At 50.9% G+C, this 57,671-nt stretch carries 52 protein-coding genes and 1 riboswitch (2 of these 53 cut by a window edge); of the genes, 19 read left to right on the plus strand and 33 right to left on the minus strand.

Going from position 1 to position 57,671, the window contains the following annotated elements; all coding sequences use genetic code 11:
* The 4 genes from O1V65_RS13580 to O1V65_RS13595 form a co-directional block, all read right to left on the minus strand.
* Positions 1-233 carry the start of an amino acid ABC transporter permease gene (locus O1V65_RS13580; protein WP_017491381.1) on the minus strand. Its footprint begins 712 nt before the window's first position, so 233 of the gene's 945 nt are visible here — the first part of the coding sequence; the start codon lies at positions 231-233; its stop codon lies off the left edge, out of view.
* A complete protein-coding gene (locus O1V65_RS13585) occupies positions 230-1,126 on the minus strand; it encodes an ABC transporter substrate-binding protein (RefSeq protein WP_017491382.1) in 897 nt (298 codons plus the stop codon). Before O1V65_RS13585 ends, O1V65_RS13580 begins: the two co-directional genes overlap by 4 nt.
* 226 nt (positions 1,127-1,352) lie before the next feature.
* Positions 1,353-2,141: a deaminated glutathione amidase gene (locus tag O1V65_RS13590; protein ID WP_017491384.1), complete on the minus strand. Its 789-nt coding sequence runs from the start codon at positions 2,139-2,141 to the stop codon at positions 1,353-1,355.
* Positions 2,142-2,200: 59 nt separating this feature from the next.
* Positions 2,201-3,157, minus strand: a complete 957-nt coding sequence (locus tag O1V65_RS13595; protein WP_017491385.1) for a substrate-binding domain-containing protein — start codon at positions 3,155-3,157, stop codon at positions 2,201-2,203.
* Positions 3,158-3,334: 177 nt separating this feature from the next.
* Between O1V65_RS13595 and O1V65_RS13600 the strand changes: the two genes are divergently transcribed.
* Positions 3,335-4,678: an aminotransferase class I/II-fold pyridoxal phosphate-dependent enzyme gene (locus tag O1V65_RS13600; RefSeq protein WP_017491386.1), complete on the plus strand. Its 1,344-nt coding sequence runs from the start codon at positions 3,335-3,337 to the stop codon at positions 4,676-4,678.
* Between the two features lie 50 nt (positions 4,679-4,728).
* On the opposite strand, the gene O1V65_RS13605 is transcribed toward O1V65_RS13600, so the two are convergent.
* Positions 4,729-5,154: a GNAT family N-acetyltransferase gene (locus O1V65_RS13605; protein ID WP_017491387.1), complete on the minus strand. Its 426-nt coding sequence runs from the start codon at positions 5,152-5,154 to the stop codon at positions 4,729-4,731.
* 106 nt (positions 5,155-5,260) lie between these two features.
* Positions 5,261-5,323, plus strand: a riboswitch (Fluoride riboswitch).
* Positions 5,324-5,390: 67 nt separating this feature from the next.
* Here O1V65_RS13605 and crcB point away from each other — a divergent pair.
* The 3 genes from crcB to O1V65_RS13620 all read left to right on the plus strand — a co-directional run bounded on the left by crcB (position 5,391) and on the right by O1V65_RS13620 (position 8,055).
* Positions 5,391-5,774, plus strand: coding sequence for a fluoride efflux transporter CrcB (gene crcB, locus O1V65_RS13610; RefSeq protein WP_017491388.1), 384 nt, complete (start codon positions 5,391-5,393; stop codon positions 5,772-5,774).
* A gap of 422 nt (positions 5,775-6,196) precedes the next feature.
* Positions 6,197-6,856, plus strand: a complete 660-nt coding sequence (locus O1V65_RS13615; protein ID WP_026110462.1) for a TetR/AcrR family transcriptional regulator — start codon at positions 6,197-6,199, stop codon at positions 6,854-6,856.
* Entirely contained in the window at positions 6,856-8,055 is a 1,200-nt protein-coding gene (locus O1V65_RS13620; RefSeq protein ID WP_017491390.1) for a multidrug effflux MFS transporter, read from the plus strand. The genes O1V65_RS13615 and O1V65_RS13620 overlap by 1 nt, the downstream gene beginning before the upstream one ends.
* A 74-nt stretch (positions 8,056-8,129) precedes the next feature.
* Here the strand turns inward: O1V65_RS13620 and cspE are convergent, their stop codons facing one another.
* From cspE to O1V65_RS13670, 10 genes are all read right to left on the minus strand, one after another.
* On the minus strand, positions 8,130-8,339 hold the full coding sequence (gene cspE / locus O1V65_RS13625) for a transcription antiterminator/RNA stability regulator CspE (RefSeq protein WP_009636912.1): 210 nt from the start codon (positions 8,337-8,339) through the stop codon (positions 8,130-8,132).
* 175 nt (positions 8,340-8,514) lie between these two features.
* Entirely contained in the window at positions 8,515-9,276 is a 762-nt protein-coding gene (locus tag O1V65_RS13630) for a DUF2076 domain-containing protein (protein ID WP_165429718.1), read from the minus strand.
* Positions 9,277-9,408: 132 nt separating this feature from the next.
* Entirely contained in the window at positions 9,409-10,536 is a 1,128-nt protein-coding gene (locus O1V65_RS13635; RefSeq protein WP_084911654.1) for an ABC transporter substrate-binding protein, read from the minus strand.
* 229 nt (positions 10,537-10,765) lie between these two features.
* Entirely contained in the window at positions 10,766-12,835 is a 2,070-nt protein-coding gene (locus O1V65_RS13640; RefSeq protein WP_084911656.1) for a prolyl oligopeptidase family serine peptidase, read from the minus strand.
* A 68-nt stretch (positions 12,836-12,903) separates the two neighbouring features.
* On the minus strand, positions 12,904-13,917 hold the full coding sequence (locus O1V65_RS13645) for a Ppx/GppA phosphatase family protein (RefSeq protein WP_017491394.1): 1,014 nt from the start codon (positions 13,915-13,917) through the stop codon (positions 12,904-12,906).
* Positions 13,918-14,011: 94 nt separating this feature from the next.
* Positions 14,012-14,677: a DUF1345 domain-containing protein gene (locus O1V65_RS13650; RefSeq protein ID WP_017491395.1), complete on the minus strand. Its 666-nt coding sequence runs from the start codon at positions 14,675-14,677 to the stop codon at positions 14,012-14,014.
* 117 nt (positions 14,678-14,794) lie between these two features.
* Positions 14,795-17,335, minus strand: coding sequence for an OTU domain-containing protein (locus O1V65_RS13655; RefSeq protein ID WP_269129788.1), 2,541 nt, complete (start codon positions 17,333-17,335; stop codon positions 14,795-14,797).
* A 242-nt stretch (positions 17,336-17,577) separates the two neighbouring features.
* Complete coding sequence (locus O1V65_RS13660) at positions 17,578-19,977, minus strand: glucose/quinate/shikimate family membrane-bound PQQ-dependent dehydrogenase (RefSeq protein WP_017491397.1); 2,400 nt, start codon at positions 19,975-19,977, stop codon at positions 17,578-17,580.
* A 211-nt stretch (positions 19,978-20,188) separates the two neighbouring features.
* Positions 20,189-22,372 (minus strand): TonB-dependent receptor PqqU, encoded by a 2,184-nt coding sequence (gene pqqU, locus O1V65_RS13665; protein ID WP_017491398.1) that lies wholly within the window; start codon positions 22,370-22,372, stop codon positions 20,189-20,191.
* A 756-nt stretch (positions 22,373-23,128) separates the two neighbouring features.
* Positions 23,129-24,040 carry a LysR family transcriptional regulator gene (locus O1V65_RS13670; RefSeq protein WP_084911891.1) on the minus strand — a complete coding sequence of 304 codons (912 nt, stop codon included), beginning with the start codon at positions 24,038-24,040 and terminating at the stop codon, positions 23,129-23,131.
* Between the two features lie 117 nt (positions 24,041-24,157).
* Between O1V65_RS13670 and O1V65_RS13675 the strand changes: the two genes are divergently transcribed.
* Together O1V65_RS13675 and O1V65_RS13680 are read left to right on the plus strand one after the other, a co-directional pair.
* Positions 24,158-25,531, plus strand: a complete 1,374-nt coding sequence (locus tag O1V65_RS13675) for an MFS transporter (RefSeq protein WP_084912002.1) — start codon at positions 24,158-24,160, stop codon at positions 25,529-25,531.
* 12 nt (positions 25,532-25,543) lie between these two features.
* The gene (locus O1V65_RS13680; RefSeq protein WP_269129789.1) at positions 25,544-25,939 is read left to right on the plus strand and encodes a DUF4440 domain-containing protein; all 396 of its coding nucleotides are present in this window, start codon (positions 25,544-25,546) and stop codon (positions 25,937-25,939) included.
* Here O1V65_RS13680 and O1V65_RS13685 read toward each other — a convergent pair.
* From O1V65_RS13685 to O1V65_RS13705, 5 genes are all read right to left on the minus strand, one after another.
* Complete coding sequence (locus tag O1V65_RS13685; RefSeq protein WP_017494254.1) at positions 25,936-26,889, minus strand: sugar-binding transcriptional regulator; 954 nt, start codon at positions 26,887-26,889, stop codon at positions 25,936-25,938. The genes O1V65_RS13680 and O1V65_RS13685 overlap by 4 nt on opposite strands.
* A 23-nt stretch (positions 26,890-26,912) precedes the next feature.
* The gene (locus O1V65_RS13690; RefSeq protein ID WP_017494255.1) at positions 26,913-27,347 is read right to left on the minus strand and encodes a 6,7-dimethyl-8-ribityllumazine synthase; all 435 of its coding nucleotides are present in this window, start codon (positions 27,345-27,347) and stop codon (positions 26,913-26,915) included.
* 78 nt (positions 27,348-27,425) lie between these two features.
* Positions 27,426-28,358, minus strand: a complete 933-nt coding sequence (locus O1V65_RS13695; RefSeq protein ID WP_017494256.1) for a TIM barrel protein — start codon at positions 28,356-28,358, stop codon at positions 27,426-27,428.
* A gap of 14 nt (positions 28,359-28,372) precedes the next feature.
* On the minus strand, positions 28,373-29,911 hold the full coding sequence (locus O1V65_RS13700; protein WP_269129790.1) for a glycerol-3-phosphate dehydrogenase: 1,539 nt from the start codon (positions 29,909-29,911) through the stop codon (positions 28,373-28,375).
* The gene (locus O1V65_RS13705) at positions 29,904-31,487 is read right to left on the minus strand and encodes an FGGY-family carbohydrate kinase (RefSeq protein ID WP_192503416.1); all 1,584 of its coding nucleotides are present in this window, start codon (positions 31,485-31,487) and stop codon (positions 29,904-29,906) included. The genes O1V65_RS13700 and O1V65_RS13705 overlap by 8 nt, the downstream gene beginning before the upstream one ends.
* A gap of 552 nt (positions 31,488-32,039) precedes the next feature.
* Between O1V65_RS13705 and O1V65_RS13710 the strand changes: the two genes are divergently transcribed.
* The 5 genes from O1V65_RS13710 to O1V65_RS13730 all read left to right on the plus strand — a co-directional run bounded on the left by O1V65_RS13710 (position 32,040) and on the right by O1V65_RS13730 (position 37,388).
* Positions 32,040-32,693: a DUF2291 family protein gene (locus tag O1V65_RS13710; protein WP_165429723.1), complete on the plus strand. Its 654-nt coding sequence runs from the start codon at positions 32,040-32,042 to the stop codon at positions 32,691-32,693.
* The gene (locus O1V65_RS13715; protein ID WP_017492632.1) at positions 32,690-34,240 is read left to right on the plus strand and encodes a sugar ABC transporter ATP-binding protein; all 1,551 of its coding nucleotides are present in this window, start codon (positions 32,690-32,692) and stop codon (positions 34,238-34,240) included. Before O1V65_RS13710 ends, O1V65_RS13715 begins: the two co-directional genes overlap by 4 nt.
* 61 nt (positions 34,241-34,301) lie before the next feature.
* Positions 34,302-35,363: an ABC transporter permease gene (locus O1V65_RS13720; RefSeq protein WP_192503414.1), complete on the plus strand. Its 1,062-nt coding sequence runs from the start codon at positions 34,302-34,304 to the stop codon at positions 35,361-35,363.
* Positions 35,364-35,430: 67 nt separating this feature from the next.
* A complete protein-coding gene (locus tag O1V65_RS13725) occupies positions 35,431-36,384 on the plus strand; it encodes a D-ribose ABC transporter substrate-binding protein (RefSeq protein WP_017492634.1) in 954 nt (317 codons plus the stop codon).
* 158 nt (positions 36,385-36,542) lie between these two features.
* Complete coding sequence (locus tag O1V65_RS13730) at positions 36,543-37,388, plus strand: DeoR/GlpR family DNA-binding transcription regulator (protein ID WP_017492635.1); 846 nt, start codon at positions 36,543-36,545, stop codon at positions 37,386-37,388.
* Here O1V65_RS13730 and O1V65_RS13735 read toward each other — a convergent pair.
* Together O1V65_RS13735 and O1V65_RS13740 are read right to left on the minus strand one after the other, a co-directional pair.
* Positions 37,385-38,185: an SDR family oxidoreductase gene (locus O1V65_RS13735; protein WP_017492636.1), complete on the minus strand. Its 801-nt coding sequence runs from the start codon at positions 38,183-38,185 to the stop codon at positions 37,385-37,387. The two genes, O1V65_RS13730 and O1V65_RS13735, sit on opposite strands and share 4 nt — an antisense overlap.
* A 111-nt stretch (positions 38,186-38,296) precedes the next feature.
* A complete protein-coding gene (locus tag O1V65_RS13740; RefSeq protein ID WP_017492637.1) occupies positions 38,297-38,560 on the minus strand; it encodes a DUF2798 domain-containing protein in 264 nt (87 codons plus the stop codon).
* Between the two features lie 128 nt (positions 38,561-38,688).
* On the opposite strand from O1V65_RS13740, the gene O1V65_RS13745 reads away from it, so the two are divergent.
* On the plus strand, positions 38,689-39,588 hold the full coding sequence (locus tag O1V65_RS13745) for a LysR family transcriptional regulator (protein WP_269129791.1): 900 nt from the start codon (positions 38,689-38,691) through the stop codon (positions 39,586-39,588).
* A gap of 206 nt (positions 39,589-39,794) precedes the next feature.
* Here O1V65_RS13745 and O1V65_RS13750 read toward each other — a convergent pair whose 3' ends face one another.
* From O1V65_RS13750 to O1V65_RS13800, 11 genes are all read right to left on the minus strand, one after another.
* Positions 39,795-40,628, minus strand: coding sequence for a DUF4942 domain-containing protein (locus O1V65_RS13750; protein WP_269129792.1), 834 nt, complete (start codon positions 40,626-40,628; stop codon positions 39,795-39,797).
* 113 nt (positions 40,629-40,741) lie between these two features.
* Entirely contained in the window at positions 40,742-41,062 is a 321-nt protein-coding gene (locus tag O1V65_RS13755; protein WP_269129793.1) for a TA system toxin CbtA family protein, read from the minus strand.
* A 51-nt stretch (positions 41,063-41,113) separates the two neighbouring features.
* Positions 41,114-41,437, minus strand: a complete 324-nt coding sequence (locus O1V65_RS13760) for a type IV toxin-antitoxin system YeeU family antitoxin (protein ID WP_269129794.1) — start codon at positions 41,435-41,437, stop codon at positions 41,114-41,116.
* Between the two features lie 12 nt (positions 41,438-41,449).
* Complete coding sequence (gene radC, locus O1V65_RS13765) at positions 41,450-41,920, minus strand: RadC family protein (protein ID WP_269129795.1); 471 nt, start codon at positions 41,918-41,920, stop codon at positions 41,450-41,452.
* Positions 41,921-41,985: 65 nt separating this feature from the next.
* The gene (locus tag O1V65_RS13770) at positions 41,986-42,807 is read right to left on the minus strand and encodes a DUF932 domain-containing protein (protein WP_269129796.1); all 822 of its coding nucleotides are present in this window, start codon (positions 42,805-42,807) and stop codon (positions 41,986-41,988) included.
* Positions 42,808-43,022: 215 nt separating this feature from the next.
* Complete coding sequence (locus O1V65_RS13775) at positions 43,023-43,334, minus strand: hypothetical protein (protein ID WP_269129797.1); 312 nt, start codon at positions 43,332-43,334, stop codon at positions 43,023-43,025.
* Positions 43,335-43,346: 12 nt separating this feature from the next.
* Complete coding sequence (locus tag O1V65_RS13780; protein ID WP_269129798.1) at positions 43,347-43,631, minus strand: hypothetical protein; 285 nt, start codon at positions 43,629-43,631, stop codon at positions 43,347-43,349.
* Between the two features lie 65 nt (positions 43,632-43,696).
* Positions 43,697-44,203: a hypothetical protein gene (locus O1V65_RS13785; RefSeq protein WP_269129799.1), complete on the minus strand. Its 507-nt coding sequence runs from the start codon at positions 44,201-44,203 to the stop codon at positions 43,697-43,699.
* Positions 44,200-44,928: a helix-turn-helix transcriptional regulator gene (locus O1V65_RS13790; RefSeq protein WP_269129800.1), complete on the minus strand. Its 729-nt coding sequence runs from the start codon at positions 44,926-44,928 to the stop codon at positions 44,200-44,202. Before O1V65_RS13790 ends, O1V65_RS13785 begins: the two co-directional genes overlap by 4 nt.
* Positions 44,929-45,147: 219 nt before the next feature.
* Complete coding sequence (locus tag O1V65_RS13795; protein ID WP_269129801.1) at positions 45,148-46,032, minus strand: GTPase family protein; 885 nt, start codon at positions 46,030-46,032, stop codon at positions 45,148-45,150.
* A 142-nt stretch (positions 46,033-46,174) separates the two neighbouring features.
* Positions 46,175-47,143 carry a hypothetical protein gene (locus O1V65_RS13800; RefSeq protein WP_269129802.1) on the minus strand — a complete coding sequence of 323 codons (969 nt, stop codon included), beginning with the start codon at positions 47,141-47,143 and terminating at the stop codon, positions 46,175-46,177.
* Between the two features lie 1,105 nt (positions 47,144-48,248).
* Here O1V65_RS13800 and O1V65_RS13805 point away from each other — a divergent pair.
* From O1V65_RS13805 to O1V65_RS13835, 7 genes are all read left to right on the plus strand, one after another.
* Positions 48,249-48,818 (plus strand): inovirus Gp2 family protein, encoded by a 570-nt coding sequence (locus O1V65_RS13805; protein ID WP_269129803.1) that lies wholly within the window; start codon positions 48,249-48,251, stop codon positions 48,816-48,818.
* Between the two features lie 146 nt (positions 48,819-48,964).
* On the plus strand, positions 48,965-49,189 hold the full coding sequence (locus tag O1V65_RS13810) for a helix-turn-helix transcriptional regulator (RefSeq protein ID WP_269129804.1): 225 nt from the start codon (positions 48,965-48,967) through the stop codon (positions 49,187-49,189).
* A gap of 984 nt (positions 49,190-50,173) precedes the next feature.
* Positions 50,174-52,111: an ATP-dependent nuclease gene (locus O1V65_RS13815; protein ID WP_269129805.1), complete on the plus strand. Its 1,938-nt coding sequence runs from the start codon at positions 50,174-50,176 to the stop codon at positions 52,109-52,111.
* A complete protein-coding gene (locus O1V65_RS13820) occupies positions 52,108-53,775 on the plus strand; it encodes a UvrD-helicase domain-containing protein (protein WP_269129806.1) in 1,668 nt (555 codons plus the stop codon). Before O1V65_RS13815 ends, O1V65_RS13820 begins: the two co-directional genes overlap by 4 nt.
* A 254-nt stretch (positions 53,776-54,029) precedes the next feature.
* Positions 54,030-54,710: a hypothetical protein gene (locus tag O1V65_RS13825; protein WP_269129807.1), complete on the plus strand. Its 681-nt coding sequence runs from the start codon at positions 54,030-54,032 to the stop codon at positions 54,708-54,710.
* Positions 54,707-55,813, plus strand: coding sequence for a helix-turn-helix domain-containing protein (locus O1V65_RS13830; RefSeq protein ID WP_269129808.1), 1,107 nt, complete (start codon positions 54,707-54,709; stop codon positions 55,811-55,813). Before O1V65_RS13825 ends, O1V65_RS13830 begins: the two co-directional genes overlap by 4 nt.
* A 315-nt stretch (positions 55,814-56,128) precedes the next feature.
* Positions 56,129-57,671, plus strand: partial view of a class I SAM-dependent DNA methyltransferase gene (locus O1V65_RS13835; RefSeq protein WP_269129809.1) — the 5' portion only. The gene runs 164 nt beyond the window's last position; only the first 1,543 of its 1,707 coding nucleotides appear in the window; its start codon is at positions 56,129-56,131; the stop codon falls past the right edge of the window.

Raw genomic sequence — 57,671 nt, forward strand, 5'->3', positions numbered from 1 at the left:
AGCATCGAGACCACGGTGAGACCCAGCGTGACGCCCAGACCGCGAATGACCGAGGCCTCGGTAAACCACTGCGCCACGACGTGCCACTCAAAGTTTGGGTTACGGGCTACGCTAATGACCACATCAGCGGCGAGGATCAGGACAATTATCCAGGCGATCCAACGTCCGTAGTTACGCGGCGCGTGTGCAAACTCGACGTTGCGTCGTGGATCGGGGGACGTTTTCTCGGTCATTTAGTTGGTTTTCCCAGGTTGATGCCAGGTGCTGTTAGCATGTTGCCTTCGAGACCCCATTTTTTCATGATAATCGCGTAGGTGCCGTTATCAAACAGCTCCTGATAGGCGGCCAGAACCACCTTGCCGATTTCAGAATCTTTAGGAACCACGGTGCCCTGATAAATGTCGTTAAAACCGTTGGATTTACCGGCACCTGCCAGCGTGAGCTGACCGTTAGACGCTTTGATGAAGTAAGTGAGCGGCGCCTGCGAAGAGAAGAAGGCGTCAGAGCGCTTAGAGCGCACGGCAAGAATAGAGGTCGGCTGGTCGGTAAACGACTGCACGGTGACGGCCGGTTTGCCCGCTTTTACACAGTCTTCGGACTGCTGCTTAATCACCTTCTCAGCCGACCCCGCCGCCATAACGGCAATACGCAGACCGCAGGTATCGCTCAATGACTGGATATTTTTAGGATTGCCGTTAGGAACGGCGAACGCGACGTACTCTTTGACGAAGTCGACGAAGTCATTTTTGGCCTGACGCTCAGGGTAATCACCGATAGGGCCAATGCCCAGCTGATAGCGGCCGGAAGAGATACCGGTCAAAATACCTGATAATCCACTGACCGAAGCGTGCTCAACCTTTACCCCCAACAGCTGGCCCATCGAGGTCGCCAGGTCGGCACTCGCCCCGTCCAGCGAATCGGTGCCGGTCACGATTTCGTAGGGAGGAAAAGAACCGTTGTTCACGGAGGTCATGATGCCAGATTTCTGAATATCGGCAGGCAATTTGGCGTGCAGCGCCGGGTCCATTTTAACGACCGGAATAGAAACAGTTTCAGCGGCAAAAGCATTTACGGAAAGCAAACTCGCACTCAGAACGGCAGCACGACGAAATTGTTTTACCCTCATTGTATGTCTTCCTCTGTGTAAAGCAGTGTTGTGAATGTTGTGAGTTTTTATTTTTTTAACACCTTCCGTGGTGATGAAATCCTAAACGCCTTGCGTTTTTTACCGCCACTTCCGGCGCTGAAATGGCAGTTTGAGAAAGCGCTCCCTGGTGTTGGTTCGCGCCCTTTACTGCTCAACTGAGTGATAACGTTAGGTTGACGCGTTCAATCAGCCGTTGTGATGATATTTATTTCAACTGCGGTACGTCGAAGCAGCGGTTTTCCAGCACCGGCAAGACTTTGCGGGCATGGGCCAGACGTTCCCTTTCAATGTCGGCAAAGACCAGCGCAGGCGCTTCGGCCGCGCGGGCGATGGCAACGCCGAGCGGATCAACCACCATACTGTTGCCGATATTACGTTCACCACACTCGCCCACGGCCACGATGTAGCTGGTATTTTCCAGCGCACGCGCGGTGACCAGCACTTCCCAATGCATCTCTTTGAGCGGGCCTTTAACCCAGGCGGCAGGAAGCACCAACACTTCGGCACCGTCGAGCACCAGGCGGCGGGCCAGCTCTGGGAAACGCACGTCGTAGCAGGTCATCAAACCGACTTTAAAACCAGCAACGTCGACCAGCGGCGGCACTTCAGTGCCCGGATTGACGTTTCTGGACTCCTGCATATTGAAGGCATCGTACAGGTGAAGTTTGCGATATTCGGAAATGATTTCGCCATTTCTAATAGAAATCAATACGTTGAATGCACGGCCGTCTGGTGTTGGCGTATGAATGCTCATCATGGTGGTCAGTGCGTTGCCTTTGCTGGCGGCCAGCAGCTTACTCACGAAAGGACCATCCAACGGCTGTGCAGCTTTCAATACCAGATCGGGATCGGTGATATCACGCGCCAAAATACCTTCTGGCAGCACCAGTAAATCAGCACCCGCCTCGCGTGATTTTGCCATCAGCGACAAACAGGTTTCGACGTTGGCTTCCCATTCGCGGGAAACGGCAAACTGGCCTAGTGCGACTTTCATTCTTACTCCCCTCGCCTTTTAAGGCGTAAAAGTATATTTGGTGAAGGGTTCACCCAATGTTATTTGGCGTAAGCCGGGAACAGAGACGCAGGCGTCAAACGCTCGGCGGTAATTCCCTGAACATAAAGCTCATTGGCAAAGTCGTCGATCATTTTTTTATTCTGCTCGAAGCCGTTGTCGTTCCAGTTCACCGGCAGGTCGACCACGGTGCGGCGGATATCGTCCAACAACCAAGGCGTGGTGTCGGCATATTTCGCACGCTTGTCCATCCAGACGTTGTAAGACTTGTCGATAATTTTGCTTAATGCGTCGGCCAGCCAAGGGTGCTCGGCCGCCACGTCCGACTTGATAGCCAGAATATGCATGCCAGGCACGTAGCCGACACGGTTAAAGTACTCCAGCTCTGCCTGACGGAAATCCGGCTGCAGCTGACGGAAACCGGAACCCGGTTTGAAGAAACCTTCCGGCATGAACGGCGTGAATACCGCATCAAGCCAACCTTCCTTCAGCAGTTCCATCATCGGGCGCTCGCCAGGACAGGCTTCAATACGCCCCTCGCGACCAAAGCCGTTTAGGCGATCGACGATAGGATGCGATTCAGTCAGACGCCCCGCGTACCAGTAAGCGTCGTCAATACCCACTCCGTCCACGCCCAGCACGGTGCGGGTCCAGGTGTTGCCGGAATCTTGCCAGCCGGTCACGCCAATGCGTTTACCCGCCAGTTCTGAAATTTTGGTCAACGGGCTGTCATCACGTGTGATGATGCAGCGTTGTCGAAAGCCACGCATCAGGAAATGCGGCACGGCCAGTACGTCGTCTTCACCCCGTGCGCGGCCCTGTGCATAACGGCTGAAGGAGATCTCAGCGGCGTCATACTGTTCGCTGGTCGCTAAATCGCCTACCAGCGTCCCTACCCGGTCAATCTCGAGATTGAACCCTTCAGCCTTCACATCGCCCAATGCCAACGGCGTAAAATAATCCCAATCGCGAACTGCCAGCCTGATAGTAATCGCCACGTCTTTCCCCTTAATGTCGGCAAAATTGCTTATTTACACATGGAGCCTGTCCGAGCGGAGAGCTTTCACACCTGACCCAATGTGATTATTTTATCGCCTCCGTTGACTAAGTTTGATACTAATAGCTTAAATTAATATGTACAATAGAATCTTTGTTACTGAACAAAAGGTGATTTAATGGGTGAGAGCCTGAGAGAGAAAGTGCTTGATGCAGAGTGGTTTGCAGGCCATTTGCAGGACAGATCGATGCGCGGCATTGCCATTGAGACCGCCGCGATGATCCGTTCTGGCGTGATTGAAATCGGCACCCACCTCCCCGCCGTGCGCGAGCTGGCTCAGGCGCTCGGCGTCAGTCCTGCCACCGTGTCAGCGGCGTGGGGGCAGCTGAGACGCCAAAAAGTTATCGCCGGCAGAGGCCGCAATGGGGTGTGGGTGTGTGGCGATACGCTCTCCCCGCGCCCTGCACGATTCGAGAAAATCGGCAACTTTGGCGACAATATCATCGCCGATATGACGCTGGCCTCGCCGGATCCCGAGCTCCTGCCTCGTTTGAACCAGGCATTGCTTAGCAGCGTCGAGACTGAAAATCTCAACAGCTATCAGCGCGAAGCCATTTCTCAGGTGCTGCTTGATGCCGTACAGCCAAGCTGGCCCTATGCAGCAGACGCGTTTATGGCCGCCGACGGCGGTTTCGATGCCATGAACCTGACGCTGCAAACGCTGATTATGCAAGGCTCGGTCGTCGCGATTGAGGACCCGACCGCGACCCGGTTGCTGGACATGCTGGACAACATTGGTGCCCAGGTGATTGCGGTGAAATGCGACGAGTTTGGTCCTGTCCCTGATTCTCTGCTGGCGGCATTAAACAAAAATCCGGCGGCATTTATTTATCAGCCGCGCACACACTCGCACTGTGGGCATATCGTCAGCGCGGAACGCATGGCGCAGATGGCCGCTATTTTACAGAACAGTCAGACGCTGATTATTGAAGATGACGGAATCGGTGAGCTGGCCTGCACTGAACCGCGCAGCATGGGGTCTTTCTTGCCGAAGCGAACCGTGCATGTACGCTCATACTCTAAAGCCTACGGACCGGATCTGCGGATGGCGGTTATCTCGGGATCCCATGATTTAATCAAGCAGATCAAATCGTTCCGTAATTTTGGTGCAGGATGGTCGAGCCGAATCCTGCAACACGCGCTGGCGTGGCTGATTAACGATCCGGTCACTCAGGAAGGGATCGCCGAAGCGAAGAAAGTCTATGCGCAACGTCGTCAGGCGCTGGTCGATGCGCTGGCGGTTCGCGGGATCCACCTGCCGAAACGCGAGGGGCTTTCCGTGTTGATTCCGGTACCTTCGGAGCAGTTTGCGCTGGTAACGCTGGCCGCACGTGGCATTGCCGTGCTGCCCGGCGAACGCAGCCGAATCGGGCCTGGGCAGTTTATTCGCGCCAGCACCAGCCTGATGCGTTTGGATCAGGTCGACACTATCGCCGACGCGATTGCGCTGGCCATGGGCTGAGGCCTGTAATCTTCAGGAAAACGTCAGAAAAGCCTCAGATAAAAATCAGATTAGCGCAGGCGCTTGATCAAGTACTTAGGCGACTCTTCATACTCCGCGCGGGCGTAAAACTGGTGTGCCCGCACGCGGCGTGAATGGCTGTGAACCTCCATACGGTCACAGCCACGCTCGCTGGCCAAACGTTCTGCCTCATCGAGAAGACGCTGGCCGATGCCCGCACCGCGGTGCTGGTCGCTGACGCAAAGATAGCTAATTCGGCAAAAATCGCCTGCGAGCGGCAGCTGAGGAATAAAATGCAGCGATATGAACCCGCATACCTGCTCGTCAATGACAGACACCCACAGCACGCTGTCGGGATTGCCCTCCATGCGGATAATTTGCTGAGCGATACACTCGACGCTGGCTGGATAATCCAAATCTGCGAGCAGCCGGACCAATGCGGCCGCGTCGGCCGTTTGCGCATCACGAATGATCATCTTTGTTCCTTAAACTCGGGCTAATGCTTGGGTTAATACTACACAATCAAATTCAACTTCGGTAATATCATGGGCTCATTGTTTAAGCCACGGCTTGTTCAGTGCTCAAGCAGTTGGAGATGACATTCCTCCCAAACCGCCTTTACCGGCTAATGATGTCTACGCAATCTCATAGAGAGGTTCGTAGCATGACGCCGGGACCTTTCTGAACATCCACTTTTATATGAAAGGCATTTATGTTTAACACCTTCCTTGCAGTATTAATTGGCGGCGGTGTGGGCAGTGTTGCCCGCTGGTTCATCAGCTTAAAACTCAACCCGACCACCTCCCTGCTGCCGATTGGAACACTGACGGTCAATCTGGCGGGAGCGTTTATCATCGGCCTGGGCATCGCTATTTTCAACCGCATGACCCACCTTGACCCGGTGTGGAAAATGCTGCTAACCACCGGATTCTGCGGCGGTATGACCACCTTTTCGACCTTTTCGCTAGAAGTGGTGTACATGCTGCAAGACGGACGCTTCGGCGCGGCGCTGCTTAATATTGCCCTCAACCTGTTTGGCTCGCTGGCGCTGACCCTGCTGGGCTTCATGCTGGTGAGTTGGTACACCGGGCATTAATTTTGCGCATCTCCCGCTCTGATTTAATGTTTCCTTAACGTTCGGCAGCGATACTAGCCTCAGTTTATTACAGCATAATGTCTAGATAACCTGAGGCTAACGATGTTTTCATTCCCGACAACGGCCAGCGAAATCACGACTTCCGTTTTTTGCCTGGCTGTGGTGTTGAGCTTCCTGCATAGCTATCTGCTGTAACCGCAGATTTCCTCGCCAAAATTCCCTTAAAAGAGCTTTTGTCTAAGGACAAAAGCTCTTTTTGCTACATTTATAATACAATTATTTACCTTCCCCCCAGTATTCCCTATAATTGAGAACGAGCGTTCACACTTTTTCTCTCAAGTTATCCTCTCGTTTTTAATTTAAAAAATGCATTGCGGGTTAATTTGAGAAAAAAAGTTTACTTTTACTTTTCAGGTGCCTCTATGCATCCCGCTAACCAAACAAAAGACCAACGCGTTTGTGCCCGCAGGGACCAGATCGTCGCCGCTTCACGACTGTGTTTTCGTAAGCACGGATTCCACGGCGCAGGCATGGCGGAAATTGCCAAAATGTCGCAGCTTAGCGTGGGTCAAATCTACCGTTATTTCGTCAATAAAGACGCCATCATTGAAGAAATTGTGCGACGTATCGTCTTCAAAAAAATACAAATAATGACCGGCGGTGCCCACAATCTGAAACAGATGGCCAGTAATCTGGCGTACCGGGTGATTGGCGTACAAAATATTGATCACAGCAAAATTGACTGCCCTGAACTCAGTCCAGAACAGAATGAAATTGACCATGCGCTGATGCTGGAAGTGACTGCCGAAGCGACGCGTAACCCGGTGGTTGAGAAAATCCTTCGCGACGCTGAATCCAAGCTGTTTAACGAAGCTAAAGCGATGATGACCCCCTACTACCCCGACATGCCGGAAAAAGAGCTGACTGCGCGTCTGGAAATGATGGCCGTGATGTGTGAAGGCACCGCATTCCGTCGTTTGACGCAGGCGCATGCCGATCCAGAAACACTTAAAACTATTTATAACCAAGTCTTTTTAAAAGTCTTTAGTGACTCGACTCCCTCCCACACTCCGGAAAATTAATGAACGACCATTTAGTACAAAAACGCCTCGGCTATGCCCTGGTATTGGGTTCGCTTGCCGCTCTTGGCCCCCTCTGCACCGATCTCTATCTTCCCGCCTTGCCTACTCTGGCAGCAGAACTGGAAACCAACACCGCCACTAGCCAGCTCAGTCTGACCGCCGGTCTGTTGGGTCTCGGTGCCGGACAACTGATCTTCGGGCCGCTGAGTGACCGCTTTGGCCGCATGCGCCCTCTGCTACTCTCACTGCTCCTGCTGCTGGCCGCTTCCGTAGGGTGCGCACTGGCGACCAATATCGATCAATTGATCGTTGCCCGACTGCTGCAGGGCATCGCTGGAGCGGGGGGGGCCGTACTGTCTCGAGCCGTAGCGCGTGACTTGTACAGTGGACACGACCTGACTAAATTCTTTGCACTCCTGATGCTGGTCAACGGCCTTGCGCCGATTATTGCGCCCGTTCTCGGCGGCGGACTGCTGACTTTCCTCAGCTGGCGTGGAATTTTCGGAGCCATCGCGACGATCTCCATCCTGCTGTTTGTCTTATCCTCCGTGAAACTGCATGAAACCCTGCCTGCGGAACGTCGCTCGACAGGTGGCGCAGTGGCGATGATAAAGTCAGTGGGCAAACTGCTTCATGAGCGTCAATTCATGGGGCTTTGCCTGACGCAGGGCTTTATCATGGCCGGAATGTTTGCCTACATTGGCGCGTCACCCTTCGTCTTGCAGCAGATTTACCACCTCAGTCCGGTGACCTTCAGCCTGTGCTTTGCCCTTAACGGCATGGGTCTGGTGTTTGCAGCGCAGATCTCATCCCGCCTTGCGGTGATGTGGGGCGAGCTGATGATGGTCAAGATTGGCCTGACAATTGCGGCAATTGCCTCGGTGATACTGGTGGTAGCAGGCGCGATGCATGCACCGCTGGCTGTGCTGCTGGTGCCGCTGTTCTTCTCGATTATCAATATCGGGATTATCGGTCCTAATGCGGGGTCGCTGGCGATGCAGAGTCAGGGAAGAAATGCAGGCAGCGCCTCAGCCTTGCTGGGTGTCTGCATGTTTGCGCTCGGGGCAACGGCCGTGCCATTAACCGGTATTGGCGGCACCTCGGCGCTCTCAATGGGGCTGACTATCTGTGGCTGTTTCTTTATTGCCATCCTGATATTCCTCACCCTTGCCCGCCCTACCTTCGCCAAAAAATCCTGACCGTTGTTTGCTGTATCTCTAACGACAGGCAAAAAAAAACCCGCATCTGCGGGTTTTTCAGAAATCGGCTAGAGTTAGATAGCGATAACGTTAGCAGCCGACGGGCCTTTGGCGCCATTGGTGATTTCGAACTCTACACGTTGGCCTTCAGCAAGGGTCTTGAAACCGTTGCTTGAAATAGCAGAGAAATGAACGAAAACATCTTTGCTGCCATCTTCAGGGGTAATGAAACCAAAACCTTTTGATTCATTGAACCACTTAACGCTACCTTTAATCTTAGACATCAAACTTACCTTTACGTGATTTGTAAGACACAAAAAGTGTGTCAATTACAGTACAGCAATAGATTCAGCTTTTGTCCAGAAATCCGATTGCAATAAGCGATAAAGCTCTCACTCTTCGACTTACTGCAACCGTTCATACTGCTTAATGCCAATTTTTCCGATTCAACGAAGGCGATTAGAAGAAAGAATCGTCGTCGTCATCCTCATTGCCACCACCAAAGAAGCTGTCGTCTGAATCATTCAGGAAGCCCGAATAGGTGTTGTCATTGCTGTTATTGTTGTCGTTGTACACCGGGTTGTCCCAGGCGTTGTCACCGCTCAGCAGCGGATCGGTAGACGGATTGAAATTCTCCGTAACCTGATTATTTTCAACAACATTGACGATTTCTTCAGGACGGCTCTGGTGGAACATACCGGTCAGCATATCGGCCAACACAACGCCACCCGCGACGCCCGCAGCCGTTTTCAGTGCGCCACCGATAAAGCCAGAACCGATTGGCGCAGCGGCCGCTGTCGGCGGAGCCTGCTGGTAAGCCGGCTGTGCCGGTGCCGCATTATTGCCCCAGCCGTTATTTTGCTGGGTACCCGGAATCGGGCCGCTGCCTGAGGACTGCTGATTCTGCGGCTGACCGCCGCCGCCGAACAAGCCAGCCAGGAAGCCGGTGCTTTGCGGTTTGCTGTTTTGAGCCTGGGTCTGCAGCTGGTTTTGCAACTGAGCAACCTGCTGCTGCAGATCCTGAACCTGCGCATTCAATCGCTTCAGTGCGGCCTCTTGAATGATCATGGCCTGCGCCATGTAGTAAGGCACGGAAGGCTGCTTGCTCACGTAGGACTGTATGAGGCGCTCGGCTTCAGCGTCACGTGGTGCAGTATTGGACTCAGCCTGTTGTAAACGGCTAAAAAGACCTTCAATCAAACGCTGTTCTTCGGATTGCATGGGATCACCCTATCACTGTTTATTCTGGCCATGCGAAAGCATGGCCAAGTTGACACTCACACTAATACAATTAGTTTCATCTATGAATTAACTGAGTGTCAACAAATGTGACGGGCGTAAAGTTGTGTACGCTTATTTCTTCGGCTGCCAGCTGAAGATGAAATCTTTGTCCGGTAACTGAGTGTAATTACGGATGATTTCGTGATACGTCTTCGCCGGATCCAAATTTTTAAACTGCTGCGGATAAATAAATTTCGCCAAATATTCCATGCCGACGATGTTGTACGGGTGGTTGTAGAACTGGTGGTAAACCGCATAGACGCGCTGGTCCATCACGGCAGGCACCTGTGCCACACCGGTGCGGGAGGTCAGCACCTTGGCTTCTTTATCTACGTCAGCCTGGTTAGCTGATAAACCGAAAGGCATCATGGTGGTCTGCCCTTTGCCCGGATGGATTGAACCGGTAAAGATGTAGACATCAGGCTTCATGCTAATGACTTTTTCGAGCGAAACTTCACCCGACGCTCCCGGCAGCAGCTCGGAGCCGATATTTTTGGCGCCTACGGCCTCAATCAGCTTGCCCCAGCCCTCTTCACCGTGAGTGAAGCAGCAGGAGTCGCTACGACCGGCCAGCGGTTCAATAAACACGTTTGGACGATTCTTGATGGACGCAATTTCGTCCTGAATGTGTTGATAATGCTGACGATAGAAAGCGGTATAGGCCTGCGCGTTCTTCTCCTGATTCAGCACTTTACCCAGCAGGTCGATACTTGGCGCCGTATCTTTCGCCGGGTTGATATCGTAATCCACGAAGACGATGGGAATATGCAGCTGATTCAGTCTGTCGATAACGCCGCCCTGTTGCAGTGACTGTTTGGCACGCAGCTGCGCTATCATCAAATCAGGTTTTTTAGCGATAACGGTTTCCAGATCAACCTGGCCTTTGTCGCTGAATCCCATGTCGAGGATTTTGGTCGATTCTGGCCATTTGCCTTTCAGCATGTCCCAGGTACCGGAGTCGGTGTTTTTAAGCAGGTTATTCCAGGCCACTACGCGCTTGAAAGGATCGCTTTTATCCAACACAGCCAGAGACAGAATGTCACGGCCGTCCTGAATGATGATGCGCTCAGGCTCTTTATTAATGGTCAGCTTCTGTCCGGCAAGGTCGGTGACCGTCAGCGGATAAGTCGTTGCGAAAGTCGCAAAAGAGGCCGCCATCAGGCCGGCAACGGAAAGCACGCGCGTCGTTTTTTTCAGCATTTTTGCATCCAGGAAAATGATTTATAAATATGAATGATTCTAATAACCATTATCAAATCAGGTTCAAATAATAAACATTTAGCGGATTGGCGGGCAACGTTTTTACCTGTAGAACAGAGTTTTAACTATGTCTAAATATGAATATCACGTCGGGTAAGTGAAAAGTTCAGGATTAACAGGCGCAGACAGCAGCTGCCCGACAAAGCGCCGGGCAGCCTGTTGCTAAGGTTTATTTTTCAGCAAGATACTTCCATAAGAACTCACTCACCATCGCTCGCTTAAAGGCATTTTGCGCCTTATCGGCCGCTGCGCTGTGACCGCCCTCGGTGTTTTCATAGAAATAGACGTTCTCAATGCCCAGCTGCTGCATTTTGGCCGCCATTTTTCGGGCATGACCTGGACCGACTCTGTCGTCGCTGGTTGCGGTAGTAAACAGCACCGGCGGATAGGTTTTTAACGGGTCGATATTCTGATACGGCGAAAAAGCCTGGATGAACGCCCACTCCTCGGGCTTCTGCGGGTCACCGTATTCGGCAATCCACGACGCACCGGCGGAAATACGCGTGTAGCGCTGCATGTCGAGCAGCGGCACCTCACACACAATCGCGCCAAACAGCTCAGGATAACGAGTCAACATATTGCCGACCAGCAGGCCGCCGTTACTGCCACCCTGCGCGGCAAGATGCGCCGGAGAGGTAATTTTACGGGCGATCAGGTCCTTCGCCACCGACGAGAAGTCTTCGTAGGCGCGCAGGCGTTTGTCCTTGAGCGCCGCCTGGTGCCAGCGTGGGCCGTATTCTCCCCCGCCGCGAATGTTGGCAATCACCATGACCCCGCCGCGCTCGAGCCATGCAGGCCCCGTAACCCCGAGATAGTAGGGATCCAGCGATATCTGGAAACCGCCGTAACCGTAAAGCAGGGTCGGATTACTGCCGTCGAGTTCGATATCTTTAGCCGATATCATAAAGTACGGCACGCGTGTTCCGTCGTCCGAGGTCACGAAATGTTGCGCCACCTGATAATGCTCGGCGTCAAAGTGGCTCGGAGCCTGTTTGATTATCTCGGAGGAAGTCTGCTCGTCGCCCAGCACGCCGTAATACAACGAGGTCGGTTGCAGAAAACCCGTGACAGTCATGAAGAATTCATTGGTTTCGTCGTCGATGCCCGAGGCACTTATCTTGCTCAACTCGGGCGCATCGCCTAGTCCCTGACGCGTCCACAGCCCGCCTTCTGGCTTCAACACTTCGAGGCGATTCACTACGTCGTCCATGATGCTCAGGATCAGGTAATCACGGGTCATCGAGTAGTTGTCCAGCGTGGTCGTTTCCGCAGGACTAAACAGGGTCTTGAACTGACGCTCACCCGCCATAAAGGCCCTGAAGTCAGTCACCAACAGCGCACCGGTAGGATAGGTTTGCCCCGCCACGTGCCAGTCGCTTGATAAAGAAATCAGCAGCCATTCACGCCAAGTGCTGAACCTTGCGTCCTGCGGTAAATCAATCTGCAACAGACCGTTATCGTTATCGTTATCCAGCAGAAAAACTTCGCGGTGGTAAAAATCGATCACCCTCCCCACAAAACTGCGTTCAAACCCGCGGGTATCGTCGTGAAAGACCATCACCGACATATCCGTCGGCTCGGCGGAAAATTGCGTCTGCGCCTCCTCAAGCGGCGTACCGCGCTGCCAAATTTTGGCAATACGCGGATACCCCGAGGTAGTCATTGAGTCGGGGCCAAAGTCGGTGGCCACCAGCAATCGGTCTTTGTCTATCCAGGTCAGGCGGCTCTTGGCGGTAGGCAGGTTAAAGCCATCTTCGACAAACGACAGCGTGGTTAAGTCAAACTCGCGCACGGAAGAGGCGTCGCCGCCGTCGGGCGAAAGGTGCACCAGCCCACGCTGGAAATCGGGCGCCAGCGCCTGAATACCGTGATAAACCCAGGGGACGTTTTCTGCCGCACCGAGCGCGTCAACGTCGAGAACCGTTTCCCATTCTGGGGTGTCGCTGCGATAAGATTCAAAGCTGGTGCGCCTCAGCAGGCCACGCGGGTTCTTTTCATCCTGCCAGAAATTATAAAAATGCGGGCCGCGTTTAACCACCATCGGGATCTGTGTTGTCGCGTTCAGGCAGTCAAACACGTCGCTGCGAATCTGCTCAAAACGATCGCTTTCGGCGAATTCGCGACGGGTCTGTTTGCTCTGTTGCACTGCCCACTCGACGGCGACTTCCCCTTTTATCTCTTCCAGCCAGACAAAATCGTCAACCGGTTCGGACTGAGGTGTGGAGGTTCCAGATACCATATAAGCTTGCTCCTGCATGTTCTGAGCGGCACAAATTTACCGCTCAACGGTTAATTTTTTCGAGCTGTTTATTTCAACAGAATGCCCTGAATCAGGTTTGCCTTTACGAGCGTAACCTGCGGGATCCCAAGCGCCTGCATAAACCCTTCGACCAGCAGCAGATTGGTAACGTCCGTGGCGCGATAATCGCCCGGCAGCTGGGCATCGGTTTGATTAATCTTCACCTGCGCGACACGGTCGAGATCTGCGGCGGTGTATTGATTGTTCAGCGGATGAAGCTGCTCTTTGATTGAATAGCCGTGCACGCCGCCGATACCCACTACTTTTCTGCTTTTTGCCGCCTGTTTGATTTCAGCCGGAACGTGGGTGCGAGCATAGAAATTAACGAAACGGAGGATCTCACCGGCTAGCGACCCGATTGGATTTGGCGAATTCACCTGAGTGAGATTTTTGTTCATCATCACCTCAATAACCATATCCTTGAGGCTCACCGACGCCAGTTTGCCCTCATAGATCTCCGGCGTTTTGAAGCCATCAATCCTGTCATAGGTGGTCATTTGCATCGACCCACCGCCAATGTCCCAGACCAGCAGGTCGGAGTCTTTTAGCTTGGGATCGTTCAGCGCGGCCTTGGCCGAGATAAAGCCCAACTCGGCCTCTTGTTTCTGAGTAATGATCCTAATCGTGACGTGCGCCTGCTGATTAAACTGTCTGATAACCTGCTGCCCATTGCTCGCGGCTCTAAATACCGCCGTCGCGACGCCGGTAATGCGCTTCGGGTGGAATTTCTCGGCCTGACTGACCAACGCTTTCAGCGTGGTCATGCCCTGCTGCTGAATCGCCGGACTGAGCTGATTATTGCCAGACTCGGCGAGATCTTCGTTAAAACCAATCGGCCTTTCCTGCGAGAACAGCACCTTGCCCAGCGTTCTATTGCAGACATTGACTTCGCTGACCTGAATCTTGGTCGTACCCGACCCCATATCGATACCGGCGCGCACTTCGGTGCAGTTTTTTGCCGATGCCTGCATGGCAAATCCCAGACAAAGGAGTGCGGTGACGGTGTTCATCCATTTATTCATCAGTATCCAGCCCTGAAATAATCTGCAAAGAAAAGTGAATAATAGACATAACGTCATTAGGTTGATGATTTCAAGCGGAATATGACATTTATGGCTAACTCATCAACCCCGCGCCAACGTTAATCGACAGCCCTAAAATGGCCAGGTTGAAAATAAATGACAATACCGCCTGCAGCAGGGTTATTTTCCTCACCGTGGTGTTGCCGGTCCCGACGTCCGCCGTCTGCGCCGCTACCGCAAGGGTGAAAGAGTAATAGGCAAAGTCCCAGTAGCCGGGCTGCGGGATTTTATCCGGAAACAACAACACCTTTTCGTCACCGTCGCTGTGCAGGTAGTGCATGTGGGCGTAGTGCATGGTGAACGACGTCGGCAGTAAGAACCATGAAACTACCAGCGTCGCGGCAGTCAGGGCAATGTGCAGAATTTTGTCTACTCCGTGAAGATTCTTGACCGCCCCCAGCTCAAAAAGAATCGCCAGAATGCTGACCAGACAGGTGACGCAGACCAGCGCCAGCACCGTTTTGGCACTTTCGTCCTGCTGACGTGCAATACGCGCTATCCCTTTGGGTGCCGTTCTTAGCATCATCCACCACAGGAAAAACAGATACACCCACGCCAGTACGTTCCAGCTAATCAGCAATCGTTGAAGCAGTGGCTGGTTCGAGGGTAAGGCGAAAAAGCTCAAAATGCCCAGCAGCAGCGCAGCTAGCAGTCTGGGACGGCTTTGATAGTAATGCTTGAAGGGACGTAATAGATTCATTTTCCGCCAGTTGTTAGTGAGACAGGGATGAGTTAACTGTAGACGGCAATGGGTAAAATTGAACGGCTGAAAGATTCTGATTTTAAGGCCACCGAAGTGGCCTTGGCTCTTGGCAGGTTAAATCGATGACTTCTCCGTTTCGCGCTGGCGCTCAGTCTTTGAAAGTTCTTTCTGTGGCGAGCTTTCAGAGTTGGAGGGCAGCCAGTTGGCATTCAGCGGTCCATAAAGTTGCCGCCGTTTCTGCTGTTGTTCAGGCTCGCGAAATTTAACATAGTCTCTATAGTCTATCTTGAGGAGCTCTTTTTTGATTTCGTTATCGCTCTTAAATTCAGATTGCGTCGCGTAGACATCAGCCACCCTGGATTTCAAGTGCTCGCGGTCGAATTCACAATCCAATTCACTCAGGTTATCCATCATCCCTTCCGCTTGATCCATTATCGCAGAATCAACATCGAATAAATTGGCCATACCAGTGCCTGAAACCAGGCTTGAGCGGGAAGATGCTCGTGGAAGGACGTGAGCGATAGGCTCATTCTCTTCGGCCCCAGGCACAGTGACAGGGGCACTCTCAGGCGGCAGCGCGGGCTGCTTGAAAATTGGATTCATCCTCAGTGGGGAAGGCCTTGAGGGCAGTTGCCTTTCTTGCTGGTGCATAGAGTCTAGCGCCAGGTTAAAGCCGATGCCGATCAAATTAGGCGCCATAAGCCGCCCTCTTTCGTTGAAGTTATCGCGCACGGCACGGTCATATACCTTGCCGGCTTCATTCCCAGTCTCCCATTCGCGGTCTTTTTCGGCATTGCGTGCCCTTGCCAGATGCACGCTGTGCTGAGCCGATGCCCCCAATGCGGCGACCGCCGCCAGGGTTGAAAGCTTGTAGCTTTGCGAGGATTTGGCATCCGACTGCGTCCTTACCTGCTGCGTGTGACTCCGAAGCCCAAGGGTGCGACTGAGGAAACGAGAATAACTGACGTAATCCAACTGCTGAAGCTTTTGCAATGTAAACTCTGAGACAGCCTGTCGCCTGCCGGTATACAAGATTCCAGCAGAGAGCTGCACTTCTTTTACACTCATTGGCCGGCCGCCCATTCTCCCCGATGGAAATAACTTTGTGGTTAGGAGACTCTTTCTGGTGAAGCCAGAATCTTCGAGCAGTTTTATTGAGTGATCCATAATGACTTTCGATAAATCGGCAGACTCTTTATTAGCTCCACAGCGTTTTAATACCTCCCTATCGACCAAAGTCATCCTGGTGATCGAACCTGCAGAAATTTTCACCCTTTCAAAGAAATTTTTGGCATTGATATATTCAAGACTCTTTGCCCGGTTAGCAACGTGTGAATAATGTAAAAAAACATTGATAGTCTCTTTAAGCGCGGGATCTTTGCTCAGCAAGTGCATTAATTCCATCACCCTGAGTCCGGCGGGGAGATGCATGATAATCGGGAGCGCATTTACAAAGACCACTTTGTCATCAAAGGCGTCCGGGAAAAGCGCGCGGAAAACCTCATCTTCAGGCTTCTCTTTTCTACGCAAAACATCCAATAAACCTTCGGCTACGCTGTGTATAACCCGCCCGCCGACCTTTTCAGCCTCTCCGCTCATAATGCCCGTACTCGCGTATTTCACGACCTGTTCAACAATAAGCAAGTCGAGCAGCTCCTGCGCTTCTGCATGATGTAAGCCATTCAAATCTCGTAATAACCCTGCTAGCCGCGTAGAAATACCCGGCTCTCTCTCTTGGCGGTGCATGGGTTTTTTCGCCGAGGGGCCTTCTTCAATCGAAAGATGGCTGGCGGAGCTTGAGAGTGAATCGATATCGATACACTCTGGTGCGCTTTCAATAGGCAGCTTGCCGCCATCACAGGCGCTCCTTTGTTCACAAAGCGCCTGATACTCCTCATCTAAGATATCGCGGTCAATCGCGCCGAGATAGCGTGCGGGATGGCTAATCAGTTCATCGGCAGCGATTGACCTGAGTTGCTCAATGCTGATCTGGATATCCATGTCAGCTAACCCCTGTGAGATGGCGCGATAAAGGCATTCTCCGTCTGGAGCATTGGTGACAGATACCCCGTCGCGAATCAAGTTATAGTGTGCGCTCGCATCGTCTCCCAGCCTAAAGGTGCGCCGTAATTCGATGACTATTTCACGAGGCATTCTGGACTGTTGCTGTTGACCAGCACGAATGTAATTCGGCGGCTCATCATTCTGGCGCACCGAGATGACCGCACGTCTGGGCAGTGCTCCCGAATTGATCAGTAAATATGGCACATGATCGCCAAGCTGATTGTTGAAACTTCCTGGTGTTCTAAGCATCAGCTCGGCGATATCACGCAGGGTCTCGGGCGTAAAATTCGCTAGCCTTTTTTCTGGCGCAACGATAACCGACTTCCGCTCGTTAACAGGCGCAGCGGGCGGCATTTTAGAGACGGAGCCTCCCTGCTGAGAGCGATTTATAGGTGCGGAATTATGGGCACTTTTTTCATATCGCCTCCTGATTTGTTCGAGCGTTAATGAGGCAAGATTCATGTTGCTGTTGAGCACGTTTTGAATGTCGGGAATGGCTGAAGAAAATGAGGCCGTGACTTCACCAGGGAGGTTGATAGGAATAGCCGGGTTTGTTTCAGGCCTGCTTGCTGATAATGCCGGACGGTACATGGTGAGTTCTCTCCGAAGATGTTAAACACGTTAACAGCGCTTCTCGTGGAATGGAGACAAGACGTTACCGATCCCACTAATAAAAAACTCCAATTTTTCAATCTTTTAAAAGAATAAAACAACCTTAACAAGACCTGTTGATGCCTTTTTTTTATCCACCTTCGAGATAAAAAAAAGGCCGCTGAATCAATCAGCGGCCTCTTGTTTTCACTCTCGCGCAGCCGCAGCCGCTCTTAAGTTAATTACTTTTTAGCATCGTCAGGCAATGCATAAGCGATGATGTAGTCGCCCAGCTTGGTACCGAATGAACCGTGACCGCCAGCAGCAATAACCACATACTGCTTACCGTTCACTTCATAGGTCATTGGTGTAGCCTGACCCCCCGCCGGCAGACGAGCCTGCCACAGTTGATCACCGTTGCTCATGTTGAATGCGCGCAGGTAGTTGTCCGCCGTTGCCGCGATGAAGAAGACGTTACCCGCGGTTGAGGTCGGAGCACCCAGCATTGGCATACCCATTTTGAACGGTAATGGAACTGGTGAGCTGTCGCGAACGGTACCGATACGTTTTTTCCATACGATATCGTTGGTTTTCAGGTCAACACCGGAGATGTAGCCCCATGAAGGTTGCTTACATGGGAAGCCCAGTGGAGACAGGAACGCGTTCAGTTCAACGCCGTAAGGCACGCCGTACTGAGTCTGGATACCAGATTCAGTCCCGCTACCGCCGGTTGCACCCGCTGGAGGTTCAATCGGGTTACCTGGACCACGTGGGATCAGTTTAGAGGTAAACGGCAGTGCGATCGGGTTAGCAATAGCCAGCTGACGATCGGTGTCAACAGAGATACCGCCCCACTCGAACATACCCAGGTTACCCGGGAATACCAACGTGCCCTGCTCTGAAGGAGGTGTAAAGGTCCCTTCATAACGCAGACGATGGAACATCACACGACACATCAGCTGGTCGTAGATGGTTGCGCCCCACATGTCTTTACCGGTCAGCTTGGCTGATGGACGGAAAGTCAGGTCAGAGAATGGCTGAGTTGGAGACGTATGGTCGCCCGTTGCCGCGCCCTGTGGAACAGGTTTTTCAGGCGCTGGAACAACCAGTTTGCCGTCACGACGGTCGAGAACAAAAATGTTACCGGTTTTGGTAGGAACATAGATAACCGGAACTTTGTTGCCACTCTTGTCAGTGATGTCAGCCAGCGTTGGCTGTGCGGGTACGTCCATGTCCCACAGGTCATGGTGTACGGTCTGATAAACCCAGGCCAGTTTACCGGTGGTCGCATTCAGCGCCAGCAGGCTGCTCGCGTAACGCTCCATGTCTGGAGTACGGTTGCCGCCCCAGATATCCGGAGTTTCCACGCCCATTGGCAGGTAAACCAGGTCAAGATTTGCATCGTAGGCAGCAGGTGCCCATGAGTTTGGTGAGTTAGGCGTGTAGTTTTCGCCCGGACCTGGGATCTTGTTCGGATCCGCAGCGCCTGGGTCAAATGCCCACAGCAGTTTACCCGTATGTACGTCGAAACCACGGATAACGCCTGAAGGTTCCTTGGTTGAGTAGTTATCGGTTACCGCACCGGCAACGATAATTACGCTTTTGGTAACAATCGGCGGTGAGGTTGGCTCGTAACGGCCCGCAGTCGCATAAGGCATGTTGCTCTGCAGGTTCAGCTCGCCGTTGTTACCGAAATCTGCACAACGCGCGCCAGTTTCTGCATCGAGGGCAAACAGACGACCGTCATTGACCGGCAGCAGGACGCGGCGAGAACAGATGGCCGGAGCGGCACCCTGAGTCTCGTTGCTTTGTGCAGCAGCAGGATCTTCATAGTAAGAAACGCCACGGCAGGTCACGTGCTGGAAGGTTGGGTCGGTTTTCAGCTGGGGATCAAACGTCCACTTCTCTTTACCGGTGGCCGCATCCAGAGCAAACAGCTTCTGGTGAGGAGTACAAAGATAAAGAGTATCGTGGATTTTAATCGGGGTAACTTCGTCAGTTATCTCACCCGGATCGTGTGAAGTTTTCACATCACCCGTTTGGAATGACCAAGCTTCTTTCAGCTGACCCACGTTCTTGTCGTTGATCTGGCTGAGTGGAGAATAACGGGTACCGCCCTGAGTACGACCGTATGCCGGCCAGTCACCGTCAGCAACGCCTGGGGTAGACTGTACAGGCGCATTGTCGGCAGCAGGGATAGTGCCGTTGATTTCCTGTGGATCGTTGAATACTGAGTAAACCAGTACCACGACGGTGAACACCAGAGAGAGAGCCAGTGCACCACGTGCAACGGCATTCTTGACGCTCATGTAGTTATAAACGATTGGCAGCAGGATCCACAGACCCAGGAAGAACGTCACATCTAAACGTGGCGTCAAGGCCCAGAAGTCAGACCCTACTTCCCAAAGACCCCAAAGAGTGGTGGCAAACAGGAATACGGCATAGAGCAGTAAAACCCCAGCACGGCGGCGTAACAACAGCCATGCTGTCGCCAGATAAACAACACCGGCGATGATGTAATAGAGGGAGCCCCCTATTGCAGTCAGCCAGATCCCGCCGACCAACAGATATAATCCGCTTAACGCGGCGAACAAAGCGGTAATTATAACGACGATGCGCGATAACGAAGCTTTAGTTTGCATATTATTAACCTTACAAGATTTTCATTGTCTTCGATCTCGCCCATTAAAAAGGAGATCTTAAAAACATTCGGCGAAGCACGGAATGTCCTTCCTCGAGCAAGCCAGCCGCAGCAATACCCCGGTTAAATGAGTATAAAAAACTGGCTTACTCTAGGTTCTTTAACGGTCCCGTCTATTCCCTGGCAGGTAACCATGTATGAATTTTGTGCAATTATTCGAAAGTATAGGTAAGAGTTGCGCCGCCGCCCCAATTTCTTCCGGGAGCCGGTTCAAAATAACGGCCATTACTTTCGTTCACGATAACCGAGCCGACATAATTCCTGTTGAACAGGTTGTCGACGCGGGTAAATAAATCCAGCGACCAGTTGCTGCGCCAGTCCAGACGGTATCCCGCGTTCAGACTGGTCAGGGTATAAGCCGGTGCCTGAGCGGTATTGGCATCGTTGGCCTGAATATCGCTCATGTAGCGAATTTCGGCGCCCGCATGGAAACCTTCCGGCGGCGCCCAACCCAGCGAGGCGTAAGCGGAGTTGCGCGCAATACCCGGCATCTTGTTACCGGCAGGAATGCTGCTCACTGCCGTATTGACGTCATCACGATAGGTCGCATCGAGCAGCGTCCAGGCCATGCGCACGCGCCAGTCTGAGGCAAACTGCTGATCGAACGACAGTTCAAGCCCGCGACGTCGCGTCGTGCCGACGTTGGTATAACTGGTGCGCCCGCTGCCGCTGGTCGCGACGGCCAAATCGTTGTCGGTGTCGGTCTGGAACAGCGCTGCCGTCAACAGGCCATAGCCGATACGCGTCTTGCTGCCAATCTCGACGGTGTTGCTGGTCGACGGTTTCAGGTTGATATTCAGACCCGCCGTACCGTCAGGGCGATAAGACAGCTGATTAATGGTTGGCGTCTCGAATCCGCGCCCCGCTGAAACGTATACGTTCCAGGCAGGCGTTAGCGCATAACTCAGAGAAGCCATCGGCAGCGCTTTGTGATAGCGCGTACTGCCGCTGTCATCGCCGTTGCCGGTGGTAATGTAATAATCTTTCGAATTGAAGCTCACGGTGCTGTAGCGCATCCCGGCGTTCAACGTCAGTCGGTCCGTTAGCTGCCAGCTCGTTTGCAGATAAGGGTCCAGATTCCACATCTTGTTCTTTTCGTTACGGCGCTCGTCACCCTTCACGCCGTACTCGGTAAAGTCATTCTCCACCACGAAATTCTCATAACCCTGACGACGTTCGGTCATGGTTTCATAATCCAGCCCACCAATGAGGGTGAAAGGCACCGATCCCCACTGGTCGTTATGCTTCCAGCGCGTGTCAATCCCCTGATAACGGCGCTCGAGCACAATCACGCCGCCCGGATAAGCCGGATTCGCCTGCGTCGCCTTCGGGATCGACTGATACTGAGTGGTATGACGCTCACCCTGATAGGTCATGATGGTGAGCTGGTCGTTGTCGCTCATTTCACGCTGATAGCGCAAACCCACCTGCGTCTGGTCAATAGATTTTCGAGTGTTGTACTGATCGGCGCGCGGTGACTGCGTCGGATTTGCCTTCCATTCGGCCTCGGTCAGACCGCCAGGATCGCCCGCATCAACCGAGACGCTGTTAAACATCAGCGTCAAGGTACTGCGATCGTCGAGGCGTACGCCAAGCTTACCGTTACCCAGATTCTTGCGCGCCGAGCTGTGGTCGCGGAAGCCCTGGGTGGTAAAACGCGAAGCCGAAAGGGTGTAATTCACATCACCCGCATGGGTGCCATCGCCGGTGGCACCCGAGGCCGTGACGCTGTTGCGAAACGAACCGTAGCTGCCGAAATAAGTGCCGGCAGTCAGCGTCGTCGGCTGGGTGCCAGACCGGGTCTCGACGTTAACCACGCCGCCGGAGGCGTTACCGTACAGCGCCGAAAACGGGCCGCGCAGCACTTCAATCTTGTCGACCGAGGCCAGGTCGATGTTGGAGGTCTGGCCCTGACCGTCTGGCATAGTCGCCGGAATACCGTCCACGTAAATTCGCACGCCGCTGACGCCGTAGGTCGAGTTGGCACCAAAGCCACGAATCGACAGCTGAAGATCTTGTGAATAGTTCTGGCGGTTCTGTACCTGCAGGCCGGGGACGCCGGTTAGGCTCTCCGAAAGATTGACCTGAGGCTTGCTGTCACGCACGTCGTCGCCGTTGACTATGCTTACGGCGGCGGGAGTATCAAGCTCCGACAGGCCGGTATTCTGCTGCTGGGGAACGATAAGCAGCGTATTGCCTTGCGTTGAGTCAGACTTAACCGAATTGTCCTTCGCCGAAGATTTATCTGCAGTGACTGCGGTTTGCGCGTAACTTACTGATAATGGCCAAAAAATAGACAAAATAACGAAAGTTGAAATTGAAGTTTTGTTATTCACGGAAAGATTTCGATTTGTAAGTTAAGCCTGCTTACGCGCCTGCCGACTCCTCAGAATAAGTCGGTGAAACTCGTAATCCCCAGCGACCCTGTTACGCAGTTGCATAATATAAATTTAATTAAGCGACGAGTATATACAGTTCCTTACAGAATGGCCTTATTTTAAAAAATATAGCACGCAGAGTTAACGCCCCTGATTTTTTAAGTTATCCAGACGTATGAAATATGTATCCACGAAAGAGTGTAATCGGTTACACAACCAGAGAACAGAATAAAATATCGAAATTCAAAAAAGACGCCTCGCCAGCACTCACCTAATTATAGAATATTCTATAAAATAAAAAATAATTACAAAACAATGAATTAAAACAAAGCAACCGAGTGCTTTCTCGGGATGGAAATAATGTACCAATAGGTACGCAATTCGCTGTTTAGCGGTCAATAATAATTCCAAGGCGAATTTAACAACACTAACTTGCGGGTTATATATGGGGTAGAAAGGGAGAGTGATGTAACCGCTCACGCGTCATCAAGTGCAATTATTAGACATAATTGCACTTAACTGCTCTTTACATAACGTTTGCAGACTCACGATTTTGACGCTTTGTCGCTATTCTGTTGCTGCCTAATTATTCCCGCTCGCTTGCCGATATTTCGCTAATTATTTCCAGTCAATCTTGATATCACGCCGAGATAATAGGAATTAACTATTTATAATTAAAATTAGATAAGTATTACCGATGAAGTGTGATGCAGATCACACTTCATTAACCTCGCCTACGCTGGCACGTAAATGCTCAATAAACAGACGAACCTTCTCCGGCACGTAGCGCGTATTCGGGTAAAGCGCATAGACTCCCTGTCGCGGAAACTGGTGGTCGGGCAACAGCACCGTCAATTTCTGCTTTGCAACGTGCTCCGCGACCAACCACTGCGGCAACAGGGCGATGCCCGCCCCATGAAGTGCAAACGACAGCAATGCTGCGGCGCTGTCGGCAGTCACACAGGCATCTGGCTCAACGCTAAACAGGCAACTCACTTTTTGTGGCGTCGTCACGACCCAGCTTAGCGGCGTGCTTAACCGACTGTGGGCAAGCCATTTGGCCTGCGCCAGTTGCTCGAGCGTATTCAAGCCCTGTGGCGCATAGCGCTGCAAATAGGCAGGTGAAGCGACAGGGAGAATGGCAAAGCTGTCGATCAGGGTCGCATGATGGCTGGAGTCGGCGAGCTGGCCGAGGCGGATAGCGACGTCAAAACGACCGGAGATTAAATCGTTGTGCTGTGAGGAAGAAACCTGCTGGATGCGCAGTTGCGGATGCCGCTCGCTGAATGAGGTTAGCGCAGGGACCACCACCCGCGCGCCATACTCTGGCGTCGTGGTCAGCCGCAGTGTACCGCTCAGGCCTTGATGATCGAGCCTGACCTCGTCAAGCACACTTTCTGCGTCCTGCAACAGCAGCAGGCAGCGCTGATAAAACCCCTCCCCTGCGCCGGTCAAAGAGACCCGCCGCGTCGTGCGATGCAGTAGCGCCACGCCCAGTTCGGCCTCAAGCTGTTTGATGTTAAAACTGACGACGGCCTTGGTCAGCCCCATCGTTGCCGCAGCCGCGGTAAAACTTCCCGCCGCCGCTACGTTGACGAACATCTCCAGCCGTTGAAAATTCAGCATGACGCCCCCTTACTGTCAAAATATTTTTGACAGTGTAACTGCTGGTAGCCGGTTTATCCGCTTCCTTTTGTTGTCTACACTCCCCATTCTTGAGCTGGAAGTGCGATGAAGGATGCTATGAATTATCGAATGCGCGTGGCCGTTGTTTACCTGCTTGGTTTCTTTATCGACCTGATTAACATGTTTATTTCCAACGTGGCCTATCCCGCCATCTCACGCAGCTTTCATGCGACGGTGGAACAGCTCGCCTGGGTCAGCAATGGCTACATCATCGGATTGACGCTGATTATTCCCGCCAGCCGCTGGCTCGCCGCTCGCCTCGGCTCAAAACGGCTGTTTCTGCTCTCGCTGAGCCTCTTTATGGTCGCGACGCTGGGCGCAGGAACGGCGAACTCCCTGACCTCACTGGTCGGCTGGCGCGTAGCGCAGGGGCTGGGGGGCGGGCTGCTTATCCCTATCGGTCAGACGCTGACCTATTCACTCTATCCCGCCAATGAACGTGCGCGTCTCTCGGCGGTCATTATGCTCGTGGGGTTGCTGGCTCCGGCGCTTTCTCCGGCGCTCGGCGGGGTGATTGCCGACGGCCTCGGCTGGCGATGGGTATTTTTTGCCTCTTTGCCGCTGGCGACGCTGACGCTGCTGCTGGCTGCATTTTGGCTGCGTAACGATGAAACGGCAGCGGTGAAGACCCGCCTCGATGCCGTCGGACTGCTGATGTCATGCGCCGCATTAACGCTGATTCTGCTCGGGCTGACTCAGCTGGGTACTCGTACTGAAAGAATCGGCGGCGCAATGCTGCTGCTCGCCGGGATTGCACTGATGGCGATTTACGTACGCCAGTCGCTTCGAAAAACTCACCCTCTGCTTAACCTGCGGCTGGTCGCACTGCCGCTGCTAAGAACCTCGATGCTCATCTATCAGCTGGTGCCCGGTCTGTTTACCGGCGTCAGCCTGCTCGCCATGCTTTATCTGCAAAACCAGCTTGCCATGTCGGCCACCCATGTCGGTGAGCTTATGCTGCCATGGGCGCTGGCGGCCTTTGTTGCCATCAGCCTGACCGGCAGGCAGTTTAACCGTCTTGGACCGCGCCCGCTGTTTATTGCGGGATGCCTCATCAATGGATTGGGCATCGCCGCGCTCACGCTTATCGGCAGCGGGGACGATAGACTGACTCAAATGACCTGTTTCGCGCTGATGGGGTTTGGCAGCAGCCTTTGCAGCAGCACGGCACAAAGCGCGGCGTTTATCGAGACTCACGACGCGCAGCTGGGCGACGCCAGTGCGCTGTGGAACATCAACCGCCAGCTGAGCTTTTGTCTTGGCGTCACGCTGATGGGTCTGCTGTTTAACCTGTTTTCAACGCTAACAGAAGGCTCGGTCACGCTTGCCTATCGCAGCTGCTTTGTCGTCGCGGCGCTAAGCAGCGTGATTCCTGTGGCGCTCTGTCTGCGCCTCAAAGACAACGCCATCGTGGAAAAACTCGCACAATAATTTGGAGAATCTATGCAGCACAACAACCCTTACTTTAATGAAGTTATCGAGGCACACGTTCTTATCCAGCAATGGCTGGCAGGCCACGCGCCACAAGCGGTATGCGAGCAACTGCTGTCGAGATTCAGCCCGCGGTATAGCATGGTGGGCATCGCAGGAAAGGCATTGGATTACGCCGGGCTGACGCAGTTTTTCCGCAGCAGCGGAGGGGCAAAAAGCGGGCTAGAAATCGAGGTCTTCGCGCTGCATATCATCAGCGAATGGCCGAACGGTGCGGTCGTGAGCTATCAGGAAAAGCAGGCGCAGCCTGGCAACCCCGCAACGCTGCGCCATTCAACCGCCGTGTTTGAACGCACAGCAGAAGGAAGAATTGTCTGGCAGCACCTGCACGAGACTGCAGCAGGCTAACTTATCAAGGCACTGGCCGTTACCTCGTCGGTGATGAGGCCATGCAGCAGGCCGCTGGACAGGACGGCGCGAATCGCTTCTACCTTGTTCTCGCCACCGGCAATCGCCACAATTTTGTCGGCGCGATTGGCATCCAGACTGACCGCCAGCATTCTTGCGGTGAGCTGGGTGTTGATTACCCGCCCGTGTCGGTCGAAGAAGTGCCCAATCAATTCACCCACGCCGCCCGAGGCAGAGATATCGAGCATTTCGCCCTCTTCCACCATACCCGCTTCCACCAGCTGAGCCGCAGCCTCGACGGTACCGATACCCACCAGTTTGACTTCGGCGCCTTCAGCCATAGAAAACACCTCTTTCACGCCGCGCTGGGCCAGCAGTACTTCTTTATCTTCCACCGTATTTGCCAGGAACGGCACCGGCATAATGTAGGCATGCGCGCCGGTTTTCTCGGCAATGCGATGCATAACGTCGTGAGGGTTGAGGGCATAATTGCGGGTCAGACAGCCGAGCAACGACACAAAGCGCACGCTCTGGGCATCGATTCGGGGAAGTTGGTGAATCACGGAGGAAAGCGTTCGCCCATGGCCCAGCCCGAGCGTAGTCATCTCGCCGGACGCCAGCAGGCTGCGCAAATAGTCTGCGCCCGCCATACCGAGCGCCCGCACCGGCAGCCCGCTTTCGGCGAGGTCCGGTGCGACGCGGCAAAAGCTCAGCCCAAAGTTGTCGCGCAGGCGATTTTCGAGCTCGACGCATTCAACGATATCGCCGTCGATGGTCACTTTTACCGCCCCGTCGGCGACTACGCGGGCAATCATGCGGTGTGTTTTCAACGAAGGTAAACCAAGACGTTTTGCCACGTCCGCCTGAGTCAGTCCTCCCACGTAGTGCAGCCATGCGGCTCGTAGTGCAAGGGAGTCGTCAGCGTCCGCCTGCGAGGAAGAATGTTTCATGGATTACCCCGGGAACAACCCTGTCATTTAATCGCGTGTACCATGCAGACCGCTTTGGCTGCTTCAGCGCCTTTCTTGATGAAGTGCTGATGATAGAACTCGGTAAACTCTTTTTCAGGTTGGAAGTTGTGCGGCGTCAGGGAAACCGAGAACACCGGGACTTCGGTTTCTAGCTGGACCTGCATCAGGCCGCTAACGACCGCCTGCGCAACGAAGTCATGGCGATAAATTCCGCCGTCTACCACCAGTGCGGCGCAGACCACGGCATCGATGTTGCCGCGTTTTGCCAGGCGCTTGGCCAGCAGAGGCATCTCAAAAGCGCCAGGAACGTCATATACTTCAATTTCATACGCTTGGTTGTTGCTTTCAAAATACTGCTTAAAGCCTACCAGCGTCTGGTTAACGATATCGGCATGCCAGTTGGCTTTGACGTAGGCAATCTTAATAGGGGCGGTCATAAAAACTCCAGTAAAGGTTTGATGATATCATCATTATAATCAAGGGTATCGCCCTTATCATCCACGATAAAACGGCCGTTATAGCGATAAGTGCTGGCTGCCGGAATCAATATACGGTGCCCAGAACGCCACGCTCTCAGCAATCTGTGCGACCACCTGCCGGTCGCTCGGCTCACGCTCTTTGAAACTCAGCTCGAGACAAATTTCGTTGTCCCGCGCGCCTCCGCTGGCAAACGCTTTAAGTAGCGGCTCGGGCTGGATCCGACCGTTAACATTATACTGCGCAGTGAAGGGTCGATGACCACCTTTATCTAACATACTTTGCTTTATATGAATAATCGGCGAGTAACGAGGCACGGCGGCGGCCCAGGCATAGGGATCGTAATCCTGTGGATTATCGGAGGTCACGTCGCCGTGATCGATATCCGCCATCATCCACATCGGAATCGCCATCGCGGTCTCCGTCAGCCGTTTTTGCAGGTCGAGGCTGGCCTGAATAGTTTCGCCAAACTCCCTTCCCACGCTCATAGGCTCCCAAAAGAGGAACTCGAGACCGGCCGTTTTCGCATGCTCCGCGACTTCGCACCAGCAATCGAGCGCGGTATTTTGCAGCGCTTCACGTCGCTCGGTATAGTCAAAATCTTGATAAGTAAAGATAGCAAATTGCGAACCCACGGATTTTCCGCCGAGATCGGCGATAATGTCAGCAAAAATTTTGAACCAGTCGACGTAATAGCGGCGCACGCTGGCATCCGGATGACCAAAATGATTCAGTCGCCCGTAGGGGCCAGTCATGCCGGAAGTTACCCGCACGCCGGTACTCTCCATCGCCGTCTTCATACGCCGGGTGAGACTGCGCAGGGTCGAGGCAGGCCACGACGGATTGATAAATTCGTGAGTCAACTGCAGGTCTCGAATGCGAATATCGCGCGCCACGGTGTAAATCAGGTCTTCCGGTTCAGCGAAGCGATTCACCAGCGGATTAGTATTTAAAGACAGAGTGAGTGCCATCATTGCCCCCTAAATCAGCTGGCGTTTGCCTGTAAAACCACCGGTGGCTGCGTGACCAGCGTCTGTTCAAACCACTGTTCGAACGCCTTAATCTCATCTTCCGAAAGATGTAGCCCGTGTTTGGTGCGGCGTTTGAGAATGTCTTCCGGTCGCTGTGCCCACTCGTTTTTTACCAGGTAGCGCGCTTCGGCCTCGTAAAAATCGCCGCCGAAATGGCGTCCTAGGTCGGCGAGCGTGGTGGCCTCTGCCAGTAGATTGCCGGTTCGTGCGCCATAGAGGCGAGCAAAGTGTTTACGCAATGACGGCGGCAACCACGGGTAATCGGTTTTGAGTTTTTCGCTGAAGGCCTCGAAATCGGCGTTTTCAATCTCCCCGCCAGGCAGCACGCTTTCCCGCGTCCAGTCCGGTCCCATGTTCGGCAGAGCCTCTTTCAGCCGTTGCATCGCGTGCTCGGCCAGCTTGCGGAAGGTGGTTATCTTGCCGCCAAACACGTGCAGGATAGGCGCACCACCCTGCGTATCGAGGTCGAACACGTAGTCGCGCGTCACGGCAGACGGATTGCCCTTACCGTCGTCAAACAGCGGCCGCACGCCGGAGAAATGGGTTATCACGTCGTCGCGGCGCAGCTTGACCTTGAAGTAACGGTTTACCGCGTCCATCAGATACTGGATCTCGCTTTCGTCCGCCTTCACGTCCTCGGCGCGCCCCTCATAGGGAATATCCGTGGTGCCAATCAGGGCCATGTCGCCCTCATACGGATTGATGAAAATCACCCGTTTATCATGATTCTGCACCAGATAGGCCTGCTGCCCTTCCCAGAATTTTGGCACAATAATGTGCGAGCCTTTCACCAACCGCACGTTGCGCGCGCTGCGGGTGTGGGTTACCTGTTTGACGATATCCAGCACCCATGGACCGGCGGCATTAATAAGTACCTTGGCGAATACCTGACGCATCTCGCCGCTATGTTCATCGCGCAGAAAAATCTCCCAGCGGTCCTTGCTGCGTTTCGCCATCACACAGGCGGTGCGGGTAAGAATTGTCGCGCCCTTCTCTTTCGCACCAAGCGCGTTGAGTGTCACCATTCTCGCGTCATCGACCCAGCAGTCGGAATACTCGAAACCGCGATGATATTCGTCGAGCAAAGGCGTGCCTTCAGGGCTTCGGTCGAGATTGAGTGAACGCGTGCCGGGCAGTTTTTTTCGCCCTCCCAGGTGGTCATAGAGGAACAGTCCAAGGCGTACCAGCCACGCGGGCCTGTCCTGCGGGCTGTGCGGCAGCACAAAGCGCATCGGCCAGATAATGTGACAGGCAGAGTTAAGCAACACCTCGCGTTCAATCAGCGCCTCGCGCACCAGACGAAATTCATAGTATTCGAGGTAGCGCAGACCGCCGTGAACCAGCTTGCCGGAACGGGAAGAGGTGCCCTGAGCGAGGTCGTCTTTCTCACACATCATCACCGACAGGCCACGTCCGGCGGCGTCGCGCGCAATACCGGCGCCGTTGATGCCGCCGCCAATGACAAAAACGTCCAACAAGTCTGAATCACTCATTGTCTACTCCTTTCAGAGACTGCAACTCGGCCCACACCGGCGGTAACAGCGAACGCGTTTGCCGATAGGTCTCGAACAGTCGGTTGTAATGGTTGACCAGCGCCGGGGAAGGCGTTTCGACCACACTCAGCAACGGCGTAACCCAGGTGGCAATACAGCTTTCCATATCGGGGTAAGCGCCAATCGCCACGGCGGCCATCATCGCCGCCCCTGCGGCCCCGGCCTCATCGCGAATGCTGACCCGCACCGGTGCCCCGATACAGGCGGACAAAATCTGCCGCACCTTCGCCGAACGCACCGCGCCACCGGACAACCGCAGCTCGAGCGGCGTTTGAGCAGACATCGCCCGATAACAGTCGCGAGCCGCCATACCAATCCCCTCTATCACCGCACGAAGCAAATCGGCGTAGCCGTGGCTGTAGCGCAGACCAATAAAACTGGCGCGGGCGTCGGCATTAACGAATGGCCCCCGCTCACCGGCCAGAGAGATATAGGGGTGATACATCAGTTCGTCGGGATGGGTGTTCTCCAGCCATTTATCGAGGTGCTTCACCAGCGTGGCGTGATCCGCCTTGCCACCAAACTCCTCGATAAGCGACAGCGTCATGTTGAGTAACCAGTCGAGATTGAGCGTAGCGGCCATGTTGGTCTGCATCTGCGTCACCTGATGGGGTATCGGCAGCGTGATAACGTAGCCGGTCTGCGCCTGATTCAGGAAAACATCGGACGAATGCACCGAACGCATGTGTACGCCGGTAGAGCCGATGATTGAGCAGGCGGTATTCTTGTTAAAGGAGGCGTCTCCGCCGGTGTGCACACCGGCACCCAGCCCGGTCATCACCATATCGACATAGCCCAGGCAGACCGGCGTTCCCGCCAGCAGCCCAGTAGCCTCGGCGGCCTCGGGCGTGAGCGGATGCGTTACCTGGGTACCCTCGACAATTTCCGGCAACAGATAGCGTCGTTCCTGAAGCCCCAATGCCTCGATGACCACGTCTTCGTAGCCGCGATGGCGGAAATTACCGAAGGTGAAACTCGCCTCGGAGGGATCTGTGGCGCGCACGCCGGTCAAGTTAAGGTACAGCCAGTCTTTACAGTGCATCACCGCCTCGGCGCTCTCCAGCAGTTCGCGGTGATGCGCCTGCATATAGGCAAGCTGCGCGCCCTGCTGGCAGGTGTTAAGGCCGGTGCCGGTGGCGCTGAATCGCTCACGAGAAAGCGGAGACTGCTCCAACTGGCGGACGGTATCAGCGGCGCGAGCGTCAAGCCAGATCCACGCATCCCCTACCGGACGATTCTCTTTCCCCACCAGCCAGGTGCCGTCTCCCTGCGCCGTGACCGCCAGCGCCACGACTCTCGACGCCAGATTCTCGATGTCATCGGCAAGATGACGAATAGCATCAACACAGTCATGCCAGGTTTTATCCATTGACTGTAGCGCCGATCCGTCTTCTCCACGTTGATAGGTATTTCTGACCGATGCACAACCCAATTGTTGACCTTCAAGGTCAAACGCGACGGCTTTTACCACCGAGGTTCCGGAGTCAATGCCGAGAATAATGTCGCGGTTATCCATTTATTACTCCCGAATGTTGAGGGGCAAACTAAACATATCACTAAGCTAACATAGAGAATGAATTAAATTTCAGTACAAATAAAATTTTTCAATTCAGTAAGCGCTCTCGATCACAAATTTGTTTGATAAATGATCACATTTGTCGGGAAACTCTTTATTGTCTTTAGACCAGCATCAGGGAAAACTCAGATAATAATCACCACGTGATCCTGAGAGAGCTTGAGACTCCCAGTAAAATCGTAACTTCGCATTAATTTTAAAATACAAATAAAATCAATTATTTAAACAAGAAACTCCTGATAAATACAGGCGTTAAGGATCCGCAACTAACGTCGAGAAGGCTAAAAAGCAAACAGGAAGGAGATCCAGATCTCCAACCGCAAAAAAAGTCGGTAAAGCGATTGACAAAAAATATCACGCATAACATTTTCAACATTAACAGTTATCATATTTATAACATTTCAACGCGGCAAAACGCCGCATAGATATGATAATAATCACACTAATCATGTGATATAGGCCATGAGGGAAAGTCACTATGAGGTCCATGCTATGACGACGCTTTCAATCCTTTCTAACCAGGTCACGCCGCGAACCTTAAAAAAGATTGGCGTCGCTTTGGCCGTTACGCTTGCTGTGATGGTGGCCATTGGCCTGAACACCAAAGTGGTCAAAATTGGCTCAACGGAAGACGTGGCCGAGCAGGCCTTCAATCCGGACAGCTACGGGGACAAAACTTTCCCGCAGATTCAGAAAAGCGTTCAATCGCGTGCAGTCGATGCGGCAACGCTCGCCACGGCGCTCAACGCTGACCCTGCGGCTGCGACGACGAAATACGGCGTCGGTAGCCCGATGCCGGTATTCTCTGTTTCGTTAACAGGCGTAGTTGGAGAAGGCGAGATGGGCATTTACGCACTTAAAGTCGCGGGCATGCCGGACGACATCAAGGTGCGTCTGCAAACCGGTCCGGCCATTAACGGCACCGATCTGCGCGACGCGACCGGCACCCTTCAGTTTGGGGATTTCAAGAACCAGATTGAGTACCAGAATGCCGGTTCGGGGATTAACCGTGCGATGAAAAAAGCGGTATTGAGCAATATCGATACCCAACATCTCAGCGGAAAAACCGTCAAAGTCACCGGCGTATTCCGCCTGCTTAATCCGAAAAACTGGTTGGTAACGCCAGTAGGGATGACCGTCCAATGAGCAATGTAATCACTCATCCCAACGTCATTGATAACCAGACTGAGGGCGAAATCGTGCTCTCGGCGCGTAATGTCAGCAAAGTCTATGGCTCGACTCACGCCCTAAAAGAAGTGGATTTCGACATTCGCCGGGGACAGGTCACCACGCTGTTCGGCGAAAATGGTGCCGGAAAATCGACGCTAATGAAGATCCTTTCCGGCGTGATAACCCCGAGTTCAGGGCAAATCCTCCTCAACGGCGAGCCGGTGGTGTTCAATTCCACCAATCAGGCCCGTGAGTGCGGTATCTCAATCATTCATCAGGAGTTGAACCTCTCTCCCAATATGAACGTGCGCGACAACATCTTCGTCGGCCGTGAACTTCATCATGCCACCGGCGTGAACTTCGCCGAAGAAGAACGCATCGCCCGTGAACTGATGGAAGAGCTGGAGGAGGAGATCGACCCCTTAACCCTGGTTGAGGACTTGCGTCTCGGCCAGCAGCAGATTGTTGAAATAGCCCGTGCACTGTCGGTTAAGTCGCGCATCCTAATCATGGACGAGCCGACTTCCGCACTGAGCGCCGCCGAGGTTGAGGTGCTATTCAAGATTATTCGCGATTTGACCAGCCGCGGCGTCGCCATCGTCTATATCTCGCATCACCTCGAAGAGGCGTTGGAGATAACCGACCGCGCGGTGGTACTGCGCGACGGCGTAATGACCGCCTACGCCAAACGCGAGGATATCGATTTACAGTGGATCGTGCGCAACATGGTGGGTGAGCATTTCGACCTGGGCTCACCGCCGACCGGCTATGAGTTCGGTAATACCGCGCTGGAAGTGGGCGGCCTCACGGTGAAAGGCCCGACCGGCATCAAGGTAGTAGACAACCTGTCACTGGCAATACGCGCCGGGGAAATCGTCTGTATTTATGGCCTGATGGGCGCAGGACGCACCGAATTAATGGAGTGCATCGCCGGTCGAGTTAACGCCGAAAAAGGCACTATCACCCTGAACGGGAAAGAGATCACTGGGTTGAGTATCGCCGACCGTATCGAGAGCGGTCTGGCACTGGTGCCCGAAGACCGCCAGCGCGATGGCCTGATTCAGACCATGACCGTCGGTGAAAATCTTACGCTCGCCAGCATCGGCGATTTTGTCAAAAGGCTGGTGCTGTCCCCAAAACGTGAGAAGCAGCTGGTCGATGAGTCTATCCGCAACGTCACGGTGAAAACCTCCGGCGGCGAAGCCACTATCGGCTCCCTCTCCGGCGGCAACCAGCAGAAAGTGGTCATCGGCAAAATGCTGGCGACGCATCCCAAAGTCATCCTGCTCGATGAGCCGAGCCGGGGGATTGATATCGGCGCCAAGGCCGAAGTGTTCAGGCTATTGGCCGAGAACGCCCGCAAAGGATTGGCGGTTATCTACTCGACGTCGGAAGTGGGCGAATGCCTCAGCGTGGCGCACCGTATCGTGGTGATGAGCAAAGGACATATTTCCGCCATCTTCGACGCCAGTGCAACCAAAGAACAGATTATGGCCGCCTCGGGCGAATCGCTCGTGGCCTGATAGCCGACCACGCTGACCTCAGGCGACTCGGATTTTACGAAAACATTGGAAGCGAACTATCATGAACGACAGAACCCATGCCCTGAGCACCTCGCGTGCACCCACGGCGAAAAAACCCTCGAGCCATCGCAGCTTTAGCATCGCCAAGCTGCTGCTCGAAGGCCGTGCCTTCTTCGCCCTGCTGTTGATTATTATCGTGTTCTCTATCATGTCGCCGAACTACTTTAATTCTGCCAACTTCCTGACCATGGCGTCTCACGTCGCTATCTTTGGGCTGCCGGCGATAGGTATGCTGCTGGTTATCCTCAACGGCGGCATTGACCTGTCGGTAGGATCCACGCTCGGCCTTGCTGGCGTGTTTGCAGGCTTTCTGATGCAGGGCGTCAACCTGCAGGCATTTGGCGTCATCCTCTATTTTCCGGTCTGGGCGGTGGTGATTCTGACCCTCGCACTCGGTGCGGTCGTCGGCCTGATTAACGGAGTCCTGGTCGCCGTGTTTCGCGTGCCGGCCTTCGTCGCCACACTCGGCTCACTGTACGTTGCGCGCGGTATTGCCCTGCTGATGACCAACGGGTTGACCTACAACAAACTCTCCGGTGAAAGCGTGCTCGGCAATACCGGCTTCGACTGGCTCGGCTTTAACCGCATCTTCAATATTCCCATTGGCGTGCTGACTCTGTGTGTCATCGCTTTGGCGTGCGGTTTCCTGCTCAGCCGCACCGCGTTTGGCCGCTGGCTGTATGCTTCCGGCGGTAACGAACGTGCCGCCTCGCTCTCCGGCGTGCCGGTAAAACGGGTCAAAATCACAGTGTATGTCCTCTCTGGCGTCTGCGCCGCCATTGCCGGTCTGGTGCTCTCCTCCCAGCTCACCTCGGCAGGCCCGACGGCAGGTACCACCTATGAACTGACCGCCATCGCCGCAGTGGTTATCGGCGGTGCGGCACTGACCGGCGGACGCGGTAACGTTCGCGGCACGCTGCTTGGCGCATTCGTCATCGGCTTTCTTTCCGACGGGCTGGTTATTATCGGGGTTTCCGCCTACTGGCAAACCGTATTCACCGGCGCGGTCATCGTATTGGCCGTACTGCTTAACACGCTACAGTACGGACGACGCAGCAAGTGATGTGACTTTAGATGTAAAAACAATAAGATAGAAAACTCTACACCCTACAAACACTGGAGTATCTCACATGTTCCATAACAGCAGACGTTTCCTGATGGTCACCGCCGTCGCCGCAATGACGGTGTTCGCGACCCCTTCCTGGGCGGATAAAGGCCTGATGACGATTATCGTCAACGACCCTTCCAACCCTTACTGGTACACCGAGGGCCAGGTGGCTAAGGCACAGGCTGAAAAACTCGGCTATTCGGCGACGGTCAGCGCCCATAAAGGCGATACCAACACCGAAAGCCAACTGATTGACACGGCGATCACCAACAAATCCAAAGCGATTATCCTCGATCCCGCTAACGCAGACGGCTCGGTAGGATCGGTCAAGAAAGCCATCGCGGCGGGGATCCCGGTGATTGTTATCAACGCCGAGCTGAACCAGAGCGGACTGGCGAAGGCGCAACTGGTGTCTAATAACGCGCAGGGTGCCGCATTGGGTGCAATGGAGTGGGTCAAGGCGGTTGGCGACAGCGGTAATTACGTCGAACTGCTCGGTTCGCCGTCAGATAACAATGCCGCAACCCGTGCCAACGGCTACGATACCGTGCTGTCACAGTATCCTGACCTCAAACAGGTTGCCAAAGAGGTTGCCAACTGGGACCGCACTCAGGGCTATAACAAAATGCAGTCCATGCTTCAGGCGCATCCTGACATTAAAGGGGTGATCAGCGGCAACGACGAAATGGCGCTTGGCGCGATTGCCGCGTTGAAAGAAGCGGGGAAACTGGGTCAGGTCAAAGTCGGTGCATTCGATGGCTCACCGGACGCGGTTGATGCAGTGAAAGCCGGCACACTGGCCTACACCGTCATGCAGCCAGTGGCACAATTTGCCGCCAAGGCGATTGATGAGGCCGATACCTTCCTTAAAACCGGTAAAACCGGTGCGGCTCAGGAGAAACAGCTGTTTGACTGTGTGCTGATTAACAAGGATAACGTCGCGAAATACACTTCCGCGTTCAAACTGTCTAATTAACGCAGAGAAACAGGTTAACTTTCCGTTCTTACAGGCTTTTTTACTTCGCTGATTTGCCAAACCGCTCAATCAGCGCTGTAATAGGTCGATTTTACAGGACACCCCGTCGCCCTTCTCGTGCCGACGGGGTGACGTTAATTCGTCTTTTGGAACTCACTATGACTCAGGCTTCCCAAAATAATGCAGTCGACGTTTTCATGGCGGAAGCGCTGCCCAGCGACAGTCGCCAGGCGAGACAGCTTGCACGTCGCCAGCTGATTGTCGAGGCGGTGATGGCGGAAGGCGCGATTCGTATTGAGGACATCACCGACCGCTTCAGCATCAGCCTGATGACCGCACATCGCGACATTGATGAACTGGTCGAGCGCGGCCTGCTGAGAAAGACGCGTGGTGTGGTTTCCGCGACGCCCACCAGCCTGGTCGAGTCCAGCGACGTTTATCGTTCCACCCGTCAGCTTGAAGAAAAATGTGCCCTTGCCGAGGTTGCGGCCAGCTATATCGAACCCGGTCAGGCAATATTTTTCGATGACTCCACTACCGTGCTGCAAATGGCGCGCTATTTGCCGTCAAAAGCGCCGCTGACGGTGATTACTAACTCACTCACAGTGATGACCGAGCTCAAAGAAATGCGCGACATCACCTTAATGGGCCTCGGCGGCCAGTTCTATAACTGGTGCAACGCCTTTATGGGCCAGATGACGCGCAAGGAAATCGCGAATTTACAGGCGGATATGTTCTTCGTCAGCATGTCGGCGATTATCGACGATCGGGTATTTCACCAGTCGGCCGAGATGGTCGAAACCAAGCGCGCAATGTTTGAGTCCTCCGAGAAACGTATTCTGCTGGTCGATCACACCAAGTTTGAACGCCGCGCCCTGCATAGCTTCGCCCACCTCGACGAGTTTGACGTGGTCATCGTCAATCAAGGCACGCCGCTGCCCATCATTCAGCGCATGAAGGATAAAAACGTCAATGTGGTGGTTGCACCGATGAAAGCTGATTAGCCGTTATCCTGAAAACCGGGATAGAGGCTCATCCCACCGTCAACGAACAGCGTGGTGCCATGCACGTAGTCGGAGAGGTCGCTAGCCAGCCAGACCACGGCGTTAGCAACGTCGACAGGGTCACCGATCCGCCCATAGGGCACCAGTTTGAGGATTTTGTTGGTACCTTCTCCCTCTCTGCTGCTTGCATTGATGGGGGTAGCGATGGCCCCAGGAGCCACAGAATTCACGCGGATCTTCTCGCCACCAATCTCCTGCGCGATGCTGCGCATCAACATATCCACTCCCCCTTTCGAAGACGCGTAATTAACGTGCCCACCCCAGGGAATAACCTGATGCACCGAACTCATGTGGATAATTTTCCCGATGGCGCGGCTCACATTGCGCTGTGTCCCCTGTTTGCGGAACTGACGTAATGCCGCGCGGGCACAGAGAAATTGCCCGGTGAGATTCACCTCGATCACCTTGTTCCAGTCCGCCAGCGTCATCTCACCAATCGGCGAATCCTTCTGCAAGCCCGAGTTGGCGACCAAAATATCCAACGCCCCGAATTCGGCGATCGTCTGTTCAAACAGACGCTCAACGTCCTCTTCGTTCGAGACATCTCCCCCTAACGCGATAGCCTGACCGCCCTGTTGACGAATCTGTGCGGCCAAGGCTTCGGCGGGTTCTGCATGACTGTTGTAATTGACAACAACGCTGGCACCGGCGGCTGCCAGCCCTTCGGCACAGGCATAGCCAAGGCCCGAGCTGGCACCGGTGACCAGCGCAATTTGATGAGTAAGAGATAAATTCATGCATGCTCCTCATTGATTTCTATTGGGTATTACAACTTAGTGTAGTCACTAGAGTTGTTCAGCACCGAAATAATGAGCACGCAAAGGTTACAAACTCCTACAGAAACAGACTCAATGACCGTGCACCGTCCAGCTCACCAGACGCATTACCACAGGCCGAACCACAAGAATGCAAACGAAGGCCGCAGGCATTGCAACGCGATAGGCATTCATCACATTTGCCATGTAATGATCCCCTGCGCCAAATTCAGCGAACGTGATCACCAGACTCATCATAAACGCCATGATGGTCGCCATATAAAGCGCAAAAACGTAGGGTGAGGTATGCTTGGGAAAGCGGATCCTTGCCGTATTCTTCAGGGTGCTCTGGGTCATCGTTGTCTCCTGCTTTTTTGATAAGTAGCGTAAGAGCGCTTAACCTAACAAGCTCTCCGGTACGGCGGTAGAGGCGCTATGCTTTAATCATTGCTAAGTAAAAATTACGAATGGAGCGTTGAGCATCAATGGATATTCTGGGCCTGATCAATAGCTTTATCCGCGTGGTGGATAACGGCAGCATCGCAGCAGCGGCTCGTGCCCAGGGCATAAGCCCTGCAGCTGTAAGCCAGAGCATCTCGCGGCTCGAAAATCATTTAGGGGTGCGGCTGCTGTCGCGCACTACGCGTAGCATGACGCTCACCGAAAGCGGCAAACGTTATTACGAGAAAGTGCACCACATCCCGCAGGATATCGACCTTGCCTCGCAGGCCGCTGCCGTCGAGACCAAACCTCAGGGGGCGCTGTGTATCGCAACGACCGCCGCCTTTGGCCGTCACGTGCTCGCACCGCGCATGCCTGCGTTTAAAGATGCTTATCCAGATATCGAAATAGAGATCATCAGCACCGATCGCAGCGTCGATCATCGGCTAGAAGGCGTAGATGTCAGCATTCGGATCGAGGCCCAGCTCAACGATCAGCTTATCGCCCGCCCTATTGCCTCAATCCCTTTTGTGTTTTGCGCCGCCCCTGCCTATCTTGACCGCGCAGGCGTACCCGCAACGCCTGAGAACCTGAGCCATCATTCCTGCCTGGTTTTTCGTTATCCCACCGATGGCCGTTTCCTGCCCTGGAGTTTTGTGCGTGACGGCAAACGTTTCAACGCCAAACTGAACCCCGGTTTTATCAGTGATGACATCGATATCATTACGCAAATTGCACTAAACGGCGGCGGCATTGCCCGACTTGCAGGCTTCGTCGCACAACCGTTGATTGATGCGGGAAAGCTGGTAGCGTTATTTACTACTTTTAACGACGACACCGCCCGAGCGGAACCTTTACCGATGAATATCTATGCCTGCGTGACGGAACGTTCGGCGCTCAATGCCAAAGTACGGGCGTTTATTGACTTTCTGGAGGGAATGTAATGCTTTGCTGCAAAGGGTTCAGCAGTGAATTTCAGGCATAAAAAAAGACATCCTGAGATGTCTGAATTCTGGCGCTGCCATATTAATGGCCCTACAGGATTCGAATACACAAAGTATCAATATGTTTTATATAGATAAAATCCTGTTCGATAAAATTTATACCAACATTTATACCAACAGATAAATTTGTTTGAAAATACAGCCCATTATCGCTGGGCCAGCATGCCTGGATAATGCTTGGCAATGATACCATTCATTCGCTCAATCAGCTCGGGCCGCTTGAATATCAGATGTGCGGTACCCTTCTGAAAGTAACTAATGCTGAAAAACCCATCCTCATAAGCTTCCTTCGCCGGGTTATCACGAATATGCTCCATCAACCGAGTAGAGATATCACCACGGTTGTCAGGAATCGGTTTACCATCGAGCAGAAACAGCATTCTCTCCAGGTCAGCCAGTTGATCCCGCCGCCAGCCCCAGTTAAGACTGAATCCCCAGCGGTTATGCGTCACCAGATTATTAATGATGATCTTCTTACCGAAGCAGCATGGGCTATTAGTTTTGTAATCCCACGACAAACCTTTAAACACGTTGATGATCCCACGTTCAAAGACATCCATTTTGTATAGATGTAGCTGCTCAAAAGTACTGAGGATATTAGCCTCACTAATTGCTGGAAGGTCGCCCTCCTCCAGGTTCTTATGCCACTGATCGCGAGCCTGTGCATCCATCAAGGCTATCATGCCGGATTTCAACATCAAATCGCGCCAGATACTGCGGTCGATATTACGGATGATTGCAGGCATAGCTTTATCTACTCTTTCTGTTAGCCAACTATCGTAGCGGTGCCCTGATTTCATAGCCCAGTATTGCGCTGTACCACCGCCGATTTCTGAAGTTAATCGGGAAATGTCATCAAGCTGTTTGATGAGCTGTTCAATCTGCACCAATGCTGCATCACGGCCAGAAACAACACGTTCAATACTGGTCGAAAGTATGAGCTCGTTGTGTTCCGTTAACACGTCGGGTTCTCTTTGCATCGTAAATTTCCCATAAAAGCAAACACGCCTGCTGGGAGTGGCAGGCGCATTATGTAATGAATAAAAAGAGTGGAAAGTACGGAGGTAAAAATCAGGAATGCGGCTCGAAAAGTTTACTTATTCATCAGCCCGGTAGCACGCCTGGCTCTGAGAATATTAGTAGCGGTAAGAAATGGCGCCTGATTCTGCCAGGTGAATCCCTTACGATCGGTGCGAACCAGTTCATAGCGTTCCACCAGGAAATTCACCGCATCAGCGAGCGTGATCCCCGCTTCGATATGTTCCTGTATGACGGCTTCGTCATGGAAAGGAGTATCGTTAAGCACTAATCCGTAATGATGATCTAAAAGATAAGTTAACAGTTGCTGCCAGGTCTGCACGGGCGACAGGCGTGATGAAACCGGCACCGTGGCCGGTACAGTTGAAATTTGCATGGTTTAAGTCCTGATAATGATAGAAGGAAAAAGGAGGTGTTACTGCGTGGCTTAAGCCTGAGGATAGATAGCGATGTAAACGTAGCCGCAGCTACCACGGGTATCTGCTATGCATGTTAATTCATCAAGATGAACTTCTACCTGGTATTGATGATGTGGATTTAGCGCGCCGGAATGCAGCATATTTTCCAGCTTTGTTATAAATAGCGGGAAAGCCTGTTCAAGTTTTTGCAGCTGTTCAGAGGTAAAGCTCCCTATTAATTCGGCACGATCAGCAAGGTAATATAGACAATTGCCCTCCTGCACCAATCGTGCGCCAAATCGTGGAGTGATATCGCTTGGTAGTCCCCATTTATGGGGTGGTATTAATGCCATGAAAACCTCCGTTTAAAGTAAACCATGCTCCGCAAATGAAACTACTTCGTTCCCAACCACAAGGTGATCCAATACCCGCACCTCAACTAGTGCCAGCGCTTTCACTACCTGCTGAGTGACTTGTTTATCTTGCTTGCTAATTTCTGTCGTACCAGACGGATGGTTGTGCGCCAGAATGACTGCGGCTGCATTGTGCTTTAGGGCTAATTTAACCACTTCACGGGGATGTACTTCGGTATGGCTGATCGTGCCGGTAAACAGTATTTCTTGTTCCAGCAAACAGTGCTGGTTGTCGAGGCACATAACAAGAAAGACCTCACGTTCCTGATGGGCCATCTGTAGCCGCAGCCAGTTTTTAGTAAAGCTAGTGGAGGTAAATGGCTCAGTCGGTTGACGCTGATATTTTTCTAACAGTCGTAACGCTCGACGTATGACTCGCTGCTCGTTTGCAGCAAATACTGGGGACAAATCTAATGCAGACATAATTGTTCCTTAAAACATAAGGCTTCACCTATTTATTGGCAAGGCCTCAAGGATAGTGAAAATATTCATGAAGCAAGTTGCAACATATTCTCGGCCATAACCCACAGCGCGCGATTAAGCTTTACATCACCGTCGATACCTTTAACTGCACGGGTGTGGGCGCGTTTGCCTTTGGTCGTTTGCCCCGATAGCCCACCTTTAATGAGATTTTCCTGAATACGCTGATATGTCGTCCACAGGTCGTTGCTCTCATCCTGCCAGCGGCGTGGGGACAGGATCTGCGATTCCGTCACCGGTTGATGCTCTTCACCAAAACGATAGGTTAATGCCGCTTTTGCCATCGCCTGCTGAGCCAGTGGCGGTAGCATCAGCGACTGCATAGTGTCGCGCTTCTCTTCCACTCGATCAAAAACCCCCAGAATCTCGTAGGCCCCCTCAATGACTTTCTCCACCACATTACCTTTATGGGGAACACGCACTTCGCCAAAACTCTCACCGCAAATTAGCCCATTTTGGCAAACAGATCTGAATAGACCCGGCAGCATTTGGTATGAACTGGAGCCGTCGTGGCTGTTAAGCAGAATAATTTCCGGCACCTGCTTGCCGGTGATCTGCCCTTCACGGCGTAGACGAAGCATATGCTTTGTGTGTTCGCGTTTGTTTGGATCTCGCACACGAGTCTGGCAGGCAAAGAATGGCTGGAAACCTTCGCGTTGCAGGTTATCTAGTAGGGTAATCGTTGGAATATAAGTGTATCGGTCGCTGCGTGATTGATGTTTCTCTTCGCTAAAGACACTCGGCACATAATGCGCAAGTTCGTCACGAGTTAGTGGACGGTCACGGCGAACGAGGTTTACGGTGCCAAAACGGGAGGCTAATAGCGCCATAGTAAATTCCTTAATCAGGGGACTTAAACAAAAAAAGGCCATGCGTCCCGAAGGAAGCATGGCCTATGTGAAATACGTCTAATGATCATTGCTGAAAGTATTCTTCAGCAATGCTTCCTACAGCCGACTGAAAACGCTAAAAGGAGTATTGAAATGACTGTTTTTCCTTTACTCTTAACTACGAAGGACGGCAATTCCCATCATACGTGAAGTCGCTACATCAGTTGTTTACCAACGGCCAGTACCCCTACCAGCCAACCAATGCACTGTGGTCCGGCAAGCCAGAAAAGACGCGCTTTTAGCAATCCGGTCATACCTTCACTGGTATAAACTGCGTCCGGCATCAGCCAAAGTCGCAAAGCTGCGCCAATAACCATCCCAATCCCTGGTCCCAGGGTCATCCAGAACAGGTAACTCATTCCCTGCCCAAAGTCCCGGATTTCTCCCGTTGCGCTGAAAACGTTATACAACACAACGATGAGCCCAATAACAAAAGCGAGGGCTAAATATTTAATAATAAGTGCCATTTAGATGTGTCCTTATTTTCTGCACTGCTGTGCGGCGTTCAACATATTGTCCATGAAACCTTGTGGTACATAGCCATACTGATGGTTCATTTTTTGCAACTCTCCATGGGTATATTTGGTTTTGAGGTCATCCCAAATACATCCACAAATAGCGGTAGTACCACCGCCTGATTTGCAGCCACGAATAAACTCGTGTTCATCTTTATCGCCACATCCACTTAGCACGAGCGCAGAAGATAGCGCGCAGAGCAGGAAAAAACCTCTCTGTCGAGATTTTGCAGATAACAATAAATTCATTAATAACTTCCCTTCTGTAAACCTCAGGTATCAGCACCACCGAGTGCATATTTCAGTAATGTTGATCAGAGACTGTCTGACTCAGCGATGCCTTCTTCCGAAAGTGCATGGCTGATATTATTTACCACCGTATGTGGATCGAGTTCGATTTCCGCCAGCCGTTTTCCTGAATCTGGTGCGCCCTTATAAACATCGATGGAAGCAAACGGTTTACCTTCGCCGTTTGTCCCCGCCGAAATCAGATAGCGGGTATCGCCGTTTCTGACCGTAAACTCCTGAAGACTAATAGCCTGATTGCTTTGGTAGGCATAACTGGCGTGATCAGAAGGGATAGTGATACTCATCTCCTTATGGGTATCACCGGTTTTACCAAACGAATACGACACCGACGGCGAGACTATACAAATCTCCACCTCTTTTTTGTGGTTTGCTGTCTTCGCATAAAAAACGGGTTTTGCGCAATGCTGCAAGGCAGCTGGTGGAGGTGCATGCGATATATCCGCATAGGCTGACGGCAGCATTGGAAGCATCAGCCCTGCGCTGAGCAACAAATGGCTAACGATATGTTTCATTTTTTGACTCCTTTTGGTCTGAACTGTTGTTCTGGGTATTTTTCCCCAAAGGTGTAAATGACGTTGCTGATGAAATGAAAATGCGGGAGTGCGCTGATAAAATCCTGATTGGTGATAAGTGCACCAATCTCACTTTTACGATGAAAATGCTGTTCTGAGAGGAAAACAGATGCCACCTCTTCGAGCCGAATGACTCGGATTGCACCCCGCTGGCTGGTGACCAGGTACCAATTCGGATGAGAATAAATCAGTCGATAGGGATCCAGGTCATCATGACGAATTCCTTTCACGAGCAGACTGACCGTCCGATGTTGATAAATGGCCTCGGCAAGCCGTAGGAAGCACTCCGGTGCTGTGCCAACTTGCTGCTGCGTATGCCCTATCAGACAAGGAGAAGTCCCATTTTCATCTATCAGCAATTGCATTAACTTCCGACTTGATGAAGGTATGAGATGTGCTATGCCGGTGTTGCGAACAAACGCCAGTGCACCTGGGGTATGATCGCGCAGAGGATTTTTACTCAGTCGCCAAGTCCCGTGCTCTCCAGTTATATCAAGATGGAAAAGGCGCTGATGAAAATCCCGACGGAGGGTACGTTCAGATACGCCAAACTCGCTCGAGAGCGCCTTCATGGATAGTATTTCACCTGATAGAAGTCGGCTGATAATGACCGAAAGCCTGAGGGCTAATTTGTCATGTCGTTGCGCGAGTTCCTTGGTGTGCATAGGTCCCTCCATAATTTAAAAAACAATAAGTTATTATGCAGGTTGGGCTGGACGGGTTATGTCCGACAGATGAGAAGAGTTGCGGAAAAATAAAATATTCTTGTTGTCCTTAATTCATTGAATAAAATTAAATTAATATAATTTATTCAGATAGCTCCCCTGATGCGGCCACACCCTGTCACCAGCCTTTTAAGTATTGGCATCAATATTCCCCTGAAATTAAAAAAACCAGTGCCACAATGTGGTCGCAACGTTCACCACCCCTTCCCGTAACGTGTTCAGGCAATCGCGTATCATCTTTGGCAGAGGTAGTACTTCCACCACACGACTAAACAGCTTTCCGAGCAGATCACCAAAATCATTTCGGGCCGTTGTTTCAGCATCTAACGTGCGATGCTCCCCTTTTATCTGACTGAACACGCCACTACTGGCCTGAGACGGTAGAGCAAAAATTAGTGTTTCCACCAGACGTGAAAGGTTGTAATTAGTCTTCGCCGAAACGGCATGTACTGGATAAGGTGTGGGGAATTGACGGGAAACGGCAGAGCTTTTGGCTGTAAGTGTCAGCACTTGGCTGTTGGAAGGTTGAGACATTTTCCAGTCCCACTCCTCGGAGGGTTCTGCCTTATCAGCCTGGTTAATGACAAAAACAATACTGCCCGGCGAAACGCCACATTCGAGCAGAAATCGATGAAAGGTTTCATCGGTGGCACTGGCGCGGTCATCGGCCTTGATTACCCAGAGGATGAGGTTGAGCTTCGGCAATTGCTCCTTATAGAGTTGTAGGTATTCTCGGTCAGAGTCCAGGGATTCACCTGCTCCGGGTAGATCAACTAGCGTCAGACAACGTCCACCTGCGTTCAAAGTAAAGCGCAGTGGTTCGCGGGTACAACCTTCCACATTGCTCACGGGGCTTAGGGGTTGTTGGAAAAGCGCATTGCAAAGGGACGATTTACCGGTGCCAGTCTTTCCCATGATACCAATGACCGGTTCGTAATGAATCGCCTGGCGAATCCGATCCAGTATCGTTCGTGAAAGAGCTTCGGGGAGAAGAGATAACTGCTGCTTGAGGGCCTGTATACCCTGTTCGGTTTTATCGGACACATTAACCTCCATTAGGTGAAATGATGAAACGACAGCTAAATCAGCTATCGTTTCAATGGAGGTAATGTAGGTCTGAAATTTTTTGAGTGTGCTTTACGCGAAGTGATAAGTGCTGGATAACCCCTGCGTCCTCACATTAGTGCTATTCCTTAGGCACGAAACTCTTGTAATGATCGTTAATTAGCCTTTCAAGCATATCGCTGATACGTATATCGTAATGAGCAGAAAGTAGATCTAATCGATTTTTTGTTTCATTTTTTAGATAAGTATTAAGCGCTTTTTTATCAGTACGAGATTGGCGGAGTTTCTGTTGATTCCAAGCTTTATTAAGGTTCAGAAGAAATAACTTTTTAGTGTCCTGTGAGTCATCCCATATATCCAGCGCTGCACGCAGAGCAAGGCACCGTTCAGCATGGTTTAGAGGAGTAAACCATGTGCTCAATCCCGGCATTGATGGAGTAGATGAGGGCTTACTTTTAGGGCTATTTCTTTCATCCTGTAGCGATTTAAGGCTATTCCATGCCCAAAGTATCGAATCTTCATCATTAGGCAACCACTTTAAGGGGAGTGGCTTGCTGAAAATATTTTTCCATTGATCTTTTAGACAATCTATCACGCGTTTTTTAAGATCACTCACTGGTCTGTCGTTAATGATAATCCGATCAAAGAATGTAACAATAACGTTTACCCTCTCTTGATGGCTAGATGGTGAATAACTCAATCCAAGGCGAAAATACCAGTTCTCCCCAAACCTTGAGCCTGCTGGAGAGTGAATTCCAAGATCAAAATCATCTACTTTTAAAATATAAGCCCATAACCAGAATGCTGCTCGCTCATCCAGCTTAAGCCAGTCGAAATTTTCCAAGCTGAGAATATTCACATCGTAAGAACCTTCCATTTCAGCCAGCAACTTTTCTTGGCTAACCTTGTCAGGAAAATAATTATTGATGAGAAGATTTGCTGCCATGCGACAACTTTCTGCATCTTGAAGATTCACACTTTCCGCTCTGATGTTTTTAACTACACCTAACCAATACAAATAAAAAACACTGGCCCTGAGATTATTTTTCTTGATAGGTGATTGCCTACTTACATTGTAATCAATAACCATAGGTCGTCCTCAATAAAACTACGAAATGATGATTTAAGTAGTTTTAACATAGCATAACAATGGTTTTATGGTCACCATAAAACTTATCTGGTAGTCATCGTGAAGCACGATTGTAGTTTAACAATGGTTTTCTTTAAGTTTTATAATGGTTAGTTAGTAATGATTTTTTTATCATTTGCTTGGTTTCTTCCTTGGCACTGGCTCTTCATTGCTCTGCAGAGTTCGATTACATGCTTTGATGATACCTTCGATAGAGCGTCCTACACTAATACCCATAGTGCTTAAACTCAATCATAACCTTGGCAAAGAGACGAGGAAAGGATGTTTCATTACGGCCTCATCTGTTCTATAGAAACAGTTGTACTCGCCAGGAATCAAACTTCAGATTATGCATCTTTAGTGATTGCAATCTTTACCTGTAAGCAGATTTGGGCGAAACAGTCTTTAGAAAGAAAATGGGTAATTGCAGAGTTAAAACCCAGGCCATTCTTGCCAAGATATCCGTAGCTGGCTTGATAACCTGGTTAGTGTTCAAGTGATAATCATGTTGGATTGGTAATATAAATAATAAAGAAAGGTTGAATCACGCAGTTAATTTAATTTGTAGATGAACTATCAAGTTGAGTGCAACAACTCAATAGAGAGCTACTTAAAAGCTAATAGTATTACTAGTCTGATCAATCGTTAATTCTGATAGCTATCGTCTATCAACGATGATTCCAATTGAACTGACAAAATAGGTTAGGTAAAACCTGCTTCCAAGATTAAATGCAATGCTCAGATAGTCATACCAATCTCCTTGACCTGCTCCCCTGATATAGTCTTCTTCCCTATGTTACTACCATTCAGTTGCTGCTATATCCGCTTCATTGGTTGCCTACTCATCCCCTGGCAGATCGACGTTGGTTACTGTTTACCTGAGATCTTTAAGCAATGAATATTGCCAGTATTCAAAGTCGTTGAAACAACTTCTAGTTATTTACTGAGATGGCGTCGTTTCTAACCAGAAAAACTAATTCGATGGCATCGAGCCCATATCATAAATAAGTATTTTCTTACGGCTTCGGTAATGAATATGGACAATAACCTACCAGAGTAAATCCCAATGACTCACACCTACAATACTTACTGGCAAAAACGAATTGCCGATACCTTCAGCTGCGCGCTGAAAGCACATAAGCGAGTGTTAGCGCTAAGGGTTGACCTACGTTTACCTGACTGTCCAGCAGCTACTGATGCAGCTGTGATATCCCGTTTTACAGCATCCTTAAAAGCCAGGATTGAAGCGATACAGTCACGAAAACAGCGTGAAGGCAAACGTATCTGGCCGACAACTCTGCATTACGCATGGGCACGTGAGTTCGGTGAGTTAAACGGCAAAAAGCACTATCACCTCGTTTTACTTTTGAATCGGGATACTTGGTGTAGTCCGGGTGATTACAACTCACCAGATTCATTAGCAGGGATGATTAAGCAGGCATGGTGTAGTGCTTTGCAGGTAGATACACAGCAATTCTTGACCCTGGCTCACTTTCCAGTAAGCCCTTCCTCATGGTTAGAGAGCGGGAATGAGACTCAGCTGCAGCAGGCACTAGAACGTGCATCTTATCTCGCCAAAGACCATACCAAAGTTACTGACGACGGAGAGCGCAACTTCGGTTGCAGTCGGGGCTAAATGCTTCGACGTACGTCCCGTCGGCCTGATAACACGAGTCAGGTATTTTTTACCCGCGTCCCTATCATTTGAGGGAGTACCGGCGTGCATTTTACAAACACGCCGGTTTTCTCCCGCAACTGAACATTCAAAGGGAGAGAATAACCATGAACACATTGAACAATGCCCACACTGGCCAGTTTTCCGCCGAAGACCCACTCATCGACATGACGTTTATCACCACATTTACGGGTATGACAGACAAATGGTTTTATAAACTTATTCAAGATGGCGCTTTCCCTAAGCCCATAAAGCTCGGACGCAGCTCACGCTGGTTCAAAAGCGAAGTGGAAAACTGGATGCAGCAGCGTATTGTGGAGTCTCGCAGGTAACCCATCATTCAACTCCAGCACCTTAAAGCCAACGACTCACCTCTTCGACCTTAATCACTCCGCCATTCGGAAACTGCCAGTCTGCCCATACAGGGATGGTCTACACCTGCGTGCCGTTTGGCCGTAAGGAAGAACATGAAGTATGCAAAACCTTTTATTGCCCGTGCCTTATGTGGCAGTCTGAGCTTTCTATTCTACAAAACCGTTCCTTTACAACCGCTACTTCTATCATCCATGCAAAAGCAAGCTGCTCCACTTTCTGAGCGAGTCACCCCACCGCCCGTGTTTGCGCATTGAATATGCGCTAACCATACCTTCACTCATCGATTTACGTGATTCATAATTGCCAGCGAATACCAAATCTTGATTTCCAACTAATCTGTTTTATTTTATGAAGGGCACCAGTCTACCTAGGTATGCCTGTTTCTGGACAAAGTCAATGTGTTCTTCGGCGAATCGTGGCTTTTTCATCGCATTAATCTCTGTTCAGGGGAGTATTTATCATGCAGGAATGCTATTTCTGAATAGAGCCGAATTTTAGAGTAAGGTCACAGGAATAATCTGGGCAACAGGACTTTATCTTCGCTAAGCTAAAAATAGAATCAATGAATCCCGAGTAGCACACAGAGTGAGCCGAAAGAGATGTTTGAGCATCAGTATGATGGGAATAGCCAGCTCATAATGGCATTGCATATGACTGCGCCAAGATGTTTTTAGTCCGTCGTACAAGGCTTGGATGCCTATTCATCCAACCAGAATGCAATGAACACCGATGGAAGAGAGTCCCGTTATAGGCTTACTAATTGTTGATTTTGAACTTTTGCTTTGCAACAGAATGCCATTGCAGGGCCAGGAATATGGTGATCTGATTGGGATTACGGCAAAAAATTTCGATTTGTCCAACAAAGTCTGAAAATTATTAACGTTTTATTAAAACGACCATACCTTATTAAAGATAGCTGGAAATGATAATTTGGAGAATGCATGAGGCTAAATACAATTCGGTTATCTGGTTTTCAATCTTTTGGTCATGAACCTACCGAACTCAGTTTGGAAGATATTACTTATCTAATCGGTCCTAATGGTTCAGGTAAAACTGCAGTACTTCAGGCTTTATGCCGACTCTTTGCGTTCGATCCAACATTGCGTCGTGTCCATCGTTCAGATTTCCATGTTCCTTTTGATGAAGAAGAGGCTCCTCCTGAGCGCCAGTTGTGGGTAGAAGCTGATTTTCTATTTCCCGAACTTGCCGAGGAAGAGGATAACAGTACCGTAGCTCCTCATTTCAGCCACATGCGGCTTGATGAGCAGGAAGGTATTCCTCGTGTGCGTTTCCGCCTCACAGCCACTATGGGAATTGACGGGGATATCGAAGAAAATTTAGTGTATATCTTGGATGTCAATGCTGATGGCTCTCCTCAAAATACCGCTCAGGTCCCACGAGCTGAACGCAATCATATCCAGATCCACTACTTACCTGCCAGACGTGATCCTGCGGACCATATTACTTACGGCGCTAACGCCTTACTCGGGCGTTTGCTTCGCGCCGTACGTTGGGATGCTGAGCGCGATACGATTAAAGGACTGACAGATCAAATAAGCGATAGCCTTGCGGCAAACCCTTCAGTAAATGCTTTTAGTGAGAGTTTGAAAACGACCTGGGCCACTCTACATAAGGGCAAATTTTTTGCTGATCCTAAAATCACATTTGTGGCATCGGAGATTGAAGCGCTGTTGCGACATTTGTCGGTTTCGTTTACCCCCGGTCATGATGGTTCTCTTGTCGACTTTTCGCGTTTAAGTGATGGCCAAAAATCGATGCTTTACCTTTCCTTGGTCCTATCGTCTCAGGCTATTGGTAGAGCAGTGCTCGCCGAGGAAGATGTATCTTTCGATCCCGATAAGTTACGTCCACCGGTCTTTACACTGGTCGCACTTGAGGAACCCGAAAATAGTCTTTCTCCTCATTACCTAGGACGTATCGTCAGTGCTTTGAATACCATGACGAAAAATGCAGATGCACAAGCTCTTATTGCAACTCATGCTCCCACAATGTTGAGTCGAGTTGCCCCTGAGTTAATACGTTATCTGCGGCTTACCGAGGCTAGAAAGACACGTGTCACATGCATCTTATTACCAGAGAAAGCTGATGACGCACACAAATTTGTACGGGAAGCTGTCCAGGCATTTCCTGAGATCTATTTCTCGCGTCTGGTAGTGCTTGGCGAAGGTGATAGTGAAGAGATTGTATTGCCGCGTTTGCTTCAGGCCAAAGGTGCGCCAGTTGATGACTCAGCAGTCACGATAGCTCCATTAGGCGGTAGGCATGTGAATCATTTTTGGCGTTTGCTTTCAGCCTTGCAGATCCCTTATCTGACATTGCTTGATCTCGATGTGGCTCGTTATGCAGCTGGCTGGGGACGAATCAAGTACGTTAATGATCAACTTGCTGCATTTGAGCCAAATAAAGTACTACCAAGCAGTTGGGGCATTTCAAAATGGAATAGCGATGTTACACCAATAAGAACCCATCATTTTTTTGATAATGAGGCTCAAAGTGGGCTGGTGGATATCTTTATCGAGCTTGAGAAAAGAGGTGTGTTTTTTTCCTCCCCAATGGATCTAGACTTTTCCATGCTATTAGCTTATCCAGAAGCCTATAGTGTCGCTAAAGAAAAGCCTGATGAGTCAACAATCAAAGCTGTGCTTGGTAAAAGCTATCATGATGCTTCGCAATATAATGAAAATGAACAGAATTTGTTCGCTACGTATCATCAGCGTTTCAAACTTGGAAGCAAACCAGCAGCACATATTGATGCATTGGGTAAGTTAAGTGACCAAGAATTACTTGCAAAAATGCCTGAGTCGCTTAGCAGACTGGCTGATGCCGTCATCATCAAACTAGAAGAGTTGCCTGAATGATTGCCGTTGAAGCATGGCAACCCGCAAATGGGTTGACGCTTGAACCAAATGCGTTGCGTGCGGTGAAGGAGCATGAGCGTTGCCTTGCGCTCACTGCGGGACCTGGCGCAGGTAAAACTGAAATGCTTGCGCAACGAGCAGACTTCCTTCTACGTACAGGAACATGTCGGTACCCTAAACGAATTCTGGCAATTTCCTTCAAAGTGGATGCGAGCAGAAATCTTAAAGAACGTGTCGAACGGCGATGTGGGGCAAATCTTGCCTCGCGCTTCGACAGTTATACTTTTCATGCATTTGCCAAGCGCATCATTGATCGCTTCAGACTAGTGCTCACGGGAAAAGATGCCTTAGATGCTGGGTATAACATCGTAGACAAAAAACATGCTCCTTCTCGTGTTCAGATAGAATTCGGCGATCTAGTAAGGCTTGCTATTCAGATATTGCAGACCTCCAGAATAGCCCGAAATGCGATTCGACAGACTTATAGCGATGTTTTTTTGGATGAGTTTCAGGATTGCACGAATTTACAGTACGATTTGGTTAAGCTTGCTTTTCAAGGTACTCAAATTCGACTTACTGCAGTGGGTGATACTAAGCAAAAAATTATGAGCTGGGCGGGGGCACTGGATGGAATTTTCCAATCCTTTGCAAATGATTTTAATGCAATACCACTTAACATGTATCGTAATTTCCGCTCTGAGCCACAATTGTTGCGAGTTCAGAACGAAATTATTCGTACGCTTGATCCTGCTTCTGTCATGCCAGATGAACAATTGGATGGCGACGAAGGTGAAGTTTACGCATGGCGTTTTGAAAATAGCCAACAAGAGGCTGTTTATTTGGCGGATCTAATTAATGGTTGGATCAATACAGAGCAATTACCACCTGCTGAAATTGCAGTCCTCGTGTCTAAACAGCTGGATCTCTATGCTAACCATCTTATGGCAGAGCTGCAAGCACGTGGAATTCCATATCGTAACGAGCAGGAAATGCAGGATATTACTGTCGAACCAGCAGCTCGCTTAATCGTAGATTATTTATCTTGCCTCTACGGCCAGCGTGAGCCTAAAGCTTGGATCCGTCTGATGAACCTGTTGACTCCTTTTGCTGACGATGAAATCCAATCCAGTGAGAGAAAGGATCTTGACCGCTTACTAAAAAAACATCGTAAAGAAGTCACGATTGCTGAACTATCTAATTCCCCTTTCTCTGGTTGGTGGGAGTTTGTGAGAGCTTTCTTAAAGCATATCGGCTTCGAAACTCTCGTAGCTTTGTCACCTGATTACGAATCCCGTAAACGCCTGCTTGAAGTTGTCCGCGATACCCGAGTACGAATTGAAGATTTACTAAAGATTGAACCAAATTTGCCTCTAACAATTGGGCGTTTTGCAGATGACCAAGCAGTCCGCATTCTTACAATTCACAAAAGCAAGGGATTGGAATTCGATTCTGTCGTTATCATGGCAGTAGAAAATGAAATTTTCTTTGGTAATCAGAATGAAAATCGCTGCGCATTTTTTGTTGGAGTTTCTCGGGCAAAAAGGAGGTTAGTGCTCACTCATGCAGAACAACGCCAACGCCCTGCTAATTATACCAAACGGTGGAATAGCCATCGTTCTGTTCAAGCAGAGTATATTAGCTACGTCCTGCCATTTGTTAAGTAATATGCATGCATTCATCCAACCGGTCGAAGTGATCTTTAAACTAACCAGATACTCTCTCTGAGTCGCAGAAAAACATTTCGTACTCTATGCACGCCAAGCAAATGATAAACGGCGCTAATTATGGCGTTGATAATCCCACCGTAAGCATGAAAAAATTCGCATAAAAGCTCATTGTCTGTCTAGCAATTCACTTCTTGATTTAAACATAATTTTTATGCAAAAATCATGAAGTACTCACTTAGGAGATTTCATTTATGAGCGCACCGCAATGCAGAACAGTTTCTCAGCAGGATTCACAGCCATTTTTGGCGAAAATGGGAATTGATGAGCAGGACATCGTCCAAGCGTTAACGGCCGCTCTTTATGAAAGACGCCGCTCCACAAAGCTTCATCCTGTTATTGATGGTGGTTTCCGTTTCTGGAGCGAGTTGGTGGCTTCCTTACGCAGTGTACTGATTGCTAAAGATAACGGTTGGATTATGGTACGCCGGAATCGCATGGAGTTGGTGTCTAATCCGACACATGGTATTAATATGATTATCACATCGGGCGATAAAGACACGGGGTTAGCCGATGGTTGGCCGAAGACCAAAAATGCGAAAGGGGAAGCTACTATGAGTATCGTGAGTAGCAACTCAGATACAATTGAGATGTTTCCTTTAGAACACCCCTTCACTTCAAACGATGGGCTGATACCTGTTGTATCTGCTGATGGAACCAAAACTTATATTGTGCTTTATTTCTACGATGCAGGTAAGAAAGAAATTCGCTGTGAGATTTCTTTCCCTGTTGGCATGAAAATAGTGAACGGGTTCGCTAAGGTTAATTACTGGAGTGAACGGCTGATTATCAGTCCTCTGCCCTTTGATGGCGCAGACATCTTCCCTGAGGAAGATTTCACTGATGATGTTTCGATTTCCATAGATATGAAATGAACACTAACAATAAAGAAAACAAGCAGTTATTTAATCCATCCCGACTAAAACTGGCAAGAATTCGTAGAAAATTGACTCTAAAAGAACTTGCTGAAGCGATGGGGCTCTCCTCACGCATTGTTATCGAATATGAAAAAGAGTACTGCTTGTATGAACCGACAACAGCCACTGTTGCCGCTTACTCAGAAGCGTTGCGTTATCCTGAGTCTTTTTTCTTTGGGGATGACCTGGAAACGATAGATCCGTCTACAGTATCTTTCAGATCACTACGCAGAACGAAAGCAGCAGATCAACATGCAGCAATCGGTGCTGGGGGACTAGGGGTCATAGTTGCGAGTTACTTCGACGCCAGATTTAATCTGCCATTACCGGCCCTTCCTGACATGCGAGATACAGCACCAGAATCTGCAGCTGAGGCGCTGAGAGAGGAGTGGCATCTTGGAAAAAAAAGCATTCCTAATATGGTTCACCTTCTTGAAAAAAATGGTATTAAGGTTTTTTTCTTGTCAGAGAACACCGTTGATATTGATGCATTTTCCTTCTGGAAGGGCAATACACCTTATATTTTCTTGAACACAAAAAAGACAGGTGAAAGAAGTCGGTTTGACGCTGCTCATGAATTAGGCCACTTGGTTATGCACCGTCATGGCGTTCTGAAAGGAGCAGACATCGAGAAAGAAGCAGATGCATTTGCTTCAGCCTTTCTGATGCCTAAAGAGAATGTGCTTGCGGTCAAAATGGCAGTTCCCACACTCGAAAAAATAATTCAGCTTAAAGCGAATTGGAAAGTTTCGGCATTCGCGTTGATCGTTCGTATGCGTAACCTAGGTGGGCTATCAGAATGGCAGTACAATAGTTTACTGCGAGATGCTTCAGCCAAAGGCTACCGATATGGAGAACCTGGTGGTATTGAAAGGGAAAAATCGCTCATAATTGATAAGGTTTTATCAATGCTTCAATCCGAAGGTGTAACATTACCTGTTATGTCTAAAAAGTTGAATATTCCTCTAGATGAACTATCAAGTCTCTTATTTGGCGTAGCTACAATCAGTGGCGGGGGGCATTCATCCCCTACTCGCCCTGCACCCCTTAAACTTGTATAGACATTATCAATGATTTTACCCTTACACTATCCCTACCTCGCTAACGCCTTCTCTAGACGCGATGGGAGCCATCAAAGAGCAGTGTTACCTTTACACACGTGAATGTGTAAACATGTGAGTATGAAACTGACGCAAATCAGGGATTAAAGGACACAGAAGAGAAATTTCATAGCCGCAAAAGTGACTTGATTTCCTTTGTTCCAAACTATTTGTGATAGTAGTTATCGCAGGTATGATTTTGTGATAACTATTTCTAAACCAAATTTGTAACGGTGCATTACACACTGCCAACAATTGATTTTTTCAAGGATTTTAATGGACAACAACGAACAGCTATTTCTGAACGAGCTGGATAACAAATTTTGGAAAGCCGCTGATAAATTGCGCTCTAATATGGATGCCGCCAACTATAAGCATGTCGTTCTGGGGCTCATCTTCCTGAAATATGTATCCGATGCATTTGAAGCTCGTCAGCAGGAGTTGCTTACATTATTTCGTGATGTCGGGAATCCGGACAACATCTACACCATGCCTCGCGAAAATTACGCGTCTGATGAAGATTACGCTCAGGCGATACAGGACGAGCTGGAAGTCGAAGACTACTACGTTGAAAAGAACGTCTTCTGGGTACCCAAGGCTGCCCGTTGGGACATGCTGAAAAGTAAAGCAACCTTACCAATTGGTACTGTGCTTTGGGTGGATAAAACCGGGCAGGAATTGATCCTTCGCTCTGTTTCATGGCTGATTGATAACGCGCTGGATAAAATTGAAGAATCGAACGAAAAACTGAAAGGTATCCTTAACCGTATCAGCCAATTTCAGCTGAGTAATGACGTATTGATCGGCCTGATTAATACCTTCTCAGATGCGAACTTCAATAATCCTGAATATAACGGTGAGAAGTTACAGCTTAAAAGTAAAGATATTCTCGGCCACGTTTACGAATATTTCCTCGGGCAATTTGCACTGGCAGAAGGTAAACAAGGCGGTCAGTACTACACGCCAAAAAGTATCGTTACGCTGATTGTTGAAATGCTGCAGCCGTATAAAGGCCGCGTGTATGACCCGGCGATGGGTTCAGGTGGGTTCTTTGTTTCCAGTGACCGTTTTATTGAAGAGCACGCAGGCGAGAAGCATTACAACGCCGCCGAGCAAAAACGTAATATCTCGGTATACGGTCAGGAATCTAACCCCACCACCTGGAAGCTGGCGGCGATGAACATGGCAATTCGTGGCATCGACTTCAACTTTGGTAAGAAAAACGCTGACACCCTACTGGATGACCAACACCCTGATTTACGCGCCGACTTCGTGATGGCTAACCCGCCATTCAACATGAAAGAGTGGTGGAGCGCCAAGCTGGAAAATGATACACGATGGAAATACGGCACACCACCGCAAGGAAACGCCAACTTTGCATGGATGCAGCATATGATCCACCACCTAGCCCCGAAGGGCTCGATGGCGCTGCTGCTGGCCAATGGCTCAATGAGCTCCAACACCAATAATGAAGGCGATATCCGCCGAAACTTGGTCGAAGCCGATCTGGTGGAATGTATGGTGGCGCTGCCAGGCCAATTGTTTACCAATACCCAGATCCCGGCCTGCATCTGGTTCCTGACCAAAGATAAATCGGGCGGCAACGGCAAAGCTCATCGCAAAAGCGAAGTGCTATTCATTGATGCTCGTCAGATTGGCTATATGAAAGATCGCGTACTGCGCGATTTTACCCGCGAGGATATCGCCAAAATTGCCGATACTTTCCACGCTTGGCAGACGGATATAGATTACGAAGATGAAGCCGGATTCTGCTTCTCTGCAACGCTTGATGATATCCAAAAGAATGACTTTGTGCTGA

Source organism: Rouxiella badensis, from assembly GCF_026967515.2.
Lineage (GTDB): Bacteria > Pseudomonadota > Gammaproteobacteria > Enterobacterales > Enterobacteriaceae > Rouxiella > Rouxiella badensis.

Coding starts and splice junctions, on each gene's coding strand:
- O1V65_RS13585 (WP_017491382.1), bottom strand. CDS start 1,126: ATGAGGGTAAAACAATTTCGTCGTGCTGCCGTTCTGAGTGCGAGTTTG.
- O1V65_RS13590 (WP_017491384.1), bottom strand. CDS start 2,141: ATGAAAGTCGCACTAGGCCAGTTTGCCGTTTCCCGCGAATGGGAAGCC.
- O1V65_RS13600 (WP_017491386.1), top strand. CDS start 3,335: ATGGGTGAGAGCCTGAGAGAGAAAGTGCTTGATGCAGAGTGGTTTGCA.
- O1V65_RS13605 (WP_017491387.1), bottom strand. CDS start 5,154: ATGATCATTCGTGATGCGCAAACGGCCGACGCGGCCGCATTGGTCCGG.
- crcB (WP_017491388.1), top strand. CDS start 5,391: ATGTTTAACACCTTCCTTGCAGTATTAATTGGCGGCGGTGTGGGCAGT.
- O1V65_RS13615 (WP_026110462.1), top strand. CDS start 6,197: ATGCATCCCGCTAACCAAACAAAAGACCAACGCGTTTGTGCCCGCAGG.
- O1V65_RS13620 (WP_017491390.1), top strand. CDS start 6,856: ATGAACGACCATTTAGTACAAAAACGCCTCGGCTATGCCCTGGTATTG.
- cspE (WP_009636912.1), bottom strand. CDS start 8,339: ATGTCTAAGATTAAAGGTAGCGTTAAGTGGTTCAATGAATCAAAAGGT.
- O1V65_RS13630 (WP_165429718.1), bottom strand. CDS start 9,276: ATGCAATCCGAAGAACAGCGTTTGATTGAAGGTCTTTTTAGCCGTTTA.
- O1V65_RS13635 (WP_084911654.1), bottom strand. CDS start 10,536: ATGCTGAAAAAAACGACGCGCGTGCTTTCCGTTGCCGGCCTGATGGCG.
- O1V65_RS13640 (WP_084911656.1), bottom strand. CDS start 12,835: ATGGTATCTGGAACCTCCACACCTCAGTCCGAACCGGTTGACGATTTT.
- O1V65_RS13645 (WP_017491394.1), bottom strand. CDS start 13,917: ATGAATAAATGGATGAACACCGTCACCGCACTCCTTTGTCTGGGATTT.
- O1V65_RS13650 (WP_017491395.1), bottom strand. CDS start 14,677: ATGAATCTATTACGTCCCTTCAAGCATTACTATCAAAGCCGTCCCAGA.
- O1V65_RS13655 (WP_269129788.1), bottom strand. CDS start 17,335: ATGTACCGTCCGGCATTATCAGCAAGCAGGCCTGAAACAAACCCGGCT.
- O1V65_RS13660 (WP_017491397.1), bottom strand. CDS start 19,977: ATGCAAACTAAAGCTTCGTTATCGCGCATCGTCGTTATAATTACCGCT.
- O1V65_RS13670 (WP_084911891.1), bottom strand. CDS start 24,040: ATGCTGAATTTTCAACGGCTGGAGATGTTCGTCAACGTAGCGGCGGCG.
- O1V65_RS13675 (WP_084912002.1), top strand. CDS start 24,158: ATGAATTATCGAATGCGCGTGGCCGTTGTTTACCTGCTTGGTTTCTTT.
- O1V65_RS13680 (WP_269129789.1), top strand. CDS start 25,544: ATGCAGCACAACAACCCTTACTTTAATGAAGTTATCGAGGCACACGTT.
- O1V65_RS13685 (WP_017494254.1), bottom strand. CDS start 26,889: ATGAAACATTCTTCCTCGCAGGCGGACGCTGACGACTCCCTTGCACTA.
- O1V65_RS13690 (WP_017494255.1), bottom strand. CDS start 27,347: ATGACCGCCCCTATTAAGATTGCCTACGTCAAAGCCAACTGGCATGCC.
- O1V65_RS13695 (WP_017494256.1), bottom strand. CDS start 28,358: ATGGCACTCACTCTGTCTTTAAATACTAATCCGCTGGTGAATCGCTTC.
- O1V65_RS13700 (WP_269129790.1), bottom strand. CDS start 29,911: ATGAGTGATTCAGACTTGTTGGACGTTTTTGTCATTGGCGGCGGCATC.
- O1V65_RS13705 (WP_192503416.1), bottom strand. CDS start 31,487: ATGGATAACCGCGACATTATTCTCGGCATTGACTCCGGAACCTCGGTG.
- O1V65_RS13710 (WP_165429723.1), top strand. CDS start 32,040: ATGACGACGCTTTCAATCCTTTCTAACCAGGTCACGCCGCGAACCTTA.
- O1V65_RS13715 (WP_017492632.1), top strand. CDS start 32,690: ATGAGCAATGTAATCACTCATCCCAACGTCATTGATAACCAGACTGAG.
- O1V65_RS13720 (WP_192503414.1), top strand. CDS start 34,302: ATGAACGACAGAACCCATGCCCTGAGCACCTCGCGTGCACCCACGGCG.
- O1V65_RS13725 (WP_017492634.1), top strand. CDS start 35,431: ATGTTCCATAACAGCAGACGTTTCCTGATGGTCACCGCCGTCGCCGCA.
- O1V65_RS13730 (WP_017492635.1), top strand. CDS start 36,543: ATGACTCAGGCTTCCCAAAATAATGCAGTCGACGTTTTCATGGCGGAA.
- O1V65_RS13735 (WP_017492636.1), bottom strand. CDS start 38,185: ATGAATTTATCTCTTACTCATCAAATTGCGCTGGTCACCGGTGCCAGC.
- O1V65_RS13740 (WP_017492637.1), bottom strand. CDS start 38,560: ATGACCCAGAGCACCCTGAAGAATACGGCAAGGATCCGCTTTCCCAAG.
- O1V65_RS13745 (WP_269129791.1), top strand. CDS start 38,689: ATGGATATTCTGGGCCTGATCAATAGCTTTATCCGCGTGGTGGATAAC.
- O1V65_RS13750 (WP_269129792.1), bottom strand. CDS start 40,628: ATGCAAAGAGAACCCGACGTGTTAACGGAACACAACGAGCTCATACTT.
- O1V65_RS13755 (WP_269129793.1), bottom strand. CDS start 41,062: ATGCAAATTTCAACTGTACCGGCCACGGTGCCGGTTTCATCACGCCTG.
- O1V65_RS13760 (WP_269129794.1), bottom strand. CDS start 41,437: ATGGCATTAATACCACCCCATAAATGGGGACTACCAAGCGATATCACT.
- radC (WP_269129795.1), bottom strand. CDS start 41,920: ATGTCTGCATTAGATTTGTCCCCAGTATTTGCTGCAAACGAGCAGCGA.
- O1V65_RS13770 (WP_269129796.1), bottom strand. CDS start 42,807: ATGGCGCTATTAGCCTCCCGTTTTGGCACCGTAAACCTCGTTCGCCGT.
- O1V65_RS13775 (WP_269129797.1), bottom strand. CDS start 43,334: ATGGCACTTATTATTAAATATTTAGCCCTCGCTTTTGTTATTGGGCTC.
- O1V65_RS13780 (WP_269129798.1), bottom strand. CDS start 43,631: ATGAATTTATTGTTATCTGCAAAATCTCGACAGAGAGGTTTTTTCCTG.
- O1V65_RS13785 (WP_269129799.1), bottom strand. CDS start 44,203: ATGAAACATATCGTTAGCCATTTGTTGCTCAGCGCAGGGCTGATGCTT.
- O1V65_RS13790 (WP_269129800.1), bottom strand. CDS start 44,928: ATGCACACCAAGGAACTCGCGCAACGACATGACAAATTAGCCCTCAGG.
- O1V65_RS13800 (WP_269129802.1), bottom strand. CDS start 47,143: ATGGTTATTGATTACAATGTAAGTAGGCAATCACCTATCAAGAAAAAT.
- O1V65_RS13805 (WP_269129803.1), top strand. CDS start 48,249: ATGACTCACACCTACAATACTTACTGGCAAAAACGAATTGCCGATACC.
- O1V65_RS13810 (WP_269129804.1), top strand. CDS start 48,965: ATGAACACATTGAACAATGCCCACACTGGCCAGTTTTCCGCCGAAGAC.
- O1V65_RS13815 (WP_269129805.1), top strand. CDS start 50,174: ATGAGGCTAAATACAATTCGGTTATCTGGTTTTCAATCTTTTGGTCAT.
- O1V65_RS13820 (WP_269129806.1), top strand. CDS start 52,108: ATGATTGCCGTTGAAGCATGGCAACCCGCAAATGGGTTGACGCTTGAA.
- O1V65_RS13825 (WP_269129807.1), top strand. CDS start 54,030: ATGAGCGCACCGCAATGCAGAACAGTTTCTCAGCAGGATTCACAGCCA.
- O1V65_RS13830 (WP_269129808.1), top strand. CDS start 54,707: ATGAACACTAACAATAAAGAAAACAAGCAGTTATTTAATCCATCCCGA.